The sequence below is a fragment of the Paenibacillus alba genome, assembly GCF_013204855.1.
Classification (GTDB): Bacteria; Bacillota; Bacilli; order Paenibacillales; family NBRC-103111; genus Paenibacillus_E; species Paenibacillus_E alba.
Window position 1 is genome coordinate 57,672 of record NZ_JABMKZ010000005.1, and the last position, 57,671, is coordinate 115,342.

36 protein-coding genes and 4 pseudogenes (2 of these 40 cut by a window edge) are annotated in these 57,671 nt (G+C 46.6%); 30 read left to right on the forward strand and 10 right to left on the reverse strand.

The annotated features are described in order from the left end of the window. From HQN90_RS09200 to HQN90_RS09210, 3 genes are all read right to left on the reverse strand, one after another. Window positions 1–626, reverse strand: partial view of an NAD-dependent epimerase/dehydratase family protein gene (locus tag HQN90_RS09200; protein ID WP_173217500.1) — the 5' portion only. The gene continues 355 nt to the left of window position 1, outside the view; the window shows 626 of its 981 coding nt (coding positions 1–626); its start codon is at window positions 624–626; its stop codon lies off the left edge, out of view. A 14-nt stretch (window positions 627–640) separates the two neighbouring features. Continuing rightward, window positions 641–1,198, reverse strand: coding sequence for a TetR/AcrR family transcriptional regulator (locus HQN90_RS09205; protein WP_173217501.1), 558 nt, complete (start codon window positions 1,196–1,198; stop codon window positions 641–643). Window positions 1,199–1,624: 426 nt separating this feature from the next. Then, window positions 1,625–2,251, reverse strand: a complete 627-nt coding sequence (locus HQN90_RS09210) for a TetR/AcrR family transcriptional regulator (protein ID WP_079412491.1) — start codon at window positions 2,249–2,251, stop codon at window positions 1,625–1,627. Window positions 2,252–2,472: 221 nt separating this feature from the next. Between HQN90_RS09210 and HQN90_RS09215 the strand changes: the two are divergent. The 8 genes and pseudogenes from HQN90_RS09215 to HQN90_RS09250 form a co-directional block, all read left to right on the forward strand. Further along, window positions 2,473–2,715: pseudogene (locus tag HQN90_RS09215) on the forward strand (glyceraldehyde 3-phosphate dehydrogenase NAD-binding domain-containing protein); the annotation flags it as partial. A gap of 161 nt (window positions 2,716–2,876) precedes the next feature. After that, window positions 2,877–4,241, forward strand: coding sequence for a cytochrome ubiquinol oxidase subunit I (locus tag HQN90_RS09220; protein WP_173217502.1), 1,365 nt, complete (start codon window positions 2,877–2,879; stop codon window positions 4,239–4,241). Further along, a complete protein-coding gene (locus HQN90_RS09225) occupies window positions 4,241–5,254 on the forward strand; it encodes a cytochrome d ubiquinol oxidase subunit II (RefSeq protein ID WP_173217503.1) in 1,014 nt (337 codons plus the stop codon). Before HQN90_RS09220 ends, HQN90_RS09225 begins: the two co-directional genes overlap by 1 nt. A 42-nt stretch (window positions 5,255–5,296) precedes the next feature. Next, window positions 5,297–7,063 carry a thiol reductant ABC exporter subunit CydD gene (cydD, locus tag HQN90_RS09230; protein ID WP_173217504.1) on the forward strand — a complete coding sequence of 589 codons (1,767 nt, stop codon included), beginning with the start codon at window positions 5,297–5,299 and terminating at the stop codon, window positions 7,061–7,063. Further along, window positions 7,060–8,787 carry a thiol reductant ABC exporter subunit CydC gene (gene cydC / locus HQN90_RS09235; RefSeq protein ID WP_173217505.1) on the forward strand — a complete coding sequence of 576 codons (1,728 nt, stop codon included), beginning with the start codon at window positions 7,060–7,062 and terminating at the stop codon, window positions 8,785–8,787. The genes cydD and cydC overlap by 4 nt, the downstream gene beginning before the upstream one ends. A gap of 123 nt (window positions 8,788–8,910) precedes the next feature. After that, the gene (locus HQN90_RS09240; protein WP_173217506.1) at window positions 8,911–10,092 is read left to right on the forward strand and encodes an MFS transporter; all 1,182 of its coding nucleotides are present in this window, start codon (window positions 8,911–8,913) and stop codon (window positions 10,090–10,092) included. Between the two features lie 174 nt (window positions 10,093–10,266). Further along, window positions 10,267–10,779, forward strand: a complete 513-nt coding sequence (locus HQN90_RS09245; RefSeq protein WP_173217507.1) for a response regulator — start codon at window positions 10,267–10,269, stop codon at window positions 10,777–10,779. A gap of 53 nt (window positions 10,780–10,832) precedes the next feature. Continuing rightward, on the forward strand, window positions 10,833–11,381 hold the full coding sequence (locus HQN90_RS09250) for a DUF420 domain-containing protein (protein ID WP_173217508.1): 549 nt from the start codon (window positions 10,833–10,835) through the stop codon (window positions 11,379–11,381). Between the two features lie 242 nt (window positions 11,382–11,623). Here the strand turns inward: HQN90_RS09250 and HQN90_RS09255 are convergent, their stop codons facing one another. Next, window positions 11,624–11,782, reverse strand: coding sequence for a hypothetical protein (locus HQN90_RS09255; protein WP_173217509.1), 159 nt, complete (start codon window positions 11,780–11,782; stop codon window positions 11,624–11,626). 41 nt (window positions 11,783–11,823) lie between these two features. Beyond that, window positions 11,824–12,834, reverse strand: a complete 1,011-nt coding sequence (gene gap / locus HQN90_RS09260; RefSeq protein ID WP_173217510.1) for a type I glyceraldehyde-3-phosphate dehydrogenase — start codon at window positions 12,832–12,834, stop codon at window positions 11,824–11,826. A 290-nt stretch (window positions 12,835–13,124) separates the two neighbouring features. Between gap and HQN90_RS39885 the strand changes: the two are divergent. From HQN90_RS39885 to HQN90_RS09315, 12 genes and pseudogenes are all read left to right on the forward strand, one after another. Further along, window positions 13,125–13,493 (forward strand): annotated as a pseudogene (locus tag HQN90_RS39885) (TetR family transcriptional regulator C-terminal domain-containing protein). Between the two features lie 377 nt (window positions 13,494–13,870). Next, entirely contained in the window at window positions 13,871–15,925 is a 2,055-nt protein-coding gene (locus HQN90_RS09265; RefSeq protein ID WP_246362182.1) for a methyl-accepting chemotaxis protein, read from the forward strand. A 440-nt stretch (window positions 15,926–16,365) separates the two neighbouring features. Then, a complete protein-coding gene (locus HQN90_RS09270; protein WP_173217511.1) occupies window positions 16,366–18,987 on the forward strand; it encodes a DUF5054 domain-containing protein in 2,622 nt (873 codons plus the stop codon). Window position 18,988: 1 nt separating this feature from the next. Beyond that, window positions 18,989–22,021: a glycoside hydrolase family 2 TIM barrel-domain containing protein gene (locus HQN90_RS09275; protein WP_338042299.1), complete on the forward strand. Its 3,033-nt coding sequence runs from the start codon at window positions 18,989–18,991 to the stop codon at window positions 22,019–22,021. Between the two features lie 108 nt (window positions 22,022–22,129). Continuing rightward, entirely contained in the window at window positions 22,130–23,917 is a 1,788-nt protein-coding gene (locus HQN90_RS09280) for a sensor histidine kinase (protein WP_173217513.1), read from the forward strand. Continuing rightward, entirely contained in the window at window positions 23,917–24,981 is a 1,065-nt protein-coding gene (locus HQN90_RS09285; RefSeq protein WP_173217514.1) for a helix-turn-helix domain-containing protein, read from the forward strand. Before HQN90_RS09280 ends, HQN90_RS09285 begins: the two co-directional genes overlap by 1 nt. A gap of 149 nt (window positions 24,982–25,130) precedes the next feature. After that, on the forward strand, window positions 25,131–26,423 hold the full coding sequence (locus HQN90_RS09290; RefSeq protein WP_173217853.1) for an ABC transporter substrate-binding protein: 1,293 nt from the start codon (window positions 25,131–25,133) through the stop codon (window positions 26,421–26,423). 81 nt (window positions 26,424–26,504) lie between these two features. Then, the gene (locus HQN90_RS09295) at window positions 26,505–27,389 is read left to right on the forward strand and encodes a carbohydrate ABC transporter permease (RefSeq protein ID WP_420851042.1); all 885 of its coding nucleotides are present in this window, start codon (window positions 26,505–26,507) and stop codon (window positions 27,387–27,389) included. Then, complete coding sequence (locus HQN90_RS09300) at window positions 27,386–28,210, forward strand: carbohydrate ABC transporter permease (protein WP_338042300.1); 825 nt, start codon at window positions 27,386–27,388, stop codon at window positions 28,208–28,210. The genes HQN90_RS09295 and HQN90_RS09300 overlap by 4 nt, the downstream gene beginning before the upstream one ends. A gap of 276 nt (window positions 28,211–28,486) precedes the next feature. Beyond that, window positions 28,487–33,067 carry an S-layer homology domain-containing protein gene (locus HQN90_RS09305; RefSeq protein ID WP_173217515.1) on the forward strand — a complete coding sequence of 1,527 codons (4,581 nt, stop codon included), beginning with the start codon at window positions 28,487–28,489 and terminating at the stop codon, window positions 33,065–33,067. A gap of 133 nt (window positions 33,068–33,200) precedes the next feature. Next, window positions 33,201–33,338 (forward strand): annotated as a pseudogene (locus tag HQN90_RS09310) (hypothetical protein); the annotation flags it as partial. Between the two features lie 368 nt (window positions 33,339–33,706). Further along, entirely contained in the window at window positions 33,707–33,937 is a 231-nt protein-coding gene (locus HQN90_RS09315) for a hypothetical protein (protein ID WP_173217516.1), read from the forward strand. A 342-nt stretch (window positions 33,938–34,279) separates the two neighbouring features. Here HQN90_RS09315 and HQN90_RS39890 read toward each other — a convergent pair whose 3' ends face one another. Then, window positions 34,280–34,390: a stalk domain-containing protein gene (locus tag HQN90_RS39890; RefSeq protein WP_173217518.1), complete on the reverse strand. Its 111-nt coding sequence runs from the start codon at window positions 34,388–34,390 to the stop codon at window positions 34,280–34,282. Between the two features lie 828 nt (window positions 34,391–35,218). Here HQN90_RS39890 and HQN90_RS09325 point away from each other — a divergent pair. After that, a complete protein-coding gene (locus HQN90_RS09325) occupies window positions 35,219–37,564 on the forward strand; it encodes an alpha-L-fucosidase (protein WP_173217520.1) in 2,346 nt (781 codons plus the stop codon). A gap of 65 nt (window positions 37,565–37,629) precedes the next feature. Here the strand turns inward: HQN90_RS09325 and HQN90_RS09330 are convergent, their stop codons facing one another. From HQN90_RS09330 to HQN90_RS09335, 3 genes and pseudogenes are all read right to left on the reverse strand, one after another. Next, a complete protein-coding gene (locus HQN90_RS09330) occupies window positions 37,630–39,183 on the reverse strand; it encodes a response regulator transcription factor (protein ID WP_173217522.1) in 1,554 nt (517 codons plus the stop codon). Next, a pseudogene (locus HQN90_RS39895) lies at window positions 39,176–39,505 on the reverse strand (sensor histidine kinase); the annotation flags it as partial. The gene HQN90_RS09330 and the pseudogene HQN90_RS39895, both read right to left, overlap by 8 nt. A 132-nt stretch (window positions 39,506–39,637) precedes the next feature. Further along, a complete protein-coding gene (locus HQN90_RS09335; protein WP_173217524.1) occupies window positions 39,638–39,886 on the reverse strand; it encodes a sensor histidine kinase in 249 nt (82 codons plus the stop codon). A gap of 848 nt (window positions 39,887–40,734) precedes the next feature. Between HQN90_RS09335 and HQN90_RS09340 the strand changes: the two genes are divergently transcribed. Next, entirely contained in the window at window positions 40,735–40,878 is a 144-nt protein-coding gene (locus HQN90_RS09340) for a hypothetical protein (protein WP_173217526.1), read from the forward strand. 296 nt (window positions 40,879–41,174) lie between these two features. Further along, on the forward strand, window positions 41,175–41,306 hold the full coding sequence (locus tag HQN90_RS39290) for a hypothetical protein (RefSeq protein WP_275942544.1): 132 nt from the start codon (window positions 41,175–41,177) through the stop codon (window positions 41,304–41,306). A gap of 235 nt (window positions 41,307–41,541) precedes the next feature. On the opposite strand, the gene HQN90_RS09350 is transcribed toward HQN90_RS39290, so the two are convergent. Next, complete coding sequence (locus HQN90_RS09350; protein ID WP_173217530.1) at window positions 41,542–45,573, reverse strand: discoidin domain-containing protein; 4,032 nt, start codon at window positions 45,571–45,573, stop codon at window positions 41,542–41,544. Between the two features lie 599 nt (window positions 45,574–46,172). Here HQN90_RS09350 and HQN90_RS09355 point away from each other — a divergent pair. The 7 genes from HQN90_RS09355 to lacZ form a co-directional block, all read left to right on the forward strand. Then, complete coding sequence (locus HQN90_RS09355; RefSeq protein ID WP_216855267.1) at window positions 46,173–48,392, forward strand: alpha-L-fucosidase; 2,220 nt, start codon at window positions 46,173–46,175, stop codon at window positions 48,390–48,392. Window positions 48,393–48,842: 450 nt separating this feature from the next. Continuing rightward, the gene (locus HQN90_RS09360; RefSeq protein ID WP_173217532.1) at window positions 48,843–50,387 is read left to right on the forward strand and encodes a response regulator transcription factor; all 1,545 of its coding nucleotides are present in this window, start codon (window positions 48,843–48,845) and stop codon (window positions 50,385–50,387) included. Between the two features lie 20 nt (window positions 50,388–50,407). Continuing rightward, entirely contained in the window at window positions 50,408–52,186 is a 1,779-nt protein-coding gene (locus HQN90_RS09365; RefSeq protein ID WP_173217534.1) for a sensor histidine kinase, read from the forward strand. A 181-nt stretch (window positions 52,187–52,367) separates the two neighbouring features. Then, window positions 52,368–53,675 carry an ABC transporter substrate-binding protein gene (locus tag HQN90_RS09370; protein WP_173217536.1) on the forward strand — a complete coding sequence of 436 codons (1,308 nt, stop codon included), beginning with the start codon at window positions 52,368–52,370 and terminating at the stop codon, window positions 53,673–53,675. Between the two features lie 111 nt (window positions 53,676–53,786). Further along, a complete protein-coding gene (locus HQN90_RS09375; protein WP_079412535.1) occupies window positions 53,787–54,665 on the forward strand; it encodes a carbohydrate ABC transporter permease in 879 nt (292 codons plus the stop codon). Further along, entirely contained in the window at window positions 54,662–55,486 is an 825-nt protein-coding gene (locus HQN90_RS09380) for a carbohydrate ABC transporter permease (RefSeq protein WP_173217538.1), read from the forward strand. The genes HQN90_RS09375 and HQN90_RS09380 overlap by 4 nt, the downstream gene beginning before the upstream one ends. A gap of 52 nt (window positions 55,487–55,538) precedes the next feature. Continuing rightward, window positions 55,539–57,671: the 5' portion of a beta-galactosidase, LacZ type gene (gene lacZ, locus HQN90_RS09385; RefSeq protein ID WP_173217540.1), read on the forward strand. The gene runs 918 nt beyond the window's last position; only the first 2,133 of its 3,051 coding nucleotides appear in the window; the start codon lies at window positions 55,539–55,541; its stop codon lies beyond the right edge, outside the window.

Below are 57,671 nucleotides of genomic sequence, written 5' to 3' on the forward strand. Positions count from 1 at the left end.
GCTTCGACCACATTGTCCACGTGGCAGGTTGCAAAAGCGTAGTCGCCGCGGTCGATGAAGGCGAACTGTCCAGATCTGACTGCTTCGGGAAGCGCTCGACTAAACGGATCACCAGGCCCCCAGATAGCCGGTGGGCGGAGCGCGATGGTGCGAAAGCCGGGTTTGTTGGCTGCCAGAACCAATGGCTCGGCCCGTGCCTTGCTTGTCAGGTAGGCGGAGAAGTGGTTCGGGAAAGTTGGCGCGCTTTCATCGGCGTCGCGGATGGGCGTACCGCCATTATCCATGAGGATCCCTGCCGCGCTGATGTAGACGAATGTCTTCGCACCGGCGGACTCAGCTGCCTTCAACAAGGCTACGGTGCCATCGACGTTGGTACGGAAGAAGGGTTCGCGAGGCCCTGAGAAGCGGAACAGGGCGGCCGCATGCACAACCGCATCAATCACCGGCAATATGAGTGGCGTGTTGCTTTCGAGATCGGCATCGACTGGCGTCGCACCCATGGACTTGAGTTTGGCGTGAGATGATGTGGAGCGTGTGAGAGCGAAAATCTCGTGACCGTCCTCCACGAGCTTCGGGATCAGGCGGCCGCCGAGCAGACCGGAGCCTCCCGTGACGAGAATTTTCATTGTTTTCGTCCTTTCTATTCGGGATTTAGGATGGACCGTATGGCGCCCTCGCGGATTTGCTCCAGGACCTCAGAAGTGGGTGGCACCACCTTGCGTAGCCGAGCTGTGACGTAAAGTAGGGATGCAGCATTCGCAGACGCCCACATGAGATCGGCAGCCACTTCCACCGTTGGCCTGAGTCGGCCCTCAGCGGCGATGGCCGCGATGCGTTGGATCAGGAGCGCAAAGGCCTGCTCGGCGGCGGGAATATCAGCGTCGTCGAGAACGCGGCTCATCATCACCGCGTAGAGCCGTGGGCGAGCCGCCGCGAAGCGCACGTAATCGTCCCAGCCCTCGCGCAGCGCCATCACCGGATCGGAGGATTGGGTGGCAGTTCTTTTGCTTTCGAGAAACTGTGCAAATGCTTCCGTAATGGCGGCGCTCAGAAGCCCGTCGGCGCTGCCGAAGTGATGGTACAGCGTTGGTGCGGTCACCTTCGCAATTGCGCAGACGGAGCGTGTCGAGAACTGTGCCTCGCCCTCTTCCTCGAGAACTTGTAAAGCCGCATTGAGCAGAGTGTCGTGTGTATTCATGTGACCAATATAGCACAGCTATATTGGTATGTCTATAGCGATGCTATATTGGTGCCGATACCCTCCTGACATACGATAAAACCCCAGTTCCCGACGTGACTGCATCCGTTTCCCGCACGGACGCTGAAAATTCCTCTGGATTCAGATGGTTATGGCAAACATAGAGTGCTCATTTTTGCCGAGAGCTCCCGCCATCAAAGTCTTGCACAGTATGGCATGCCGAAGGTGGTTGGCCCGTAGAAGCGGCGTTCTCTATGCGGCATGCTGGTGGCTGACATCTTCCGGCAGCCGCCTATACCGGGAATGGATTCGATAATCTGATACTCTATTCTTCGTATTCCTTTAAGAAGTTCACTTCGAACCACTGCCTAAATTGATCCGGAACCCTCTTCAATAGATCGATACCATCTTTGTTATCTAAATAATCTAATGCCTTTTGTGTGTTTCCTTGAAGGAAAAGGTCTTTAAGCAGCATTGCTGCAAATAGGACGAGAAGATTGAAATATTCATTAGCATGTGCTTGTTATCCCCATCCAATTTGCTGAGCAAAATGCCTCCTTCCAACAAGGAAAATGCAAATGAAGCAAGCGCATCCGAATCCAGATCTCCCTTAAACTCCCCAGCTTTAATCCCGTCACGAATAATACTTTTCATTATATCCAAGAAGGTATGCAGCCCCTGCCTTGCCCGGTCACGAAGCTCCGAATGAGTATCGTCACTTTCTACAGCTGTATTCTGCATGGGACATCCGCCAATAAATGGTGGATCGTTGACGACATCTTCATAGACACGAAAGAAAGCAATTAGCTTTCCTGACGCAGACTGCTCTTGATCGACCGCCTCAGCAAATTTTCTGCCGACCAAACTGGCAGCATAATTGTAGGCTTCAAGCGCTATCTCGTCTTTACTGGCAAAATGTCGATAGATGCCCCCTTTCTTAATTCCGCTGTCGGCAATAATATCATTTAGCGATGTACCGGCATATCCTCTCTGGTTAAAAATTTCAGCTGATTTCATAATGATATGTTCCCGTGTTCTGTCCCCTTTTTTCATGAGCTCCTCCGTATGAACCTTATTCTAATCATTTATTATAAACAAATTAGACAATTTTCCGACCTTGCCATTCACAAGAATTATGCTAATATAAAAGATACCATTCGGTACCTTTTATTATAAAACAAGACGGTCCAGAATGAAATAGCGCCGAGCTATTTTGATTTCATGAGAGGTATTCGCCTCTTTGGAATAAATAAAACTTATAGGAGGACTTGAGAGTGACTGTAAAAGTACGCATTAACGGCTTTGGACGGATCGGACGACTCGCTTTTTGCCGAATACAAGATGTGGAAGGCGTCGAGGTTGTAGCAATTAACGACCTTACGAACGCTAAAATGTTGGCTCATCTGCTCAAATATGATACAACGCAAGGCACTTTTCACGGTGACATTGAAGTCCATGACGGAACCTTCAAAGTAAACGGGAAAGAGGTTAAGGTTCTGGCTACGCGGAATCCTGAAAGGTATCACATTTGGTTCGCTCTTCGACGCCACGCAGACAGTGCCCAATTGATCCTTTCTTGAACGAATAGTGGAGAAGATGTGACCGCGATTGAACTGCTGAAGGACAGAGATATAATCAACTCAAATTACAAATCGCTTTGGAAGGGAGGCAGTAAGGAATGGGAATTGATACGGTACTATGGAGCAAGCTGGTGACAGGAATGACACTAGGGTTCCATATGATATTCGCGACGATTGGTGTCGGTATCCCTCTCATGATCGCGATTGCTGAGCTCATCGGCATCCGCAAGCAAGATCCTCACTACACACTGATGGCTAAGAGGTGGGCGCGGGGGTTTGTTATATCCGTCGCAGTCGGTGTCGTAACAGGCACGGCAATCTCACTGCAACTGGCTTTGGTGTGGCCGAATTTTATGAAGTTGGCGGGGAACGTTATTGCGCTTCCGTTATTCATGGAGGTATTTGCATTCTTTTTTGAAGCTATCTTTCTAGGCATTTATCTGTATACGTGGGATCGGTTCAAGAACCCATATATTCATTGGCTGCTCACACTCCCCATTGTCGCAGGGGCAGGCATGTCTGCTGTTTTTATCACGACTGTGAATGGTTTTATGAACCAACCTGGGGGATTTACCATGCAAGGCGGACAATTTACAGCCGTTAACCCGGTGCAAGCGATGCTGAATACGGCGACGTTCTCCAAAGTGTTCCATGTATTAAGCTCGGCTTACTTAACAGGAGCGGCTCTGCTAGCAGGAATTGCGGCCTTTACGATGCTTAGAAAAGGGGTCACTGGATACCACAAAAAAGCGTTAAAGCTTATGATGGCCGTTGTCATGTTGTTCGGACTGCTAAACACAGTAGCTGGAGATGCGTCCGCCAAGTTCTTGGCCGAGCATCAACCGGAAAAGCTGGCTGCTGCGGAATGGCATTTTGAGACGGAGAGCGGCGCGGATTTGATTCTATTTGGATGGCTTAATGCCGAGCATAAAATTATAGGCGCACTTCACCTGCCGAAGATTCTCAGCTTCCTAGCTTTTGGAAATTTTAACGCGAAAGTAACAGGTCTGAATGAATTTCCCCCAGATGAACAACCTCCGCTCCTTGTGCACTATTTTTTTGACTTGATGGCTGGCATAGGGTTTGCGTTATTGGGTATGTCCGTTCTGTATTTCCTATTTACATTATGGAAAAAACGCAATGAGCACAACAAATGGCTACTCTGTATTATTGCTTTAGGCGCGCCGCTCGCATTCCTGGGAGTCGAGCTGGGCTGGTTTTACGCCGAGTTGGGGCGGCAGCCGTGGATTTTACGAGGATATATGCGTGTAGAGGAAGCAGCGACGACATCGCCAAGCGTGAGAATTCTTTTTTTCCTCTTCCTTCTTCTCTACATCGTTTTAGGTATGGTTAGCGTTCTTGTACTTCGGCGTTTATTCAACAATAATCCGGCAGAAACTGAGATGGAGAAGTGGGCGCAGCATGCGGACGACAAGAGGACAGGGAAGGGAGCGCATGTCTGATGAGTTACGATTTGATTGGAATTTCGGTACTTTGGCTGTTTTTGTTCGGGTATCTTATTATAGCCTCCATTGACTTTGGAGCCGGTTTCTTTGCCTTTTATGCCCACTTGACCAAGCAGGACCCCCTCATAAATCGTCTGATTTCTCGTTATTTGTCACCCGTATGGGAGATCACAAATGTATTTTTCGTCTTTTTCTACATCGGCATGATCGGATTTTTTCCGGATACAGCCTATTACTATGGCTCGGCGCTGATTGTTCCGGGGAGTGTTGCGATCGTGCTGCTTGCTATTCGCGGTTCGTTCTATGCATTTGAAAACTATGGTTCCAAAAATAATATTGTCTATCTGTTTTTGTACGGCGCATCGGGTTTGCTGATCCCGGCTTCGTTGTCTGTGACGCTGGCCCTGTCTGAAGGCGGCTTTATCTTGAAGCAGGATCAGACGGTTTCTCTGGATTACTGGGCTTTATTTACCAATCCATTATCGTGGAGCATCGTTGGGTTGGCGATTGTGTCTGTCTTGTTTATTAGCGCCTGTTTTCTGGCGTTTTACGCTTCACGGGCAGAAGATCACACTGCGCTAAAGCTAATGCGGACCTATGCGCTTTTCTGGAGCACACCGGCGATTATTATCGCCCTGACAGCCTTTATCTATTTGGGGCAACACAATGAGCGACATTATCAAAATATGATGGATTTATGGTGGATGCTTGCACTTTCTGTTGCCTTTTTCATGATTGCGATGTGGCTGTTATACCGCGGTCGCCGCTATGGGCTAGCATTTGTTTGCATCATGCTGCAATTTTTCTGTGCCTTTTTCGCTTACGGGATTGGGCAGTATCCCTATATTCTTGATCCCTACATTACGATTCAGAGCAGCGTCACCTCATCCTCAATGGGCTTCGCGCTAGTTGTCGTATTTATCGGGGGCATGTGTCTATTGATTCCTTCCCTTATTTTGGTTTTCAAGCTGTTCCTGTTCGATGCGGATTACGTGAAAGGGGAAAAATAGGCCGATTACTCGCAGGTTATTACCATAAAGGAGTTGAGTTGGGTGAAGGGGAAAAGAAGCTTAATCGCTATACAGATGACTGCCCAACGCAAACGTCTCATTTACCTGGCATTCATCTCGCTCGCACTAGGCGCCGCCATTGTAAGTCAGGCTGCATTGCTGGCTGAAGTCGTCCAGCGGATCTTTGTGGAGGGAGTATCTTTTTCATCGGTTGCCCTACTGCTCGGCATCCTACTGGTCGTGATGGCGATACGTACACTGTTGTCATATGGGAACGGGACAGTTGGTTTGCAAATGGCAGCAACCGCCAAAAAAAATATGCGAGCAGCCGTGCTTCAGAATTTTACGCATGCTTCCATGCCTTCCTCTCTTCGAGGGCAAACGGGGGGAAAGGTCAGTATGGCGCTGGATGCTGTGGATGAGGCGGATAGTTATTTCAGTCAATACATGCCGCGTATGGTGGAAACGGTCATTATCCCCATTCTGATTTTAGTCGTTACGTTTACCCAACATGCCAATTCAGGGATCATCATGCTGGTTACGGCCCCGTTTATCCCGATTTTTATGATTTTGGTGGGGCTGAAGACGAAAAATAAATCAGAAGAAAAGTACGCGCAGTTGGCCGAGTTTGCCGGTACATTTCTAGATTCCCTTCAAGGGCTCGTTACGTTAAAAATATTCGGACGGGCCCGCCGTCAGCAGCAAGAAATCGAACGCAGTAGCTTAAGATACCGTGATGCCACAATGGATATTTTGAAAATTGCGTTTACGAATACCCTCATGCTGGAATCGATTGTGATGCTGAGCATCGGGATTGTTGCTCTCGAGCTGGCCATTCAGCTGCTTGTCTTCAAATCGATGTCGTTTCACACGGCCTTTTTTGTTTTGTTGCTCGTGCCCGAGTTTTACAGCTTACTAAAGAGTTCGGGCACAGCTTTTCACAATGGGCGGACCAGTATGGGGGCGATTAGCAAGGTTGAAACCATGCTCGCGGACACGAACGATAGAAACGATCTGAAGGATCAGCCGATAGGGCTCCGGACATTTCCGAAGAAGCTGTTTCCAATGCCGCCCACCATTGAACTGGACAATGTCCGGTTTCAGTATGCACCCGACTCATTTGAGCTGAATACAGGTTCGATCATAATTGGACCAGGAGATCATATTGCCCTTGTTGGTCATAGCGGATCCGGAAAAACAACCTTGCTCCATCTTATAGCGGGATTACTAAAACCGGCGTCGGGGACCATTTTAGTGAATGGAAACCCGCTTACTCAACAGAATGAGACGATATGGCTCGAACATATTAGCTACATTACGCAGCATCCTTACATTTTTGCAGGTACCTTCGCCGATAATATCGCGATCGGTGCCGGGCGGAAAGTCTCTAGGGCTGAAATTGAGGCGGCGGCTGCGGACGCGGGTCTTTCGAAGGTTGTATCCCAACTGGAGCAGGGATTTGATACCCCTGTCGGTGAAGGCGGTAGAGGACTATCCGGTGGGGAAAAGCAACGGCTTGCTGTAGCGCGGGCTTTTTTGAAGCGACCTTCCATTATTATGTTCGATGAGCCGACCGTCGGACTCGATCTTCACACCGAGAGCATCCTGCAACATTCGATTGGAACCTTGGCAAAATCGGCGACGATGATTACGGTGGCTCACCGATTGTATACCATTCGACATGCGGACAACATTTTGTTTATGGACCATGGCGTCCTAATGGGCTCGGGACATCACGACGAGCTTATGAAACGCCTGCCTGCGTATGCAGAGATGGTCGATGTCCAACGCAAAGGGGTGCCGGGATGAACGAGTTGGCTATTTTGTTCCAAGCTATGATTCGGGAGCGCAAAGATATTATTCTTTCGATTTTAGGCGGATTTGTCGCCGGTATTGCCGGTGTGATCCTCTTTTCTGCGAGCGGATATCTGATTTCGCAAACGGTGTTTGCACCTCCGCTTTATACGCTGATCGTACTTACTTCGTTGGTCAAGCTGCTTGGTTTACTTCGAGCGGTGAGTCGTTATGGTGAGCGCTTATATTCACACCGAGCGACATTCTCTATGCTTAGCCGTTTGCGATCATCCTTTTTTGCCAAGCTCATTCCCTTAACGCCAGGCATTTTAAATAAAAACCGAAGCGGGGATCTGCTTGCACGAATCGTTGGGGATGTAGAGAGTTTGCAGCACTATTTTTTACGCGTCGCGTATCCGCCGATCATTGTTGTCATGGTGTTCTTGACGACAATGCTGGCTACCGCCTCCTTTTCTTTCTGGATGGCTTGCTTGATGCTACTCGGTATGCTGGGAACCGTATTGGTCGTGCCGGGAATCGTATTGCTAGGATATCGGAAAATCAATGGGCATGTTCGCAAGCAGCGAGCGCTGTTGTCTACGGAAGTAACAGAGGTGTTGTATGGTTTCCGGGATCTTAAAGTTTATGGGCAGCTTGCGCAGCGGGAACAGCAACTTCGCCAAGCTTCTGCTACATTGGTAGCCGAGCAGCAGCGAGCGGCCGGACAACTGCTGCGTGGACAATCGATGCATGCCTTTGTCACATATCTGATTTCCTGGGGGGTGGTGGTACTTGGTGCTTATCTGATATCGGATGGGACGTTAGCAGGCGTATATCTGGCTATGCTTGTCATGGCCTCATTAACTGTATTTGAAGAAGCAGCGGCTATGGCCACGTTGCCAGCATATAAGCAAGATAGCGAACATGCAGCCAAGTGGCTGACGGAAGCAGTAATAACTCCTGCCATGCAGCCAGTGCAGCCAAGTCGTACGTTGAATACCGACCATGCCGTTTCTATTGAACTATCCGGCGTTTCCTTTCAATATGAAGGGGAGTGGAGGCCAGCGTTAAAGAACTTTTCGCTGCAAATTCCACCAGGATCCAAAACGGCGCTTGTCGGACCTAGCGGTTCGGGAAAGTCCACGCTGATTGAGTTGTTGCTCAAGCTGCGTACGCCGACGGCCGGGGATTTGCGACTGAACGGCATATCGGTACAAGAGCTGGAGGAGTCGAGCATTTGGAAAACGGCTAATGTCGTGCTGCAGCAAAGCCATTTTTTCCGGGGGACGATCCGGGATAACTTGCTCATGGATGGTGAGAATCATTCTGACGGCGACCTATTGGATATTCTCGCTAAAGTGCAATTGCCGACCATTTCGTTAACGGACCCCGTGTACGAAAAGGGAGAAAATTTATCGGATGGCGAAAAACAGCGCTTGGCCCTGGCGCGGGCCATGCTTCGCAAGGGAAAGCTATGGCTGCTGGATGAGCCGACGTCTTCGCTGGACTATGTGACAGAGCAACGTGTTTTGACGCACCTATACGAGCAGGCGTCCGAAGATACGCTTCTACTAATCTGTCACCGGCTTAACGGTTTGGAAGGAATGGACAGAATCGTCGTTATGGAGCAAGGAAGGGTGATCGAAACGGGTTCTTATTCCGAGTTGATGGAGCAAAACGGCTATTTTTATAAGATGAAACAAATTGAGTTACAATTAATCGGCGAAACGGGGGACTAAGCATTCTCTTTTTATGCGACCTTTACGGTACTGTTTTTACCCAGACCATCCATCACGTACGGAAACAGGAGAATAGCATTCCTAAGCAGTATGGTTCTTTATTGTGAAAAGGTGGAAAATCTAATGACAAAGACTAACCCTTTGCTAATTGTAATTTTGACTTTAGGAGTATTCGGAATAATCACAACAGAAATGGGGATTATTGGTGTGCTACCTCAGGTAGCACAAAAATTCCACATAACTACCTCAGCGGCAGGAATACTTGTCAGTATTTTTGCCTTGGTCGTAGCCTTGTCAGGGCCTTTTATAACCTTGCTATCTTCAGGTATAAATCGTAAATTCATTTTGTTAATATCGGTGCTAATGTTTGCGGTCTCCAACGTTGTTTATATTTTTACTATGAGCTTTAACGTAATGGTGGTATTTCGGATTATTCCCGCATTGGCGCATTCTGCTTTCTTTTCTGTAGCTCTTGTGGTGGCAGCATCATTGGTTTCTCCAGAGAAAAGTAGTCAAGCCGTGACCAAGGTGTTTACAGGTATTACAGCAGGATTTGCATTTGGGGTGCCATTGACCTCTTATCTTGCAGAGCGAATTTCAGTTGAGGTAGCATTCATGTTTGGTGCCATAATTAGTATCATAGCCTTTTTCGGCATATTGATCTGGCTTCCTTCGATGCCTGTTAAAGAAAAAATGACTTATGGACAACAACTCAATGTTTTACGTAAACCTACTCTGTGGTTAAACATTGCGTCCGTTATATTTTTATTTGCAGCTATGTTCTCTGTATATAGTTACTTTGCCGAATATCTTAGACAAGTAACACAAGTGAATGGCTCATGGATAAGCATTATGTTATTCGTATTTGGATTGGTCATGATTTTGGGAAATTTCATATTTGGAGCCTTCCTGCAGAAAAACATTGCTCTCACAACAACCTTATTTCCTTTAATCTTACTATGTATTTATATGATGCTTTATTTTTTAGGGATTCATTTTATTCCTATGTTTGTTCTAATCTTTCTATGGGGAATTGTCCATGCCGGCGGACTTATCATTGGACAAAGCTGGCTGATCATCGAATCACAGTCAGCTCCTGAATTTGGGAACAGCTTGTTTATAACCTTTGCGAATTTAGGAATAACGATTGGAACAACTATCGGTGGCTGGTTTCTTTTGCAATGGGATGTACGTCAACTTGTATGGAGTGGAATTGGATTTACTGTACTAGCTTTTCTATTGATTATTATCAGAATAAAAGTTTATGGTAAGCCTGTAGCCCAAAAGTTGAATCTGCATCCCTAATGAGCTTTTACTGCCAATTAAATATGTCTTAAAAAGATCTATAATATGTCATTGACACTGAATGGTCATATTTTTCGAGGAAAATAACTACTTCGGGCCATTCGAATAAACATATAAAACGCGATAATAGCAACAGGCATAGGGTTTAAGGTTCCATAAAGGAGTTGTGGAGGGGTGAGCCAAATCAACAGAGTGTTGCTTGCAGAACCATCGCAAGAGCATAGAGAGCGGATCAAGTACCTGCTGGAGCTGGATCCGCTCTTTGAGGTCGTAGCGGAAACTGACTGTGGAAGGGATGCGATATCACTCGCCGATTCATTAAAGCCGGAGGTTGCGCTTGTTGCGGTTGAATTACACGATATGAAGGGTACACAGACCATTCAAGAAATGAAAAAGATGAATCCCCAAATGTTAGTCGTATTGCAAGCGGAAAGCGCTGACGTTGAGTGTTTTTTTGAAGCTCTGAAAAGCGGTGCGCAAGGTTATTTGCTCAAGTCGCTGCATCCAGCTTCCTTTCACGAGTATCTGAGATCGCTCGTGATCGAGGATGCGACTCTGCCGAGAGAGCTTGGATATCAAATTTTAAAGCAATTTGTTACCGAGAATAGCCCACATGGCGTACAGCCGAAATTAATGAGTCGTACTGAGCTAAGCTCGAAAAAAAGAAATAACTTTCGTCCGTATTGATTGATCGAAAATACTGTATTGGGTACTGTCTGCAGAAGGAGCGTTTGGATCAAATGAACTCAAATGATCAACCAGCCAATAATAAAAATTATACGATTCCTATCATTGTAACGTCCTTGATTGTAAATTTTGTTATACTTCTTTTGTTTTTTTCACCGATAGGATACAAAGGAAGTATCAAATTTGATTTAGTCATCTTCCCGAGAATAAATGGAGTTTTAAATAGCTTTACGTTTATATTTTTGATATCGAGCTTAATTGCAATTTTGAGAAAAAACATTGAGGTGCACAAAGGTTTCATTCTTGCTTCCTTTACCTCGACATTATTATTTCTGGTTTCTTATTTAACATTTCACTACATGTCCTCAGAAACAGCGACATTTGGCGGCCATGGTATTATCAGACCCTTTTATTTTATTATTTTAATTTCGCATAGCATCCTTGCCGCAATAATTGTACCGCTAGCTCTATTCACACTTGTTTGGGGATGGACGAATCAAATTCAAAAGCATCGGCGCATTGCTCGATGGACAATGCCTATTTGGCTATATGTCAGTTTTACTGGAGTAGTAGTGTTTTTAATGATGGAACCATATTACTGAACAAACTCGCTCATTGAGGGGAATACTAATTAGGTATCTTGGCAGTAGGCAAAAAAATGCGACACCCGATCTGGATTTTCCAGAGGGTGTCGCATTTTTCTGCCATTGCCCCTTGTATTTGCATGCCTAACAGACCCGATTCAATGGAACAATATCAGACAACCGGCTGTAGGTGATCGAGGAGATGGCGAACATAATCGAATAACTGGTGACCGTCAATGAAACGATGGATGAGGGCAAGTTTAAATAATGCTTAAATCGTTTAACGCCAAATTAAACATGGCCGTATTCATAGTGACCAATACAATGGTAATGCAAAGCAACGTAATAATGACCCCTTCGAGGGGAAGAAGGAGCGCTTCGTTTTTCTCGACTATCGTATTGTTGAGTGCATCCTTCATCGAAGGTTCCTTCTTTCCATCTTTTGATTTTGGGAAGTTATTTACCTAGCTATTTTAGCGAAGTACTCCAAAGTGCGAACCAATTGGGCTGTATAAGACATTTCGTTATCGTACCAAGCTACGGTTTTCACCAGTTGCTGGTCTCCAACCGTAAGAACTTTTGTTTGGGTGGCATCAAAAAGGGACCCGAATGTCATACCCTTAATATCGGAAGATACGATCTCGTCTTCCGTGTATCCGTAAGTTTCTGGATCAGAGGCTTCTTTCATAGCGGTGTTAATTTCTTCAATCGTTACTTTGGTATTCAATACGGCAACCAGCTCCGTTACGGAACCTGTTGCAACAGGCACACGTTGAGATGCGCCATCCAGCCTGCCCTTCAGTTCGGGAAGAACGAGACCAATGGCTTTTGCAGCACCAGTAGAATAGGGAACAATGTTCTCTGAAGCGGCGCGTGCTGCTCGGAAGTCTCCTTTTGGATCCGGAGCGTCCAGTGTTTTCTGGTTGCCTGTAAAGGCGTGAATGGTCGTCATTAATCCGGATTGAATGCCAAACTTATCGTGCAAAGTTTTAGCCATAGGGGCTAGGCAGTTCGTTGTGCAGGAAGCACCGGAAATAACCGTTTCCGTTCCGTCCAGCGTGTCATGGTTCACGTTGTATACGATCGTTTTCATGTCGCCTGTAGCAGGGGCGGAAATGACGACTTTCTTCGCTCCCCCTTTCAGGTGAAGCTCGGCTTTTTCTTTCGTGGTGAAGAAGCCTGTACATTCGAGAACGATGTCAACCCCAAGCTCCCCCCACGGGATTTCTTCAGGGTTACGGTTAGCCAGCACCTTAACCTCTTTCCCGTTTACTTTGAAGGTTCCGTCAAGAACTTCGATGTCACCACGAAAAGTGCCTTGCGTTGTATCATATTTGAGTAGATGAGCCAACATTTTAGCATTCGTAAGGTCGTTAATTGCCACTACCTCGACGCCTTCCACATCTTGAATTCGGCGAAAAGCGAGTCTCCCGATCCGTCCAAAACCGTTAATGCCTACTTTTACAGTCATTCTCAAGTCCTCCTATAAGTTTATTTATTCCAAACAGGCGAATGCTTGTCATGAAATCAAAAGAAATTAGCTCTTCTATGATTAGCCTGTCCTACGTGCTCAAGTTTAAGCACTGAATGGATGGCTCGGCACTATTTCCTTCTGAACGGGCTTGTTGCACAATATAAGATACCGTTCGGTATCTTTATTATATCATGATTTGAGTGATTGGCAAGGTTTCAGTGTCGTGAAATTTGATATAACATTAGATTAGAATAAAGTTCATTCGGAGGAGCCCATGAAAAAAGGAGATCGGACACGAGAACACATCATTATGTGTCGTCAACAATCCACCATATATTGGCGGATGTCCCATGCAGAATACGGCTGTAGAAAGTGACGATACTCATTCTGAGCTTCGTGACCGGGCAAGGTAAGGGCTGCATAACGTCTTGGATATGATGAAAATAATTACTCGTGAGGGGATTAAATCTGGGGAGTTTAGGGGAGATCTGGATTCGGATGCGCTTGCTTCATTTGCATTTTCCTTGTTTGAAGGAGGCATTTTGCTCAGCAAGTTGGATAGAGATAACAAGCACATGCAAAAGAATACATTATCATTAATATCTCTTTTCGAGAAACAGGTACTGAGCAATTTACTCGTCCGTTGGGGGAGGTGACTTTGCTAAATAAATTTTATGGATTCTGCAACAAACCATCCTTTTCACCTCGGAGTTCTTAAAATTCTAACGAATTCTGAAACAATAAAAACGGAGCGCCGCGGTTTGCGGGCTCCGTTTTCTAATTAATTAAGGAATATCACACTTTTTTTATTATTAAGGTCATGTGAAGGATTGTACCTTTGCTCAGAATTAGTTAGTGCCACTCAATTATTCGAAATAAAATTTCACCATGAAATATTGATTTAAAATAAAATATCAAAATTTGAAGGAATCTGTCGAATCGCGGCGAATCATTAAACCAACTAATTACGTATGTCTTTTTTTTCCACAGAGTTGGGAGGCATGCCAATAGAAACTAATGGTGGGTGAGCGACTTGAAAGATGTCCTAAAGAAGTCTATTTCTTCATTCAAACAGCTTGAAAATCCGACGAAATCGGTAGGGATGAAGCTGTTCCTGATGTTTTTCGCCAGCATCTTGTTTTTCGTCATGGTTGTTGGTGCCATTTCTTACTTCGTTTCGAAAGACGTGATTAAGAACAATATGGCTGATTCCAGTCTCCAGACGGTAACGCAAGCGGGGCAAAAGCTTGATTTCCTCTATCAAAATTTTGAAGATTTGACCCTGCAAGTGATGTACAATGATGATTTGCAGAAGCTATTGGAAAAAATGGCAAAACTCGACCCCCTATCGTACAACGCTGCGGATACCAGTCGTCAACTGACGGAAAAATTGAATTTTGTCGCATTTTCCAACAAAGTCATCAAAACACTTCGCATTTACAGTTCGGATGGCAAACTCCTTGTCGGGACAGGTGGTGGAGGCTATGAATCCGATGCGAGTGTTAGTGATACCGCTTGGTTCAAGCAGATTAACGAAGCAGGCGGTAAAGCGGCTTGGCTCGATAGTAAATCAAAAGGATATTCGAGTGATTCCACCAGCACATTCGGGATTGGACGCATCATTAGTAACGCAACATCCGCCGTACTGGTCGTAGAGTTTAGCACGGATATTTTGAAAACCGAATTAGGTGGAATGACGCTGGGTGAGAACAGTTCCATTGTCATTACGAACAGCAGCAACACAAACATCGCGACACCTGATATGACTGAAATAGAAAAAACAGCTGACATCCAGCTGACGAAAGAGCAGCTTGAAGAGGAGCGAAATTCGTTTACGACGAAAGATGATCATCTAGTTACTTATTATAGGTCGCAGGTTTCCGGCTGGAATCTGATCGGAGACGTTCCGGTAAGCTCTATGGTCAAAAAGGCTAAAAAGATTTTCAACTATACGCTGATCGTTGCGTTTTTTGCAGCTATTGCAGCTCTTATGATTGGTCTGTTCGTTGTGCGCATGATCGGAAAACCACTGATTAATTTGCGTAACCTCATGCACCAAGGGGCTATGGGTAAGCTAACCGTACGCTCGAATTACACAATGAAGGATGAAATCGGTCAATTAGGCACTAGCTTCGATATCATGATGGAGAAAATCACGTTATTAGTTCAACAAACGAGCACTTCTGCCCAGCAAGTACTCGAAACGGCGGCCGAACTGACGAATTCCTCCAAAACAACAGCAAATGCTGCCCGAGAAATTGCACTCGCTACCGAAGAAATATCAGGTGGCGCCGCCGGTTTGGCCACAGAGTCAGAGCGCGGTAATGAGCTGACGCATCATATTAGCCTGCAAATGAAAAACGTGTTTGAGGCGAACTTTGAAATGGGCACAGCGGCAACGGATGTTCAAAGTTCTAGTGAACTAGGCACGAAGTACATGGCTGAACTTATTGATAAAACGAGTCTGACAGAAGAAATGATCCACTCCATGGTGAATAAAGTCGATAACTTAAAAGACAGCACAAGATCGATCCGCCAAATTCTTGATGTACTGAGCAATATGACGAAGCAGACGAATATCTTATCACTAAATGCTACAATTGAAGCCGCACGTGCGGGTACAGCCGGTAAAGGATTCATGGTTGTTGCTGATGAAATTCGTAAACTTGCGGATCAATCGAAACAGTCTATCTCTGTCGTTGGCCAAATTACAGAAAAAATTCAAGATGAAATCAACGAGACGGTGAAAGTGCTGTCCACAGCAACACCGATCTTCAAACAACAAATTCAAGCGGTGAAAGAAGCGGATACCATTTTCAAACAAGTTACGGCACACATGGGTGGCTTTATCGTACAACTCAGCACGGTCAGCGATTCCATTAGTACGCTGGAGCAGTCGCAAGAAGTATTATCCGATGCGATGATGAACGTCAGCGCAGTTGCCGAGGAGTCACTTGCTACCTCCCAAGAGGTAGCTTCCTTAAGCGTAGAACAGCTTAGCATTAGCAATGGCTTGGTGAAGCTGTCGGAACAGCTGGACCAACTATCCAATTCGCTTAACGAGACGTTATCTAAATTCGAAGTTTAAGTCATTATTGGGAGCGGATTTATCGCGGATACCACTTCCCTTCCTTTTGTCATCTGCAACAAAAACGGAGCGCCGCGGTTGCGGACTCCGTTTTCTAATTAATTGTGGATTATCACATTTTGACCTGAAAATGGAGAGCCAAATTCATTCCTTATATTTTTTTGCGGGCATATTGAACCGAGTCAGGTTATGTTGTAAGATTGGGTTAAGCGCTTAACTTGATCGTGATCGATAGGATCAATATCATCCAATCAGGGACAACAATATCATCCAAAAACATGGTAAATGAATTTTACTATGAAAGGTAAAGCGCTTAACTTCTTTTGGATGTCTACTTTGTCTATTCATGTGCAGGAGGATTCGGCTTTTTTTTATTTTCTGCAACAGCAGCATCATCACAAAACTATTAGATGAGATAAGCATCATTGGAGGAGTAGTTTATGAAGCCTTTAGATACGATATATGTAGTCTTTAAAACGCACGTTGACCTCGGTTTTACGGACTTGCCGAGCAACATTGTCAAGCAGTACACGCAGGATATGGCAAAGGACGTTTTGACCATCTGTGAAGGAACGAAGCATTTTGAACCCGGACACCGCTTTGTATGGACGGTTCCTTCATGGGTACTGGACGAGACCCTGATCCATGCCGAGGGTGGCATTCGGGAGCGGATTGAGCAATTGGTCGTGGACGGGCAGCTAAGCTGGCACGGTCTTCCTTTCACGACGCATACGGAGTTTTGCGGACTGGAAGAATGGATTCGTGGTCTCTACATGTCGGCGCGCCTAGGCAAGAAGTTCGGCAAGAAGGTTATTTCCGCCAAAATGACGGACGTGCCCGGCCACACCTGGATGCTGCCGTCACTGCTCAAAGGCGCGGGCATCGAGTTCCTGCACATCGGAGTCAACGCTTGCTCGCAGCCTGTCGAGGTGCCGCGGCTGTTCAATTGGGAAGGACCGGACGGCAAACAGGTGCTGACGTTCTACTCCAAAGGCGAGTACGGCACAAGTCTGCTGCCGCCGGACGACTGGGAGTATCCGGTCTGGATGGCGCTGCTGCAGACGCATGACAACATCGGGCCGCAGGACAGCAAGGTCGTGACCGAACTGCTTGAAACCGTGAAGGCGTCGTATCCAAATACGCGGGTAGTCATCGGCACGATGGACGACTTTGCCGCGGATTTCCTGAGCAGAGGCTACACGGATATCCCGGTCCTGCGCAAGGATTTAGCGGACACGTGGATTCACGGGATCGGCTCGTATCCGCAGGAAGTGTCCGAGGTTCGAAGCTTGCGCAGCGAGACGACGACGCTGGAGGCCATGGCTGCGCTGCAACAGTGGGAGCAGGGCGAAGCGACAGGCGCATTCGGCGCGGATATCGACAAGGCGTATCGCGAATCGCTGCTGTTCGGCGAGCATACGTGGGGCCATGACGTGAAGCTGCTGCTGATTCCGGGACGGAACAGCATGCGGGCGTTTACGAAGGAAGATATGGCACGGGACCGGGAAGCGTTCCCCGAAACCTATGACAAGATAGAGCTTTCTTGGGATGAGAAGCGCGCTTACGTAAAAATGGCTCGGGCGGCTGCCGAGCGGATTACACCGTTCCAAAGTGGCGCCCAGCAGGGTGAATCCCCGGTGATCGGGATTTTCAACCCGTCGTCTTGGGCAAGAACGAACGAGCTCGTTCGCCTCGACAATGTGTCCGGTGGTTGGCTGGTCGATCTGAACACCGGCGACAGCTTGCCGGTGCAAGCGTCCGGCGAAGTGCAAATTCCGCTGCTGGAGCCTTGCGGCTACCGCACGTATACCTATGAACCGCAGGCCGTGTCTGGCGCAGGCGAAGCCGCAGTGGCAATCGCCCGTACCGAGGACGGCAAGGCGGTGCTGGAAAATGCGCATTTGCGGATCGAAGTCGATGCTGCGACGGGCGAGATTCGCCGCCTGTTCGACAAGACTCGCGGCAAGGAATGGGCAGCCCCCGGCGTGCCTTTTGGCGCCTATGAATACGATGTTTACGGCAAAGATGAGATTCTTCAATTTGTGAAGGATTACGCTTATGATTTGATGGACTGGTATGTAAACGATTTTGGCAAGCCGGGCTATCCGCGCATCGGGCACCAGCAATTCGGACTGAAGCTGGACAGTCTGGAAACGGCCAATGACGCTGCAGCCGGCACGATCCGCTTGACATTCAGCACGCCTGCGGCAAGCCGCACCGAGTTCGGCAATGCGCAAAGCGTCGCGATCTTGCTCAAGCTGGAGCCGGATCAGGCGTTCTTCGACTACACGCTGGAGCTGAACGACAAAGCGGCCACGGCTTTCGCCGAAGCAGGCTTCGTCGGCTTCCATCTGCAAGCCGGGGAGCCGGGCTACCGATTCCAGAAGCTGGGTGCTGTCGTAGACCCGACACAGGATATCGTTCGGGGCGCCAACCATCGCCTGCATTGCGGGGACGGCTGGGTTGATGTGACGGATGGCGGGGCAGGTCTAGCCGTCCTGGCGAAAGATACGCCGCTATTCTCCATCGGGGAGAAAGGTGTGTTCACCTACAGCAAGTCGTATCAGCCGGAGCGACCTTCTCTGTATTTCAACCTGTTCAACAACCAATGGGGCACGAACTTCCCGCAGTGGATGGCAGGCAGCTATACTTATAACTTCCGGATTGTCTTGCACCAGGGCGACTGGCAGCAAGGCGAAATCTGGAAGCAGCTCGAGCAGTGGAGCCACCCTGTGAAAACGGTACGCGGCTTCCAAGGAAGCGCTGCGCGCTCCTCGCTGCTGACAGAGGGCACCGAAGGCATCGTGCTGCTGGCCTTCAAAGTGGCAGAAGACGGCAACGGCTATGTGCTGCGCCTGCAAAACGCCTGGAACGAGCCACATCACGCCGAACTGGCGTTCGCCAGCGAATTGGCTTCGGCGCATGCCAGCAATTTGCTGGAAGAGCCGGAGGTGCAGCTGGACGTCCGCGCCGAGGCGGCAAGCCGTCTTGCGGTGAAATTCGCACCGAAGGAAATCGTAACGATCAAGCTGCAATTTATTGAACATATTAATAGAGGCTAGGGTGATTGACTTGAAGCAGATCGAGAAGTATTGGGAAGATTTAAATGTGCTGGAAGTGAACAGGCTGGCGCCTAGGGCTTACTATATCCCTTACCGCCATGCCGAAGCCGCTCTGGCGAAAACGAGAGGGAAATCGCCTTTCTACCAGACGCTGAACGGAAACTGGAAATTCCGATACCATTCGAGTGTTAGAGAGGTAGAGGAAGGTTTTTATCTGGAGGGTGTGGATGTCAGCGCATGGGATGACTTGCTCGTCCCTTCCTGCTGGCAAGTCAGCGGCTACGACCAACCTCAGTATACGAATATCAATTATCCGTTTCCATGCGATCCGCCATTTGTGCCAAATGCCAATCCGGCTGGAGCTTATGTCCGAGAATTCAACTTGGCGCCGCAATGGCACGGCAAAGCGAATCGGGTCGTGTTCGAAGGCGTGAACTCCTGCTTCTACGTCTGGGTGAACGGCCAATTTGTCGGCTACAGCCAAGGCAGCCGGATGTCTGCCGAGTTCGATATTACATCGTTTGTCCAGCCTGGAAAAAACCGCATGGCTGTGCTGGTGCTCAAATGGTGCGACGGCAGCTACATCGAGGATCAGGACGCCTGGAGATACTCGGGCATATTCCGCGACGTGTACCTGCTGGCGCGGGATGAAGCGCATATCCGGGACGTATTCAACAAGCAGGAGCTGTCCGCCGATTTCAGCCGCGCTGTGCTGCGCAGCGAAATGGAGACGGTGGGCGCATGCCAGGTGCAGGCTGAGCTTCGGGATGCGGCCGGCAACCCGGTGGCGAGCGGAACCGCGACGGTAGACGGCCAAGGCTCGATCGAGCTGGCAGTCAACGATCCGGTGTTGTGGAACGCGGAAGCTCCGTACTTGTACCGATTGTACTTGACGAGTGGCGAAGAAGTGATTCACTTCTCCGTCGGCTTCCGCCAAATCGACATCACGGACGGCGTATTCCGCATGAACGGCAAGGCGATTAAACTCAAGGGCGTCAACCGCCACGATTCGCATCCGGAGCTGGGGCAGACGATTCCGTACGCCCATATGATTCAGGATTTGATGCTGATGAAAAAGCATAACATTAACACGATTCGTGAGGCGCACTATCCGAACGATCCGCGCTTCCTGGACTTGTGTGATACTTTCGGATTTTATGTGGTGGACGAAGCCGATCTGGAGTGCCACGGGCTCAGCACGGGCGGGGACGGCGGCAACGGAGCGGACATTCATCAGCTCACCCGGAACCCGGCGTGGGAGCGGGCTTTTGTAGACCGTGCGCAGCGGCTCGTCGAACGGGATAAAAACCATCCGTCCGTCGTGATCTGGTCCATGGGTAACGAAGCCGGATACGATGTGAACCATATCGCGATGGCCCGGTGGACGAAAGGCCGGGACGCTTCCCGCCCCGTTCATTACGAAAGCGCAGCGCCTGTGTACAAAGGCCATCCGGACACTTCCTGTCTGGATATGGAAAGCCGCATGTACGCGTCGCCGCAGGAGATCGAAGCTTATGCTAGCGACGAAAACGCTGCGAAGCCGATGTTCCTATGCGAATATAGCCATGCGATGGGCAACAGCCCCGGCGATTTGCAGGAATACTGGGATGTCATTTACAAATATCCGAAGCTCATGGGCGGCTGTGTATGGGAATGGTGCGATCATTCCGTGAAAACGCAAACGCCGAACGGCGTGCCGTTCTACGCGTACGGCGGAGACTTCGGAGACAAGCCGAACGACGGCAACTTCTGTATGGATGGCCTGGTCTATCCGGACCGCACGCCGCACACGGGCTTGCTCGAATTGAAGAAGGTGATTGCGCCGGTGCGGATCGAAGCCGACGATTTGAAGCAGGGCCGTATTCGTTTGACTAACCTGTACGATTTTATCGGCCTCTCGCATCTTTCCCTGTTCTGGAAAGTTGAGAAGGACGGCGAGACGGTACAGCAGGGCGAAGTCACCGAACTTGCGGCAGGTCCTCATCAGACGCAGACGCTTACGCTGGGCTGCAGCTTCCCGGAAGCGGCGTGCGAACGCTACTTCTTGACGCTGGTGCTGGAGCAGAAGCAAGAAACGTTCTGGTCGGCCAAAGGGCATGAGGTGACGTTCGAGCAGTTCGAACTGCCGGTTGCGAGGCTGGAAGCGGAGAAGCTGTTCCCCATCTATCCGATCCGCGTTGTTCAGGAAGATGACCGCGTGACGTTGGAAGGTTTCGACTTCGAGTATGTGTTCGATCTCATTGGCGGCGCGTTCGTCCGCATCTCCAAGCACGGCGTGCAGATGATCAGCGAGCCGACCAAGTTCGCGATCTGGCGAGCGCCGATGGACAACGACCGCAACGTGAAATCCCAGTGGCGGGAATATGGGTACGAACGCGCTCAAATCCACGTCTACGAAGCAAAGGTTGTGGAGACGGCCGACACATTTGTGAAAATTGAAGTTCGTTATTCGTTGGGCGGCTACCACAAGTACCCGATTTTGCACGGAACGGCGGTTTGGACCGTCGACGGCACTGGGGAAATTGCTCTGCATAACCAAGTGAAGGTGCGGGAGGATTATCCGTTCCTGCCGCGCTACGGCTTACAGCTTACGATGCCGCAAGGCTACGAAGCGGTCGAGTATTTCGGCAACGGCCCGCACGAATCGTATATCGACAAACGCCGAAGCGTCCGCAAGGGCAAGTATGCGGCGTCGGTCGATCAATTGTTTGAAAATTATTTGATGCCGCAAGAGAACGGCTCCCGCTACGGTACCGAGTGGCTGTTGGTCACGAATGCGCTCGGCATGGGTCTGCAAATCGACTGTGATCACGAATTTTCCTTTAATGCGGCGCACTATACGCCGGAGCAACTGGAAGAAGCCGGCCACCCCCACGAATTGACGAAGCGCCAAGAGACGATCCTCCATTTGGATTACAAAATGAGCGGTTCCGGCTCCAATTCCTGCGGCCCGGATCTGCTGCCGGCTTATCGTTTGGAAGACAAAGAATTTGCCTTTGCCATCCGGCTGTGGCCCGTTTTGACGGACAAGTAGCTTTTAGAACAGAGCGTTTCCCTGAACAAGTGATCTGACCGGGATTTTCTAGCCCGGGCAGGCGCTGTCGCCGGGGCGCTCTCTTTTTTGTAGAAGGGGGACCTGCCTATGACGATGAACACAATGAAGCGGTGGTTTATGGTTCCGTTTCAGATGAGCATGCGGTACAAACTGATGATATTAATGGTGATTGTCGCTATTTTACCTTTGACGACCGTGACTTTTTTTGCGGCGCAGACGACCAAGCAGTCTTTAAGCTCGGAAATTATCCGTTCCAACGAATCGAGAATGAACTGGGCCGCCCAGTATTTTGACGAGAAGTTCAGCCAACTTCATTCGGTTGCCTATTCGCTCCTGCTGGACAACAATATTTTTCCAACATCCGGCCGCGAAAACGAAGGCGACATAAAGGGTCCTAATAGGGGGAATTTTGATATTGAGGAGAAATTAAGGTCGCTGTATGTGGCTAACAATAACAACATCGTGCGGATTTCTTTGTATTTGAATGAAAAACAGCGCCTGTATGTGGTAGACAAAGACGCGGTACGCTTCACGGACAATCTGGACACGTCCATCGGCAACTGGGGGGAGATCGCCAAAACCAATCAGAGCGTCAATAAGGTTGTGAATGTGCCGCCGAACACGTTTATTTTAGCCCGCAGCATGAACCGTTTTGAGAATTTGCAAGTGTTGGGCGGTGTTTTGCTGGAAGTCCGATGGAAAATGATGAACAACGTCATGGATATGATTCACTCGGAAGCAAACAGTGAGGTGCTGATCGTAGATGTCCAGGGCAACACGATGTACAATCCGTATGGCGCCAAAGTCTCGATGGACCCGGAGACGTTGAAAAAGGCGATAGGGGGCTCTGAGGAACCCGGGCACGTTCAGCTCAAGCAAGGCATTTTATTTTTCCAGCCTGCCGTCTCGGGTCAGATCTGGATCGTCAAGTTCGTCCCGATGAGCTACGTGACCGAGAGCGCCACGACTACACTGAGCTTCAGTTTTTACACGGCGGTTGCTTCGATCCTGACGGCCATACTGCTCTCTGTGCTGATCGCTTACTTCACGACGAAGCCTATTATCCGGTTGACCAAGTCGATGAAAGCGGTCGAGCATCAAAATTTCAACGTCGGGCTCGATAGTATTCGAAGCGATGAGATCGGGACGTTGGAGCGGCGGTTCAACTCGATGCTGCAGCGGATCAAGGAACTGATCCAGATCGAGTACAAAAGCAAAATCGAGATGCGCACGGCGCAAATCAAGGCGATGCAAGCACAAATCAATCCGCATTTTCTGTACAATTCGCTGCAAGCGATCGGCGGCGTAGCCATTGACCGGAAAGTGCCGGAGATTTACGATTACCTTCGAGCGATCAGCGACTTGTTCCGGTATACGATCAAAATGCAGTCCGACCTGGTGACAATATTCGATGAAATGGAGCATGTCAGCAACTATCTGCACATCCAGAAGCTCCGTTTTCAGGACATGCTCGAATTTGAGCTCGATGTGGAAGAGGGCTGCGAAGACTATTGTATGACCAAATTCACGCTCCAGCCGATTGTGGAGAATTGCTTCGTTCATGGGCTGGAAGGGATGATGAAGAGAGGTCGTGTCCTGATCAAAATCGAGCGCGTGGTGGATGAAATTGAGATCAGCATCGAGGACAACGGTGTTGGGATCGAACCCGAGCGTCTCGAAGATATTCAGCGGCAGCTTGAACAAACGAATGATGAGCAGCTGCTGGGCGAAAGCATGGGGATTAACAACGTGAATTCGCGAATCCGGCTTATTTTTGGGGAAGAGTTCGGATTGTTTGTCACAAGCGTCAAAGGGGACGGGACGACGGTCAAAGTGATTATCCCGGCAATACTCAGGGGAGAGGAGCTACTGTAATGAAGGTTATCATTATCGACGACGAGTTCTGGATTCGGAACAGTATCCGGCATTTGGCGGATTGGGAGCGGTTTGGCATTGATCAGGTGATGGAAGCCGAGGACGGGCAGAGCGGGCTGGAGATGGTGGAGCGAATGCACCCGGAAATCGTCATCACGGATATGAAAATGAGAGGCATGGACGGAACGCGTCTGCTGCAAAAATTGACCGAGGAGTACCCGTATATCCGCAAAATCGTGATCAGCGGGTTCGATGAATTCTCCTATATGAAGCAAGCGATTTTGTCCAAGGTCGATGAATACTTGCTCAAGCCGATCAAGCCGGAAGAGCTGAATCGCGCTTTGGAGAAGGCAGTCCGCGAGCTGCGGGCTTCACAGGGCATCCACGCGGCCCAACCGCTGGACAAGCAACTGCTCAAGGTCGTTACGGAGACGAGAAGTGTGATCGTCAGGTACATTCATGAAATGAACCCGGAGGCGATCAAAAGCAGCTTCAAGCACCTGGAGGCGGCGCTGAAGGAGTACGAGCCCTTGAAACCGGGTGTCAGCAACTCGCTGTACAAGCAATTCATGCAATTACTGGAGGAACAAGCGGACCTGCTTGGCAGCGAGTTGACGCCGAACGCCCAGTCGTGGGCTGCAACCTTTTTCGTATCGGACAATACGCCGCTCTCCGCCTGGATTACCGTCTTGTCCGATGCGTTCTCCGACAGACTGGAGGCGCTAATCTATCAGCGGAAAAATAAAGTCGGAGTCAAAATTGACGAAATCCGGCAGTTTATCGATCATTCCTACGCGGAGCCTATCGGTCTTGGCACGATCGCCAGCCAGTTCTTCATAAGCAGGGAGCATCTGTCCCGTACGTTCAAGCAGGAAGTGGGCCAGACGGTGATGGATTACCTCGTCACCAAACGGATCGAGAAAGCGTGCGAGCTGCTGCAGGACTCGTCGGTCTCAATCAAGAACGCTGCGAAAGCTGTCGGTTATTCGGATATTACGTATTTTTATCGGATTTTCAAAAAAATAACAGGTGTGACGCCCATCCAGTTTCGACAAGGCAGCTAATTATCACAATAGTGAAAGCGATATCACAAAAGTCCAATTCAAAACGCTACTTCTGTTGAATGAATGGGACCGCTTTCTTCTATATAATCAAGGATAGTAAGCGCTATCAAAAAAAGGGGAGGCTAAACACATTGAAGAAAACACTTACCATGATTTTGGCCATGTTAATGGTGGGATCTACCGTCGCTTGCTCTTCCGGCGGAGGCACAAAAGACAATAACTCTGGCAGCACTTCGAATCAAAACGGTTCGAACGCGCCTGCGAAAAAAGTCGAATTGAAAGTATTCCTGGGTGGTCTAGACCGTTTCCGCGACCAGTTTGACAAATACTTCGCGCAGTTCGCCGAAAAGGAAAAGAAAGAGAAGAACATCGTAGTTACGATCAATACCGAGTATCCGGGTTCTGAAAATGCAACACAAATCTTGAAAACGCGCTTGGCTACAGGCGACGTGCCGGACATATTCGCGCTTCACGCGGTGAACGACGTGCCGGATTACTACAAAGCCGGCTTCTTGGAAGATATGACGAACCAGCCGTTCTCCGGCAAGCTGATTGACGGCATCCGGAAGCTCGTGACGATCGACAACAAAGTCGTTGCGGTTCCGCTGGAAAGCTTGGCGTGGGGCTACCTCTACAACAAAAAAATATTTAATGATCTGGGCCTGAAACCGCCTACGACCTTAACGGAAATGAAAGCTGTCGTGCAGAAGCTGAACGACAACAAAATTACGCCATTCATGCTGGGCTACAAAGAAAGCTGGATTCCGCAATTGTTCCTGCCTTTGGCTGTTGGCGGTCTAGGCAACTCCACTCAAAAAGGGTTTGTTGACCGCATGAACAAAGATCAAGGCAGCTTCGCCGAGCTGAAAGATATGTTCGGCATCATCGACCTCGTGAACAGCAACGGAACCGGCCGCGTATTCGAGGTTGGCAACGACGACGGCGCCGCGGATTTCGCCGCCGGCAAAGCGGCCATGTGGGTACAAGGTCCTTGGGATGCTGACAGCTTGCTGAAAGCGAACAGCAGTTTCGATTTCGGGGTTGCTCCGCTTCCGCTGAGCGACAGTCCGGCTTCCACGCTGATCAACGTGTCCGTATCGACTTCCCTGGCGATGGCTTCGAGCGGTAAAAACAAAGAAGTTTCCGCCGACCTTCTGAACTTCATCCTGGACGACCAAGCTTCCAATGCGCTGTACCAAGGCTTGAAATTCAATCCGGTGTCCAAAGCGCACACGTTCAAACCGTATCCTTGGGTTGAAGATGCGTCCGCTTATGTCAATAAAGGACAATCCTATCAAGATCCGCAAATCCCAGCTGCTGTTAAAGATGAGTCGGGCAAAGCGCTTCAAGCCTACTTTAGCAAAAAAATGACGGCTGACGATGTGATTAAGGATCTGGATAAAACGTGGAAAAATGCTAACGCTGTAGCTAACAAAAAATAAAGAATGGATAACAGCTGCCGTGCCTTGCTAGGAATGTACAAGATCAGGGCACGGCACGGATTTTCCTAAGGAGTGAGCCCCGTGCTAAGACGCCTTGTTAAGACTCATAGATCTTTGATCCTGTTCGTGCTTCCCGCTTTTGTCCTGTACGTCACGTTTCTCGTCATTCCTATGCTGCAGGGCTCGTACTACAGCTTCACAAATTGGGACGGACTGAATAAACACTACAGCTTTGTCGGCCTGCAGAACTTTATCGAAGCGATCCGCGACGATAAAAACTTCCAGACTTCAATTCTGTTTACAGCGAAGTACGTGGTCTTTGCCGTTATTTTCCAAAATGCCGTCGCGCTCTTGCTGGCGCTTATGATTGAATCGCGCAGCCGTGGCAAAGGTTTGCTCCGGACGATCTTTTTCATGCCTAGCATGCTCAGTATCATTATCAGTACTTTTATGTGGGCTTTTGTCTTTACTAAAGTCATGCCGGCGTTGTCCCGGTTTGCTGCTCTGAAGTTTCTGGATATTTCCTGGCTTGGCGATCCGAACATTTCCTTCTGGACGATCCTTATGGTTTCCGTCTGGGGTGGGATCGGAACGCTGATGATTATTTATATGTCCGCGATTCAAGGCATTCCGCAGCATTTGAAAGAAGCCGCCATCATCGACGGCGCCACACCTTTTCATATGCTTCGCTACATTACACTGCCGCTGATCGCGCACGCACTGACAATCTGTATTTTCCTTACCCTGAACAACTCGTTTAAAGTGTACGACTTGATCTACGCTTTGACCGGAGGCGGTCCTGCACGGGCCACACAGGTGATTTCTATGAACATTTTGGAAGAGGCTTATCAGCAAAACTTCCGCTACGGCTATGCCAGCGCGAAAGCCATTATCCTGTTCCTCATCATACTTGCCATTACATTGATTCAAGTTACCGTCATGAAGAAAAGGGAGGTGGAAGCGTGAACAGACGGCTGTATTCCGTTTCGACCCTTGTGGTGCTGATCGTTGTGGCCTGCTTCTTCCTATTCCCGATTTATATGGCGATCTTGAACTCCTTCAAGACGCAGGGAGAAATGTACGCTTCCGTACTCGGCCTGCCGACGAAATTCCATTTTGAGAACTACGTGCAAGCGTTCCAGAAAGCGAACATGCTGGAGAGCGGCTGGAACACGGTTGTTGTAACCGTGACCGGGATTTGCGGCATCGTGCTGTGCAGCTCGCTGGCCGGTTACAAGCTTTCGCGTACGCGGGGCGCATTAAGCAACGCCATCTTCATGCTGTTCGTTTCGTCGATGCTCATTCCGTTCCAAACGATTATGGTGACTTTAACGAAAATGGCTAAAAACCTCGGCTTGCAGGGTACGCCGTTCGGGCTTGGCATCGTGTGCGCCGGTCTTGGCGTCAGCATGGCGGTATTCCTGTATCACGGCTTCGTAAAGGGGATTCCGCGCGAGCTCGACGAGTCCGCAAAAATAGATGGCTGCGGTGAAGTCAAAACGTTTTTCAGCATCATATTGCCGCTGCTGCTGCCGATTACCTTTACTATCGTCATCTTGAACCTGTTGTGGCTGTGGAACGACTTCCTGCTGCCTGTCCTGATGCTGACGGATTTCCACAAATATACACTGGTGCTGACAATCAACATGTTCTTCGGCAAATATAGCCGCGAATGGTCGCTCATTCTCGCATCGCTGATCTTGTCTTCTATTCCGATCGTGATTATTTTCGCGATCTTCCAGCGCTGGATCATCCAAGGAATTACGGAAGGCGCGGTGAAGGGCTAAGCGTTCATATGTCGATAATTCACTTATACGATTCATTGGTGAGAAGGTTCGCCGACAGAAAATAAATAAGTCAGTTAAGAAAACCGCGAAGGCTTGATGCTACGCGGTTTTTTTAAAGTTCTGGCCATTTCTTTCATTATTCTTTTATTTGGCTTTAGTAAACTTTTAAAAGTGATGATTTGAAATTTATTAAAGTTAAGAGGAGTAAAACAACGATAACGTTGAATCCAAAAACGTATACAGTACCATATCGTTATTGATGGGAGCGAGTTGTAAATGAATCGAAAAGCAAAGCAGACTTATCGTAAATTAGTAAGTATAATACTGGGAATGCTGATTTTTTTGTCGGGCCTACCCAATATGGGCGCGCCAATGGTTGCCCAAGCTGCGTCTGAACAATGGGTCAAAGTAGGCTCCGCCGGTTTTTCGGCAGGTGCTGCAACTAATACAAGGATAGCCATCGACAGCAGTGGCACGCCCTATGTTGTTTATAGGGATGGGGGTAGAGGCGGTAATGCAACGGTCATGAAATATAACGGAAGCGCGTGGGTGAATGTTGGCTCCGCCGGTTTTGCTGCTGCAACTAATGTAAATATAGCCATCGACAGCAGCGGCACGCCCTTTGTTTTCTTTCAGGATGCGGGTAACAGCTTTAAAGCAACCGTCATGAAATATAACGGAAGCTCGTGGGTAAATGTAGGTACCGCAGGTTTTTCGGCAGGTGGAGCAGAGTTTATAAGTATAGCCATCGACAGCAGCGGCACGCCCTTTGTTGTGTATAAGGATGGGGGGAACAGCAATAAAGCAACCGTTATGAAATATAACGGAAGCGCATGGGTGAATGTAGGTTCCGCCGGTTTTTCGGCAGGAAGTGCAAGTTATACAAATATAGCCATCGACAGCAGCGGCACGCCCTTTGTTGTGTATAAGGATGGGGGTAACAATAAAGCAACCGTCATGAAATATAACGGAAGCTCGTGGGAGAATGTAGGTTCCGCGACAGGTGGAGCAAATTTTACAAGTATAGCCATCGACAGCAGCGGCACACCCTATATTGTGTATAAGGATTTGTTGAACAGCGATGAAGCAACCGTCATGAAATATAACGGAAGCGCGTGGGAGAATGTAGGATCCACCGGTTTTTCAGCGGGTGTTGTAGATTATACAAGTATAGCCATAAACAGCAGCGGCACGCCCTATGTTATGTATAAGGACTATGGTAACGGTGGTAAGGCAACCGTCATGAAATATAACGGAAGCTTGTGGGAGAATGCGGGATCTGCCGGTTTTTCGGCGGGTGTTGCAGATTATACAAGTATAGCCATTGACAGCAGCGGCACGCCATATGTTGTGTATTTGGATGATGAGAAGAGTAGTAAAGCAACCGTCAAGAAGCTTGCAATGACATACACGGTGACGTATGACGGCGACGGCGCTGCGTCCGGAAGTGCGCCGACGGACAGCGCCACCTATCAATCGGGAGATACGGCCACGGTTCTTGGCAACACGGGAAGTCTAGTGAAGACGGGTTACACGTTCGCGGGTTGGAACACTAAGGCGGATGGAACTGGAACGGATTACGTGGCAGGTGCCCCGATCAGCATAAGCTCAATCGACGTCACACTGTACGTGAAGTGGACAATGACGAACGCGGAAACGCCGAGCATCGGCACGCAGCCAACGGGAGCAACGGTGAACGAAGGCGCGAGCAGCCCGAGCTTGAGTGTAGCGGCGACGGTGAGTGACAGCGGAACGCTGAGCTATCAGTGGTACAGCAACACGACCAGCAGCAATAGCGGCGGCGCAGCGATCAGCGGGGCAACAAGCGCATCGTATGCAGCGCCGACGTTAGTGGCGGGAACGACATACTACTATGTCGTAGTGACGAACACGAACAGCAGCGCGACGGGCAGCCAAACGGCGTCGACGACGAGCAGTGCAGTGTCGGTAACAGTGAACGCGCTGACCAACGCGGCCACTCCGATCATCGGCACGCAGCCGACGGGCGCAACGGTGAACGAAGGCGCGAGCAGCCCAAGCTTGAGTGTAGCAGCGGCGGTGAGCGACAGTGGAACGCTGAGCTATCAGTGGTACAGCAACACGATCAGCAGCAATAGCGGCGGCGCAGCGATCAGTGGTGCAACAAGCGCATTCTACGCAGCGCCGACGTTAGCGGCGGGAACGACATACTACTATGTCGTAGTGACGAACACGAACAGCAGCGCGACGGGCAGCCAAACGGCGTCGACGACAAGCAGTGCGGTGTCGGTAACGGTGAACGCGCTGACCAATGCGGCAACGCCGAGCATCGGCACGCAGCCGACAGGAGCAACGGTGAACGAAGGCGCGAGCAGCCCGAGCTTGAGTGTAGCAGCGACGGTGAGCGACAATGGAACGCTAAGCTACCAGTGGTACAGCAACACAACCAGCAGCAATAGCGGCGGCGCAGCGATCAGTGGTGCAACAAGCGCATTCTACGCAGCGCCGACGTTAGCTGTAGGAACGACATACTACTATGTCGTAGTGACGAATACGAACAGCAGCGCGACGGGCAGCCAAACGGCCACGGAGACGAGCAGTGCAGTGTCGGTAACAGTGAACGCGCTGACCAATGCGGCAACGCCGAGCATCGGCACGCAGCCGACAGGAGCAACGGTGAACGAAGGCGCGAGCAGCCCAAGCTTGAGTGTAGCAGCGGCGGTGAGCGACAGTGGAACGCTGAGCTATCAATGGTACAGCAGCACGACCAGCAGCAATAGCGGCGGCGCAGCGATCAGTGGTGCAACGAGTGCATCGTATGCAGCGCCGACGTTATCGGCGGGAACAACATACTACTATGTCGTAGTGACGAACATCAACAGCAGCGCAACGGGCAGCCAAACGGCGTCGACGACAAGCAGTGCGGTGTCGGTAACGGTGAACGCGCTGACCAATGCGGCAACGCCGAGCATCGGCACGCAGCCGACGGATCAGACGGTTAACGAAGGTGCGAGCAGCCTGAGCTTGAGCGTAGCAGCGACGGTGAGCGACAGCGGAACGCTAAGCTATCAGTGGTACAGCAACACGACCAGCAGCAATAGCGGCGGCGCAGCGATCAGTGGTGCAACAAGCGCATCCTACGCAGTACCGACGTTATCGGCGGGAACGACATACTACTATGTCGTAGTGACGAACATCAACAGCAGCGCAACGGGCAGCCAAACGGCGTCGACGACAAGCAGTGCGGTGTCGGTAACGGTGAACGCGCTGACCAATGCGGCAACGCCGAGCATCGGCACGCAGCCGACGGATCAGACGGTTAACGAAGGTGCGAGCAGCCTGAGCTTGAGCGTAGCAGCGACGGTGAGCGACAGCGGAACGCTAAGCTATCAGTGGTACAGCAACACGACCAGCAGCAATAGCGGCGGCGCAGCGATCAGTGGTGCAACAAGCGCATCCTACGCAGTACCAACAGCAACTGCGGGAACGACATACTACTATGTCGTAGTGACGAATACGAACAGCAGCGCGACGGGCAGCCAAACAGCAACAGCTACAAGCAACGCAGCCAAGTTGACCGTCAATGCGGCAGTGTCTTCGGCACCTACGGGGCTTACAGCAATAGCTGGGAATGGGCAAGTTGCGTTAACTTGGAACGGTATATCTGAGACAGTCACCTACAGTGTCTATAAGGGAACGGCTTCCGGCTTCTATGGCTTAACCCCCATAGCGACAGTGAGCGGCACGACTTATAGCTACACAGTAACGGGTCTGACGAACGGCGCTACCTATTATTTCGCAGTAACAACGAGCAACGCGGGAGGAAGCAGCAACTACTCCAACGAAGTGAGTGCAACACCGAAAGCCCCTACACCTGGCGGATCCAGTACTACGAGCGAAACCGGATTCAGCGGCGGTGCGACCAACACCGCAACGATTGCGGCTGCCAGCGGGGGGACAACAAGGCTGAACGGAGCGACAATCGAAGTTCCGGCCGGAGCGATGGCTAGCAACATTCAAGTTACGGTTGATAAAGTGAGCGACGCCTCGATTCTGCCGCTGGACAGCGCCTTGCAATTGGTCAGCGAGGTTTACGAGATCAAGAAAGACAAGGATGGCGAATTTAGGAAGCCGATCGTTATTACGCTGCCTTTCGATAAGACGAAGGTGGACTTTGGGAAGTCGACGATAGGCATATATTGGCTGAACGAGCAAACACATAAATGGGTGTCATTGGACAGCCTGAAGGTCGACGAAGAGAACGGGACGGTATCCGGAACGGTTAGCCATTTTACGAAATTTGCCGTTCTGGCATCCGATAAAGCGAAGCCCGTACAGCCGCAAACGAACGAAGCGGACTTTTCAGATATCAAAGGACATTGGTCCGAAGAGAATGTGAGGGAACTGGTGAAGCTTGGCGCGATTAAAGGCTATCCGGACAACACGTTTAAGCCGAATGCGAACATCACAAGAGCGGAATTTGTGACCGTCATCGTCAATGCGTTCCATCTTGGGGAGCAAGATGGCAAAATCTTTGCCGATACGGAGACTCACTGGGCAAAGAGCGCTATTACGACTGCCGCAGCGAAAGGCATTATTGCCGGGTATAGCGACAACAGTTTCGGGCCGGACGAACTCATAAACCGTGAGCAAATGGCGGCGATCATCGTTCGCGCCGCCAAACTGGCTGCGACGGACTTGAGTGTCAACTCCCCGGACAGCGTCGATATATCCGACTGGGCGCGTAAGGCACTTGCAACGGCGACAGCCAAAGGCTTGATCAACGGTTATGAAGACGGCACAGTGAAACCGAAAGTAAACACTACCCGCGCCGAAGCGGTCACGGTCATTCTCAGAGCTTTACATGCGCAACCGTAATGGTTCTGATGTGTGGGTCTTCTTCTTCTTTTGGAGTGGTAGTATAGTGGAAAAAGATAGTAATAGAAAACTTTCATAAGCAAACAAAAGAAGCTCCAGTCGAACACACTTGTTATGAGTGTCTTGACTGGGGCTTTTTTATATCGATGAGTTCTGGGCTGACCATCTTGCATACGTTTCTTACATTCGCGAAGGCATCCACTTGGAGAGCCTTGTCAGCGGCAATCCGATCGACGAATTTCATGCACAAATCACCCAAGCCTACGAGCAAACGCTCGATTCATCATGCGCTGAAAATGTTGAAGCGAAGCGTTGACTCCGTGTTGACTTCAGACAATAAAAACATTCACGACCCTGCGGGCTTTCTCACCAATACACGATAATGATTAATGAACCGACCAAGCACGTGGTTTTTTGCGGGAGAATTCTGAAAACAAATTAAATTGCTACCCCGCGGATGAAGGCTGGAAATTTAATGGGCGATTAGATTATTTTATGTTGTAGATGAGTACTTCGTGTATAATTATATCGTAAAGATTGGTGAGAGTTCTGTTTGAAGGTTTTCAAGGATGGTAGAGCTGAAACGCAAGAAATCAAATGTCTATCAATATATATTTTGTACAAATAAAGGGGATATAAATGAACAAAGAGGATGTTAAGCAACGTATTAAAGATTACCAGCAGGCAGAAGGAGTGCATCCTCTAACTTGCGGAAACAACAGTAAACACGAGAAATTATACCCAAAGGTGCTTGAACAAGGGTTGGTACTTCTTTGCCCTAATTGCAACTACACTCAGACATACATCCCTGATCTCTTTTTCGATGATGGTTACTATGAGTGGCTGCGGGGCATGAAAAGCTTAATTTAATTCGAAAGCGGTAAATAATTTATTTTCGGTAATTCCTCAGTAATACCCCTGTCGATCCCATAAATGATCAAGGTATCATTCGAAGGGATTTTTCTGAATTCAAAAAGAATCCAAAGTTACTAGATAAACGTGAATATCTAAGGAAGGATGAGATAGAAACTAGAACGGAACGAGCTATGAGAAAATGACCCAGTTGAATAAACGAAATGAAATTACTAAAAAAGCAGATGAGATAATTCCTCATCTGCTTTTTTTATAATATTCTTTTTGGAATTGTTTTCGCCTTTCTAAGTTCATTTAATATCCCATATTTACTCTCAAATATTAGAGCAAAATTACTACTTATTCTCGATCAATGTTGATCGATGAGCCGGCACCGTCCCAAGTTACTTTCCTCCCCAACGTTTCGCCTACGAAACGAAGTGGCACGAATGTACTATTGTTTTCAATCAATCGGGCTCCGTTTTCTAATTAATTCTGGAATATCACACTCCTTTTTTTATGCGGTATCACAATGACTGATAAAGTTTTTAAATTTTGTGAGAAAAAAACTTCGAAATTTATGATAAATGAATCATTAATGCATTGTATGCATAGATTTGTTTGTGCCCTAGACTGTCTGCCTTCCATACTTGAATCGTATCTTGACTCTGTTAAGCGAGGGATGGCATCATCGACGATATTTTATTCTAGATGGAAAGTGGAATAACGATTGTGATGAATGCATGGACGTTTCTAGGTGAAGAGATATTTAGACAGATGATCCATATTGATCAAAAAGAAAATGCAAAGACGCATTCTCTTCTAATTCGGGCTAGCTTCCACATAGCTTCATGATGCACATCGTGACTAAATAGAAAAAGTGACGCAGGCATGGACGGCCTCGTTTACTGAGCTTTAGTTGTCCCTTCCTTAGTTAGATCTTAAAGACTTGTCTGAGTTCAATTTATGTGAATAGAGAAAGAAATTACCATAAGCGGGCAAGTTAAATGAATAATGACATAAGTACAGGCTGTACTCGGTTCAACTTCATTGTTGAACCGAGTATTTTATATAGCGGTGTCTGCTTGACTTGAGTGAAAAAATATCCAAAGGTAAATGCGATTTTGTGCAAATACAAAGAAATTGATAACGCATAGAATGGGGTATATACAATTTATGAAAAGTGTTGGAGGGGAGGAACGATTGAATTTGATTCATCAGTAAACCGATTGTGAAATGGAACTATCTTAATAGGCACTTCTAATTTGAACGAATTTGATGATTCGAAGGGAGGAAGGAATGATGGTATCAAGGAATAGGCTAACTGTGATGTTTGTTTGTCTACTTATTCTCGCTATGTTTGCATCTTTTTTGGTGGCAAGGGAAGCCAACGCCCAAACCCCGGAGCAGCGTGTCGAGCAATGGTACACTTCGGCAAAAGTAGGACTTATGATTCATTGGGGCATGACCACAGGCCAAACGAACGATGAGATTGCCGCGTATTACAATATTGCGGATTTTGAAGCGGCAGTGAGTGCAGGTGGATGGAGTGCTGACAAATGGGTGGATGAGGCGGTCAGGATACATGCGAAATACATAACGCTATGCTCTTTTCATAGTGTTATGGGATATATCAAGCCTTGGAAATCTTCCATACCGGGAACGATGGGGACACAACGAGACTACCTGGGAGAGTTAATTCCTGCAGCAAGAGCAAAGGGAATTAAAGTTGTGGTGTACATCACTCCTGACCCGAAATGGCATGATAGATTCGGACATGAATGGATGGATAATACAAGTTATCGCAACTACAAAAATGACCAGTCGATTGATCTGACAACAAAACAGGGATGGGCACAATATTCGTATGACATTGTAGATGAACTTCTTACCAACTACCCCGATATTGATGGCCTCTGGTTTGATGGCTGGAACCAGTACTGGGATGGCCTTGGGCTATTGAACCATATCAGGGCCAAGAACGATAACGTTGTCACGATCGGGAATGGCAGAGCGCGTTCGTTACAAATATTCGATGCAGACTCTTTAGAGAACAGGGCCGTGACTTACAACCCCAGTTACAATATTCCGAGTGGCTTTCAGCAAGAGCCATATAGAGCGACTGCAGCTAATTTCAAAATTGGTGGCGGCTGGTGGTTCCATGGCGATGAGAATGTTTTGGTAGATATCCCTCAAACGATTAAATATATGGCAGTAGCGGCAGGCGCAAACTTCAATGTAGATGTGGGCGAAGGTCCCAAAATCGGGGGTGACATGCCAGCATCCTTGATAAAGGTCAATAACCAGATCAATGCGTTCCTTAACTGGGCGGGAGAATCCATATTCGGCACAGTAGGCGGAGGGTATCATAAAGGAGGCTTTCAGCCGGGGAATTGGAATCTTGGATCGTTTGGTGCAACGACACTCGTGCCGGGAAGCAATACGCATTATATTCATGTGCTTACGCCTCCAACAAGTGGTAATCAGCTCGTCTTGCCGGATGGCGGCTACACCGTTTCCCAGGCGGTTTTTCTGCAAACAGGTCAGCCGCTCACATTCTCACAAAGCGGAGGATATGTGACGATCACGGTGCCGTCATGGGCAAGCCCTGATACGATTATCAAACTGACCGCAAGCGATCCAGTGAATATTATACCGAAAACGAACTTTACGGCGACTGCTACCTCTGAGGATCCAAGTCATCCGATATCCAATGCTGTGGATAACGATTACAAGACTTATTATGCAGCGGCATCGGGTGCAGCGCTGCCACAGAGCATCACGTTGAACCTAAATCAGAATGCAGATATTAGTGGATTAAGAATCCAGCAAACGGAGGATCGTCCTGTCACTGTCGGGCAAGAGGGAGCACCTCCGCCGACAAGGTTAAAGGAGTATGAAATTTATGTAAGCAATGACGGCGTTAACTGGGGAAGCCCTGTAAAAACGGGAACGTTAATGAACCAGCGAGGCGTTCAGCAAATCTTGTTGAACACGGCTCAAACTCAAAAACGGTATGTGAAATTGAAAGTACTAAACAATTACAACAACGACGGCGTATTAAAAATTGCCCAGATGGATGTATTCGGTTCGGTTGGTTGGAATCAAGCGGATATAGGTACAGTAGCCGTACCAGGAAGCTATACGATGAATGCCTCCTCGAGTACTGTATATGGATCTGGAGCAGATGTTTATGAAACTTCTGACAATGCCCACCTTGTATACAAACAGCTAACCGGGGACTTTAGCATACAGACTAAAATAAGTAATCCAACCTTCAGCAATAAATCTGCCCAGTTCGGGTTAATGGCCAGAGCAAGTCTGAACAGCAATTCGCCAATGATAAGCGCATTCTGGTCCCCCACCAACTATTTCAAATCTTTGGCAAGATTGACTATAGGCGCAAGTACGGGGCATGCAGTGGAATCCGCCAATAATTTGCTGGACATCTTCGCGAAAATTACAAGGTCTGGCAATACCTTCAGAACGTATAAGTCGAGCGATGGCGTCAATTTTACACTGGTGAGGCAGGAGACAATCGCTATGGGCCAAACGGTATACGTAGGCATGTATGTTTGCTCTCACAGGACAACGGCGCCTCTTGCCAGTGCTGTATTTGATAACTTGACCATTACCCAGCATTGATCTCGTATGAAATAATAAAACACTCCACACATATATTCAAACTGTGGAGTGTTTTATTATTGAATTTACGAGTGACGAAGTATGGTTTCTTTAAATTCAGAGGGACTCAATCCGGTCGTATGTTTGAAAATTCGGCTAAAGTAATGTTGATCTGGATAACCGACAATCTCGGCAATCTTCCAAACTTCTTGTTGGGGGTTTTCGCAGATTAATCTTTTGGCCTCTGCGATGCGCAATTTAATAATATATTTCAATGGCGTTTCTCCATAATATTTTTTGACCAATTTAGAAAAAGTAGAAGATGTGAGATGAAATTTCAGCGCTAAATGTTCAAGATTTATATCTTTAGCATAATTGAGTTGGAGATATGTCATGATTTGTTCGATTACCTTAACCATATCTTCTTCACTAGTAGGTACGGTAACCAAGTTCTCGATCACGCCCCATATGTCATGAAAGAGCCGATGAGGATCAGGATTTGTCGCAATTTGCGCATAGATGTCATATTCCAATCTATACAAGTCGGATTCAGGTTTCTTTCCTGTCTGCAAATTAATCAATTGGAGAAGATGACTTATTGTCTTTTCCAATAGTCGCTGAGGATACCGGGCTTGTATCCAATTGTCGAAAAAAGGAAACAAGGCTTGTTTCAGACTATTCGGTTCTCCTGATTGGATGCATGTACTAATTCGATTTCGAAAAGCTTGATCCATAAGAACTGGCGTTGTTTTACCGGCATTCTTTACACAATGAAGAATTAATGATTGACCTATAACGAGCTCACGATCCAGTAAGATTCGAAGTTGTTGCGCTTTTTCCAAAATGTCTGAGTGTTTCATGATGGTGTTCGAATATGCGATCGTGACAGGAAGTTGCTTCACGTGGGTTGATAGTGAGGCACTTATTTCTTGCACAAAAAGCTTCACTTCTTCTGAACGTCTATTATCCGCAGAAATGAGTAGAAATTTCTGATTGCAAGCTTTCTCATCAATGACAAACCAAGTCTCTTCTCCCTTGAGCGTACGACTTAGCATCGTATCGAAGCATATATTGCTCCATAATTCTTGAAAAAAAGAAATATGATGTGGCGGAGTGATCGGAGCAGCTAAATTCCCTAAACAAATTAACAACACAATGAATTCATTGTGAGTATGAATCGAAGCCTGTACGTTATGCGATAACCCATTAATCTTGGAACTCAGCAGTTCTCTATTCATCTTATTGGTTTTCATCTGAAGGCTCCTTCTTAATTTTTGCAAGATCTCATCTAAGGCATCGACAGTTAAAGGTTTCAGAAGGTAATCGTAAACGCCTATTTGCATTGCAAGTTTTGCATATTCAAAATCATTATATCCGCTCAAAATGACAAAAAGGATTTCCGGGAATTCTTTTTTTATACTTCGGATTAATTGGATCCCATCCATTTTAGGCATTTTAATATCAGTAAAAACGACATCGGGCAGCAGTTCATGAATCATGGAGACACCTTCCTCTCCGTTGGAGGCGTATCCGACGACCTGATAGGAATCATCCAGCTTTTCAATTTTCTGCGCAATATTTCTGCGTATTTTTGGTTCGTCTTCTACAATCAGGACGCGATATTTAGTTTGATTAGGCATTGTCTGTACTTACCTCCTTATTTACGATAATAGTGATCACGGCACCGCCAGCGGGGTGGTTGTCAATATCCAACGTACAATGATTGTTATATAGTAATTTCAGACGTGCATAAACATTGATGAGTCCCATGCCATTTATTTTGAGATTCGGGATTCTATGATACGGGTCTGTAGTTGCGATGAGGTGTTTCAATTGTTGGAGATGATTCTTCTGAAAACCTTGACCATTATCTCGAATTATTAATTTCCATCGGTGGTTGTCAACTTGACCTGTTATTGAAATGATCCAAGGAGGATTGACATGAATACCGTATTTAAATGCGTTTTCTACAAAAGGTTAAATAATTAATTTGGGAACATAGATGATTTGTAGTTGCTTTGGAATATCAACATGAAACTTAATGTTGTCCTCATAACGAAGCTTCATTAAATTAATATAATTTGTTGTATGCTCCTATTCCTCGGCCAGACGCACGGGAGATGTATCATGGGAGGAAATGTAACGCAGCATGCTGGACAGATCTTGACAGAATGCGACAATCGTCATCTGATCTGCTTCTTCAGCCAGAATGCTTATATTGGTAATTGTATTGTAAAGGAAATGCGGGTTCATTTGGGTCTGAAGGGCAAAATTTTGAGATTCCAGTTCATGGGCTCTCGATGCGACTGTTTGTTCAAGTGACTCTTGAAGTCTTAAGCGCATGTTATGGAAAGCCAAATTCAACAGTTCCAACTCATTCAGTTTGTTAGGATGATCGAAATTCGCATTGGGTATCGGAGTCGTTAGAGATCGAGAGAAAAAATAGGAGATGACTGAAGTAACAATCAGCGTAAGCAGGCCAAGCAGCAAAATGGCATTTTGAAATGTTCTGACGGGTTTCCAATCGTTAGTATGCGAGAGGTAGATGTGTCCTTAACCCAATCTACATTCATAATGAAATCTTGCGGGATCTTGGTGTAAATAGAATCATTTCCAAAACTTGAAAACTCTCCGCTTGTTTGAAACATATTAATCCGCTTAAATGGTTCATCATACCCCAAGAGTGTGAAAATGATGTCATTTAATTCTAATTCACGCTGATGGTCGATGGTAGATTTATTCACCTCAAAGATGTCAGAGAAAAACAAATCATGGACCTGTTGTGAAAATAAAAAATCTTTTTGGACGCTGCGTTCATGTTGTTTATCTGTGAATTAAAGTCGGCTGATATATAACTTGTCAACTGAAAGAGGGACTCCGAGGATTTTTTTTCCAAAATATTTGATATGTAGACATAGAATGAAACAACACTTATCAGAATAATGCCAATGATGAGAAGAGAAAAAGTTGTTGTTATTTTCGATAACCTCTCGAATTCTTCCTTCTTTTTACAATCAAAACAAAAATGGGATATTGTCAAAATGATGCAATCAGGTTTGGTCCGAACAAAATATCCTCATGGATGAACTGAAATCCCTATGTAAAACTCTTGTAAATGAAAATATAATAGATATAGGGTAGGCAACCTCATATAAATAAGCCAAAAAAGGGAGGCATGGGAGGCATAATATATGAAAAGTAGTGTAACATTTAAAACAGTTTCCAGTGTTTTGAGTAGTGTGGTATTAGTCAGCTTGTTAGCGGCTTGCGGTTCAAATTCAACTTCTGAGCCGTCCGGTTCCAGCCAACTATCAGGATTTCCTGAAAGTGTGTGAAGCGCTCAAGGCCAAAGGGATTACGCCGATTTACGAACCAGGTAAGGCGGAATGGCATCAGGAGATATGGTTAAATACAATGGCATACTCGACATTCTCGAACGAGGTTCTGGCCAAGTTCCCGAATAGTAAAGCAGACACGTGGAAAATGTTCCCTGTACCACTTGCGGATAATAAAACGTGGTCAATTTCCTCCGGCGGTATTGTCCGCTCGATCAATAAGAACTCCAAGGTAATTGATGCGGCAAAGGCATATTTTAACTTCCTGGCGAAACCGGAATGGAACAGGTTTGGATATGGAAAGCGGGGTACTGTACTACAATTCCGCAGTTGTTGGCCAATCTATTCAAGATTTATATCTGGGCGGAAAAACGCTGAAACAAGTACTTCAAACGATCAACGCGGATCGCAACAAGATGTTTAAATAAGTCGGTGTTAAAATTTGGGAGTCCAGTGGTTCTAATAAGGGCTCTTTTTTTCCAATTGGATAAATTCGAACAATAACATTAAACGATGTAACAATGATAAAAGGCCGTTTTTCTTTATTACGGCTTTATCGATTCCGTGCCTGTTCGTTAAAGGAGTAAGACAAGATCCCGCCACTCTAGTGAACAATGTTTCACTGGAGGGGCGGGATTTTTAGAATTTATATGCGGTGTACGGTCAAGGCGTTGCTTTTGTGATTGTGTACACGCCGTTTATAACGGTGTTGAAGGTGTAGGTAACCTCATTCGTATGCCGCGTCTTACCTTGTGTAGAAGGAACCTTATTTCCGTTTTTGTCTTTGACCACAATGCCGGTCGTCCACGGGGATACTAAGGTAACAGGTCTGCCCGCGTCGCTGATGATTTCAGCCCATTGTACTTGTCCGTTTTTCAGTTCGCTGGAAACTCGGAACGCGTTTTTTGCACGCAAGGTTACGAATTTGGCGTTGTAGTTTTTGCTCCATGCAGGGAATAAACGCATCTCGTACGTTCCGCCCGATATGGCGTTTAGCTCATTTTGCAGCAACATGCTATTAACGCTTTCAAGCGCACCCGTATTTTCATAGGAGGCTCCATTATCATAGAACTGTTTCGTATTGTGGTACGTTTTTAACGTTGTACGGAAGCGTTCCATAAGTTTATCAGGATCAATGCCCAATCTCGCGGCAATCGTAAATGATTTGGGGAATCCATTGGTTGACCCGCCATCGGAATGCGGATTCATAAAATTCCCGTACTCGAAGGTGTTCCTGGCAATTTGGAGGAGTGCAGGGTCTGAACCCAGGTTCAATAATTCACTCGGATGAACAGATCCTTCCATCATCGTCGGCTGGTTGGCATTGGAGATGTACGATGCCCAAGGTAAATCGAATGCATTGATTTGAACTTTATTGTAGCTCTTCTGTGCTCCTACAAAAATCTCCTTGTCATACTTAAAGCCAAGATTGGCCAACTCTTTTATGGTCGTTGGATGGTTCTTGCTCGTTGGAATAGGCATCAGATTGTCAAGAATTTCCTGGCATTTTGCAACCCAATCCGCGTCCACGTTTAAAAATTGCGCCATTTCAATATAATCTCTAAACGTCGATCGGATATATCCCATATCAATCGACGGATTGATGTCATTTCCTGCTTCGTGTTCACTGCTAAAGTGTACCCAATACTTGCCATCGCTTTCTTTCACCACGAAATCACAATAGAATTTGACCACCTCTTTGATCGAGGGATAAACAAACCTCCTTAAATTTTCGACATTTCTTGTGTACTTCCAGTCCCATATGAAAGGCATGGTAAATAATGCAACATTTGTCTTTTGGTCGCTGGACAATCTCGGATTTCTTTCTTTGCTAATCTCATGAGGAGCCATAACTCCGAAGAAAGACCTTACTTGGATATGATGCCTGCCGATTTGTACGCCCTCATACCCTCTGTCCGCTGTTTCATGCTGCCAGAAGCTTAAGCCATTCACTGCATCTGAGTAATAAGGCTGGAGCATGTCCGTCCTGTTGCTTGAAAACAGGCCATAGAATGGAGCTTCATAGTTATAATTCGTAACGGCTCTGCCCAAGGCTGCCGAATCATCGTTCGTATGGAACAAGCCGTTCAAACCGCCGACAACATTAGGCTGCTCTGCCCATTCGGGCGTTTGGCGAATAGCGCAGCCAAGGATGTAAAGCGTCGTGTAATAGAAGTCTTGTACGCTCGGGTCGCTTACATTCACATAAGATTTCAGCCAATAATTTTTCCACCAGTTCAGGTGATAGGTACGAGCTGTATTGATGGACGCCTCGGTAATCGCGTTTAATTTCTGAACGGCAATATTTTTCACTGTCGTTAAATCTTTCGTGATCATGATGGACCCTTCGCCCTCTTTTGCTTTCAATCCGCTGTGCGTATACAGCACGGTAGCGACTTTAGCCGTTTCTCCGGGATTTAGCGTCAAAATAATCGTGTTGTTGCCCATAACAAAGTTGCCCTTGATGACTTTGGTTGCCGTGGCTCCACGGAATACAAAATCGATTTCGGCATTTCGGGTCAACCAAATCGCATTCCCGTCGATTCCTGTCGTATTGACGACGATTCCTTCTTTTACTTCAGGAGCAGCCAATTGTATATTGATTTTCTGGGGTCCGGGAGCGCTGCTATCCAATGTAACATTCGTAAACATGGCATTCTGATCGTCAGCCGTCCATGTCTGATAGCTGACCAAATTACTGTTATACTCCATTTTACTGCGGATTTCCGCATTCAAAATATCGCGTTCGTGTAGAAAACGCCCGTCGTACAGTTTAGGAGGATTGATCACGTTCACGCCGTTGCGATACATATTAATATCCGTAATGCGCGCCGAGGTCATATCCTTTGGAAAATACAGCGTTGCATATTGAGGCGCTACCGGTGTGGTCGAGGTTACTCTTAAGAATGAAGTCGTGATCGGAGCCGCAAACTCGAAATTGCTGACAGCATGCACATTACCCTTAACACTTTTAATTGTTGACCAGCTATTTCCATCATTTGAAGTCTGGATATCGAAATCATAGAGGTTATACTTCGCTTCGTCTGGAAAACGTACACTATGATGCTTGATTTCGATCTTGTCGAAGGTAAAAGGCTGTTTTCCTTGAATGCTGACAAACTTTTCCTGACTGCGCGGCAATGTGTCTGTTGGCTCCACAATTTGATTCTCATGTTGCTCCACATCTTGCGCTACTTTTTGCGATCTGGATATCCACTCCGTATTTTCATCCGAATCAAATGCATTGGGGCTGTTGGCATAATAAATCGGTTCCCACCTATCATCTTTAATATGCCCCTCCAACTTATCATCATCCGTGGAAGAGTTGAAGATAAACGGCGGCTTTGTAACGGGTTCTGGATTGATCGGGTCTCCGTTTGTAAGCTTCAACTGGGCATTGAGAAGTTTCTGATCGCCATTATTTTTGAAAGCATCGCCGCTGGCGAGATAATAGCTTTGCTCGTTTTTTCTGGCATCGGAAACAACGCCGAACGTTCCATTACCCATCAGCATGCCTGAAACCATATACTTGCCCTTCAGGTAGAAGGTATCCACCGGAGCCAATTGTTTGGCTGTAAGTCCTGATAACACGCCGCTTATTTCCGCCCAATTGGTTTGCTGGGAAGCCGGAACAATACTCATCGTCGTTTCGTTGCTTTCCGCTTGCAGCGCCACGTCATCTCCGGCAAATACGGCTTTAACCAAATAAGTACCTACTTCAATCGGAGCAGCATTTTTCCATGCAGCACCCGGCGTAAGCGCTTTATATTTATATACAAAAGGAACTTTAATTGGGTACGATACGGCCCCCGTCATCGCGATACTTTGACCCGTGTATTCGAAAGATCTGCTCTCAAGAGTGAGGGCAATGTTTGCTTTGGCAATGGTGAGAACGACCACATTACTCTCAGTTCTGCGGTAGGTATCATTCCCTTCAAACACGGCCTTTACATCATACATACCTAATGCGGTTGGAGCCGTTTCCGTATAATTTTCATTTACTCCATGCCCTTTAAAAAAGTACTTAAAGGGGATTTGCGTTAAGCCACCCGTGTAAGCTATCGTAGCTGTCGCGCGATTTACAGTATCCATGATGACCGGATATCCTGTATAACCGACGGTTTTATCGCTCAATGCAATAGTCGGAACCTGTTGGTACAGTGTGCTTACGGCATCGCTGCTGCTAAACAGCTCAATTTCGGCCAGACGAGCCATCATTGAGTTTGTAACTTGGCCGTAGGCTTGCTCCGGCGTATCATACTCTACTTTAACGTAACGTGCCGTAACAGGTTGTGCCAGCGTACGCTGCGTGACATTATAGATGTTTCCATCCACCTGATCCACTTGTGTATAGTTGACATCATCCGTGCTTACGCTTACTTTGAAGCTCCAGGGGTTATACTTCCTATCTCCGAATACCCCATAGTGGTGAAGAACGAATTTGGATATCTTTTTTTCCGCAGGAAGTTGAATCTTCAACCAATGCGGTTTTACCTTGTCGTTGGTAAACCAGGTGTTGTTGTCTCCAGACACGTTTCCGTCTATCGTTCTGTTGACATACATTTTATTCCAATCACTGCTGGACGTTGCAACCACACCCGGCAATTTTGTTAATGATTGCTCATTCGGCGCGGCAAATACAAGATGAGTTTGAAAAGATCCGAACATGGTTGCTGCCAGTAAACCGGCAATCATTTTTCGAAAGGCTTGCTTTACAGCTTTTTTTTTAACATTATACTAGCCTCCTATGTTTTGTATAACCTGTCGGCATTCGCCGAGGCAGATGGGACAAGGTTTTGCCTTACCCATCAAACGTGCTTTCCTCCTCCTTTCGTTGTTAGCGAACAACTTGCGAGAATACCATCATCGCACAGTTGAGACCCACGTATGTTGCCTTTTCTCACATACGATAAGGCCTTCCTTATATTCTTCTATAATGAAAGCATTCACCTTAAAGATATTGTAGAATATTCAGCAAAAAATGACATGGATGTTTTAGTTTTTTTATGTGGATATTTTTTCTCGCAAAATGGTTTGGGAATTAGTTCTTAATCCCAGCTTCCGATATATTCGGGCGAAAATATCCACATGGATGAGCAGAAATCTCCATGTAAAACACGTATAGATGGAAATATAATAGTCATTGTGTGGGAGTCTGGTGGTTCTAATACAGGCTCTTGTATTGCCTATGCATACTGTAGATGAAAGGGGGTGAACTTCCTCGTATCGCAGGTTCCCAGGATGATGAGATCCATTAATACTTGAATCTTAGTGGAATAAAAGGAGGATAACATTTGAAAATCGCGAGAAACCTTGTTTATGGAACATTGATGTTAAGCTTAACTTTCCCGATCGCAATCCCTTCTGTCAGTGCAACCACAAGCACAACTTATCAGCCAACTTGGACCTCGGTTGATCAGCACACACCGGCACCGGAATGGTTCAAAGACGCTAAATTCGGTATTTACTATCACTGGGGTGTCTTTAGTGTACCTGCCTATAGCACCGAATGGTATCCGAGAAACATGTACAGAACAGAAAGGTCTGAAAACGATCATCATATAAGCGTTTTTGGTGATCCATCCGTTTGGCCTTATCATAATTTCATTAGAGGTGCCAATGATAAAAACGGGAATTTCACCCAATTCGCGCCGAAGTTGAAATCACAAGGAGGCAATTTTGATCCAAACGAATGGGCACAGCTCTTCGTCGATGCAGGTGCCAAATTCGCCGGACCTGTTGCAGAGCATCACGACGGATATTCGATGTGGAACAGCAGTGTAAATGAGTGGAATTCCGTTGGCACCGGTCCCCACCTCGATCTACTTGGACTATTTGCAAGCGCAATCCGCAGTAAAAATTTAAAATTACTAACCTCTTTGCACCACGCTTACAACTTCAACGGCTTTTATCGATATGCCCCTGCACAAAGCGATCCAAGCTTGCAAAAGCTATATGGCCAATTATCACGACCGGCCGAGAATCAGCTATGGTTCGACAAATTGAAGGAGGTTATCGACGGTTATCAGCCTGACATTATTTGGCAGGATTTCATGTTGGATGGCGTGGATGAGGCGCAGCGTCTAAACTTCCTTTCTTACTATTACAATAAAGCGATTGATTGGAATAAGGAAGTCGTTGCCACCTATAAAGATGGGTTTAACACCAAAGGAGAAATACTCGACTACGAAAGAGGGGGGCCCGGTGAGCTGCAGCCTAATTATTGGCTTACCGATGACAGTGTCTCGAGCTCAAGCTGGAGCTATACGCAAGGCATGGGTTACTATTCCACGAAGCAAATGATTCATTCGCTCATTGATCGTGTAAGCAAGAATGGCAATTTGCTTCTAAACATTGCCCCAATGGCCGACGGCACCATCCCTCAAGGGCAGAAGGATATCTTGCTTGGTATGGGCAGCTGGCTCAAAAATTATGGGGAAGCCATATACGCGACACGAGCTTGGGCCAGTTATGGAGAGGGCCCAACCAAGATGGGCGGAGGGCAATTCGTAGCCCCACTTGTAGGTGCGGCTCAAGACATTCGTTTCACCCGGAATAAAAGCAATAATACCCTTTATGCCATTGTAATGGGATGGCCCGGTAATGGCGCGGATTTGAATATATCTACACTCAACTCCGCTCGATTCAATACAAGCACCTTAACCAACGTCCAGCTCCTAGGATCAACACCAGGAAGCTATATAAATCTGAATAAAACGCAGGATGCGAATGGACTCAAGGTAACTATGCCTGCTTCGCAGCCTTCTGCAGATGCTTATGTCATCAAGCTCAGCTTCTCGGGACAGATTCCAACACTTGGTCCTGAAGAGGCAGTCGGTGTTTTTGAAGCTATTAACTATAGCGGCAATTCGACGAATCTGGCACTTGGCACGTATACAACGGCTCAATTGCAAGCTGTCGGAATCGGGAACAATAAAATCTCTTCGGTGAAAGTACCGTCTGGATTTAAAGCAGTTGGCTATGAGAAAGATAATTTCACCGGAATCGCATGGCCGTTCACGGCAAGCAATGCAGATCTGCGGAATACTGGCAATAATGATAACATTTCATCCATCAAGATTACATTAGATGAAAACGTTTACCTCAAGATTGTTAGCCTTTCAAACGGAATGGCGCTGGATAGTGGGGGCAGCGTTGCTGTAGGCTCGCCTATCAAACTCCATAACATGAGTCCAAGTGCGAATCTTCAGTGGCATATCATCGATAACGGAAATGGTTACTACAGGATAGTTAATAGAGCAAATGGTCTGGTTATGGATAGTGGGGGAACGGTTGCGCCGGGTTCAACCATTAAACAATCGAATTGGAACAGCAGCAACACAAATTTAGAATGGCAGATTGCTCCAACAACTGGAAAGAATTATAAAATCGTCAATCGCGGCAACGGATTAGTGATAGACAGCGGAGGTAAGGTAAGGCAAGGGGCCGATGTCAAAGAATACGCGTGGAATGGAGATTCTAATATGGAATGGCAAATTGTTAAGGTAAACTAGGAGGAAGTCCGCGTTTCAGTGGCACGGTGCAACTTCATTGTTGAACCGTGGCATTCTTTGTTTGTTGGAAGTAAGTGGAATTATTGTCGAAGAATTAAATTAGTTGGTAAAGCTACATCAGGAACAGACGGGATGTAAATTAATAGAAGAAGCATTCATTATAGTTGATTGCTTAATTAAATGTAGATTCTAAAAAAGGAACACGAACCCAATTCGGGCTATCGTGTTCCTTTTGTTTTTAGGAAAAGAATGCACACGGAGTATCCTAATCCAAAATAGGATATTCGCGGATAGTCTCACCAATTATGAAAATGACCAAATCTTTATTTTCGGGAAGGAAGTTGATTTATTCTTGTTAAAGTGAACAAATAAATTTACAATGTGACAGAGATTGATACATCATTCAAACTAAAAGTGGGAACCTATGTATGATCCGTAAAGGAGTTAGTCATGGAGACGTATTGCAAGGTATTAATTGTTGATGATGAGATGCTGGTGCGTCAAGGAATCAGACATCTTCTCGATTGGGAAAGCGAAGGCTTCCACATTGTTGGCGAGGCTTCTAACGGTAAGGATGCGCTTGAGATGGTTAAATCATTCCAACCTAACTTGATTCTGACGGATATTGTTATGCCGGTTATGAGTGGGGAGGAATTGGTAAGAGTTGTGAAGGGACTATATCCGGAAATTGAAATTGTGGTTCTCAGCAGCTACGGTGAATTTGAGTATGTGCGCTCTACGTTTCAGCACGGTGTAGCCGATTATTTATTAAAGCCTAAATTAGATGCGAATTCGCTGCTAGCCGTTTTAAAAAAGACCGTACAGGGAATGCCAGCCTTCCGACATATGGACTTTACGAATGAAAAAGGACAGTCCGTCGACTATGTGTTGGACAGGCTGATTTCGGGTTATGCCATGGAGCTTGAGGGTGCGGAGATCAACACGCATTTGCCATATCCTTATTTCGTTTTATTAGTTGTAGATCTGCAAGATAGCACATCCTCGATGAAAAGAAATGAGGAATGGATCGAGGCATTCCTAAAAGGTATGGTTCAGGATGTTAAGCAGCCTGTTGTCGTTCACCGTCTATCACATCAAGATAGCCACATCCGTTTTTTGCTGAATACAGCGGATGCTGGCAGAATGGATGCCATCCATTTGGCTGAGCAATTGGTGGAATCTGGTGTGAGAGCGGGCTTATCCTTCTATGCAGCACTTAGCAAAAATTTCACGCAAATCGAAGAGCTTCATGACGTTTATACGCATGATATTCTCAAAGTGTTGGATCACCGGTTCTTTTTATCGGATCAACAACTGTTCTTTGCTGATGAATTGGTGGAAGTGGTAGGGAGTGGTGATTCGTTTGATTCGGAGGCGTTTACCGCGGAGCTGAATCATCAAGAATTTCATTTAGCTTTTCAACGGCTCAGCCGATATGTCGACTCCATGCCTGATAGGCTTGATACGGATATGTTTGAGTTTAAATCTTTTTTAGGACACAGCCTATTCAATATTATTGTCACGCTGCTGCATTTTCACTTTGAGGCTCGCACGCTGGATGAAGCGAAGTATGAGTATTTTCGTGCCATTCATGAGGCCAAACATATTGGGGAAGTGCGCTCTCTTTTAGCCAAGTTTCTGAATGAGGCAACTGACTGTGTAACAGGAAACAAAACAAATTCTCCGGGCATACAAAAGATTTTGACGTATTTGGATGAGCATTTTGCTGAACCGCTTACGCTGACTGAAGTAGCCAGACAGTTTCATTTCAACCCTTCGTATCTGTCCAATTATTTTACCATTCATAATAAGGAAGGTTTTAATGAGTATTTGAATCGTATTCGGATTGAACATGCTTGTGAATTATTAAGGGATAGCGCGCAATTTACGATTTCAGAAATTAGCTCTCTTGTTGGATATTCCGATCATAGTTACTTCACGAAAGTGTTTCGTAAACTGATGGGGACTTCACCTAGCCATTATCGAAAAAAATAAAGATGAAAGGAATCAAGCATATGAGGGTATGGCTAAGAAGGATCTCTGATCAAAGTTTGTTTAGTAAATTGTTTCTAGTTATGGTTCTTAGCATAATTACGGTTACGGTGGCCACTTCCTGGGTTACTGTGCAAATGTCGGAGGAGCTTTTTGTTAAGACATTCAGTATCACGAATTCCAAAATCATTGAGCAAATTAAAAGCGGTCTTGAATCCATTCATTATTCTAATGTAAATATTATCATTAACACCTCGCAAAGTGGGGCGATTAAGCGTTTTTTGACCGAAGGAGATGTCGATTCGGAAACCAACTCCGTAGTGACATTTGACATGAGCGAGCAGATGAAGCGAATCCAGGCGGGTATTGGAGCTAAGAGCATTGGGATGATCATTTCGGGTATAAATGGAAATAATTACACGAGATACAATACCTACTGGTCTGGTACTTCGGCGGATTTACAACGCAATTCGATTACACAGGAATCGCGGAACCAGCCGGGACGCTTGTTGTATAGCTATTTGGGCGAAGGAAAGCCAGGTTCTGGAGATCAAGGACTAGTTGCCGCCAAAACTCTGACTGATCCTGTTAGTAAAGAGTGGTATGGGACGCTTTATATCATCATGAAAGAAAGCGTTTTAAGATCGATTTACGCAAGTTTTACAAGTGATGGGAATGACGTGATGATCTTGGATCGTCAGGGTCTAATCGTTTCCAGCAATCGAGCCGAGTTGATCGGGACAACATCGAAAGAGCTTTTAGATAGTGCTCAGAAGATTCGGCAGCATGCTCTGGTAAAGGATGAAATGAAGATGTCCGATAAGGATGTCATTGTATTGGCTGATGATTTGGCTTTGTACGATTTTTACATTATGAATGTCATTGATAAGAAGGTGACACTCGGTCAAATGCTCAACAGGAAATCGATTTTCTTCCTTGTTGCGGGAATCGTGGCTATTGCTGTGCTCGTTGTGTATGTGATCACGCGGAGATTGATGCTCTCGTTAAGAAGGCTTGTTAAGCAAATGTCTACGGTAACGAAAACGAATTTTAACAATTATATGGCGGTTACAGGCACCTATGAGACTAGAGAGCTTAGTCGCTCCTTCAATTTTATGCTCGACGAGTTGAACGACTATATCTCCCAGCTTGTTGATACTCAGAAGGAGCAGCGCAAGGCAGAATTAGCCGCGCTGCAGCAGCAGATTAACCCGCATTTTCTATATAATACGCTGGCTTCCGTTAACATTCTCGTTCAGCGAGGGAGCCAAGAGACCGCCACGCAAACGATTCATGCACTCATTTCTCTCCTGCAGAATACCATCAGCAATGTCAAAGAAACGATTCCCGTTGTGCAAGAGATGGTGAATTTAAAGCATTATGTGTTCATTAATCAGATTCGTTATGGTCAAGGGATTAAAGTCGATTACTTTGTTTCACCGGACTGCATGGCTGCGCAAGTACCTAAGTTGATGCTGCAACCTTTCATCGAGAATGCTTTTTTTCATGCTTTTAATAAGAAAGGCACTGGATATATTTACGTTATCATCACAAAAGAAAAAGATACGCTGCTTTGTGAAGTGGTTGACAATGGGGATGGCATGGAACTTACGAACGAAGCGGATGAGATACCGAATCCCACAAGTGCGAGGCAATTGTTCACAGGGATTGGTATTCGCAATGTGAATGATCGTCTGGTTCTTTTGTACGGAGAACAGTATGGGGTAACCATAACTAGCACCTTAGGGCAAGGGACGAAAATATCGATATGCCTTCCATGGCGCACAGAACAGTACACGTAGGAGAATAAAAATCTAAAAATAATGCAAAATATAAAAATATTACAAGTGGCAGGTGGAGGAGGGAATATCAGATACAATAAAAACGCTAATTTCAGTAAATTTCGTTCTAACAAGACGATTTGCCCAAATGATATTATCTATAAGTAAGCACTTACAAATACAAATCATCAAGGGGGACCACATGAAGAAGACAATTTCAACGGTTTTACTTGCAAGTTTTTTGCTTTTGACGGCATGTTCAAGTAATTCGTCTGACACATCATCAACGACCACTCCTAGCGGCGGTGCGAAGAGCACGAGTAAGGAAATTACAGTTTGGGCATGGGATAAGAACTTTAATATTGCAGCAATGAACCTAGCCAAAGATGCCTATGCCAAGGATCATCCTGATGTGAAAATCAATGTTGTTGAATATGCGCAAGATGACATTATTCAAAAGATGAATACGGGTTTGAACTCCGGTTCAAAGTCAGGTCTGCCGAATGTGGTATTGATTGAAGATTACCGTGCACAAGGCTTTTTGAAAACATATCCAGATGCATTTGCAGATATGTCCGCATCCATTAAGGCTTCGGATTTCGCTGAATACAAGTTGGGTCCAACAAGTTTGAACGGCAAACAATACGGTGTACCATTTGATTCCGGCGTAACAGGACTATATGTGCGCAGAGATTATTTGGAACAAGCAGGATATAAGGTCGATGATCTGAAAAATATAGACTGGCAGAAATTCATTGAAGTCGGTAAAGCTGTTAAAGCAAAAACAGGTAAAGATTTGCTGACGCAGGATCCCAATGATCTTGGTTTAATTCGTATGATGATTCAATCCGCTGGCGCTTGGTATCTGAAAAGTGATGGCACCACGCCGGACCTCAAAGACAACCCAGTATTGAAAGAAGCTTTCGAGACATACAAAGAAATCATGAACGCGAATATTGTGAAAATTAACTCGGATTGGAACTCCTTCCTTGCTGGTTTCAACAGCGGTGCTGTCGCTTCAGTTCCAACAGGTAACTGGATTACGCCTTCCATTAAATCACAAGCGGATCAATCCGGTAAATGGGCAGTTGTTCCTTTTCCTAAGTTGAAAAATACAGCTAGTTCTGTGAACGCGTCAAACCTTGGGGGAAGCTCCTGGTATGTATTGAACAGTGATGGTAAAGATACGGCTGCTGATTTCCTTGCAAAAACGCTTGGTTCTGATGTGAATTTGTATCAAAAATTAGTTACAGACGTAGGGGTTGTTGGTACTTATAAACCTGCTGCGCAAGGTGAAGCCTATACGAAAGCCGACGATTTCTTCGGAGGTCAAAAGGTGATTTCTGATTTCGCAACATGGACGGCTCAAATTCCAAAAGTCAACTATGGTCTGCATACGTATGCGATTGAAGATATTCTCAAAGTTGAGATGCAAAACTACCTGAAGGGCAAAGACATCGCCAAAGTATTCAGTGATGCCCAATCCCAAGCAGAATCCCAACTTAAATAAGTTTCTCTTCCCATTAACTTTATGAACGCTGACCTCTGAATTGCGAAATATGCAAAGAAGGGGACAGCGTTTCAATTTTTAATCGCGATGAATAGGAAGGATTTGGATCTAATGAACTACTCGATACGTAGCCGTGCAAAGCTTACGGGATGGCTGTTTATCGCTATTGCCGTATTAATGATATGTTTGTTTTACTTTTATCCTATGATTCAGGCATTGCTGCTTTCCTTTAAAACAGGTGCGGGTGCTAATCTACATTTCAACGGGATCAGCAACTATAAGCGGCTCTTTAGCGATAAGACATTCATCACTGCTGTTAAGAATACGTTTATCTATTTGATTATCCAGGTGCCGGTCATGATCATTCTGTCCATGATGATTTCCGTCTTGTTGAATGACAGCAAGCTTCGTTTCAAAGGTTTTTTCCGTACAGCTATTTTCTTGCCTTGTGTGACTTCACTTGTTGCCTACTCCGTTGTTTTCAAATACTTGTTTGGCAACGATGGTTTGATTAATATGGCTTTAATTAAGATTCACTTGATTGGACAGCCCATTGCATGGATTTCCGATCCTTTCTGGGCGAAAATTACGATTATCCTTGCCATTACATGGCGCTGGACAGGATATAATATGATTTTTTTCCTTTCCGCATTGCAAAACATTGATAGCTCTATTTATGAAGCAGCACGTATTGATGGGGCCTCTCCGATTAAACAGTTTTTCTTTATTACGTTTCCAATGCTTAAGCCAATTGTTCTCTTCACGTCCATTACCTCGACGATTGGTACGTTGCAATTGTTCGATGAGATTATGAATATTACGAAGGGTGGCCCAGGTAATGCTACCCTCTCCATATCGCAGTACATCTACAATCTTTCCTTTAAATACACACCTGATTTTGGCTATGCGGCAACTGTTTCCTATTCGGTTGTAGTCATGATTATTGTGTTATCTGTCCTTCAAATCAAATTGGCAGGTGATAAAAAATGATAGCTTTAAGACGTACAATCATCTATCTCTTCCTTGCTGCAGTGGCGGTAATATCCATTTTTCCATTTCTGTGGATGGTCATTAGTTCCACGAATCTGTCTGTGGACGTTACGCAGGGCCGAATGTTGCCAGGATCGCATTTCATGGACAACTTTCATAAATTAACAGACTCCATTAATCTCGTTCCCGCACTTTGGAATTCATTGAGGATCTCGTTAGCTACAACCATTTTGGCTTTATTGGTTGCTTCGCTGGCTGGCTATGCTTTTGAAATCTATCAGAGCAAAGCCAAAGATATCGTGTTTAATTTACTGCTTGTCTCCATGATGATTCCGTTCGCGGCGTTGATGGTTCCGCTTTACCAGATGTTTTCCAGCATATCGCGTACGGTTCCATTTATCGGGATCAACACGATGAACGCGGTCGTCCTTCCGACATTTACGACAGCGTTTCTCATTTTCTTCTTCCGTCAAAGCACGAAAATGTTTGCGAAGGAGCTTCTGGAAGCTGGGCGAATTGATGGACTGACGGAATTAGGATTGTTTTTCCGTATATATATGCCGACTATGAAAACAACGTATTCAGCTGCCGCTATCATTACTTTTATGTCTAGCTGGAACAATTACTTGTGGCCGCTTATTGTCTTGCAAACACCGGAGAAACGAACAATTCCTTTGTTGATTTCCAATTTGGGTTCGAGTTATTCCCCGGATTTTGGGGTGATCATGACGGCGATTGTCATCTCAACACTGCCGACAGCACTCGTATTTTTCTTGATGCAAAAACAATTCGTTGCGGGTATGGTAGGATCTGTAAAATAGTGTATCATTCGAAGGCCCTTTTTGGGTCTTATTTTTCGGGAGGCATAGATCAATGAAACATTCGGTACCAAGCCTAGATTGGCTTCAAGATGTAAATGTATTCAAAGTGAACCGGCTGGAAGCCCATTCTGATCATCGTTATTATCATTCGATGGCGTCCGCGGAGGCGAGTGCACCGATGGACATGCGGCATAGCTTGAACGGACGCTGGCAGTTCAGTTATGCGGTTAATCCCGCAAGTCGTGTGCAGTCTTTTTATCAGATGGATTATAACTGCAGCGCTTGGGAGCATATCCAGGTGCCTGGTCATATCCAGCTTCAAGGCTGGGGAAACCCGCAATATGTCAACACGATGTACCCGTGGGATGGTGTAGAGGCGCTTCGTCCTCCGCACATTTCGCAAGAGTATAATCCAGTTGGCAGCTATGTGAAAAACTTTGAATTACCAGATACGATGATTGGTAAGCCCGTCTACATATCGTTTCAAGGTGTGGAATCGGCCTTCTTCGTATGGCTTAACGGCGAATTTATCGGTTACAGTGAAGATAGCTTTACGCCTGCCGAGTTTGACTTAACGCCCCATATTCGAGAAGGAGAGAATAAGCTGGCTGTTGAGGTTTATCAGCGCAGCACAGGAAGCTGGCTGGAAGATCAGGATTTCTGGCGGATGTCGGGGATTTTCCGCGATGTGTATTTGTACACGGTACCTAAGGTGCATGTATGGGATATGCGCGTGCAGGCAGATTTGGATGATGCCTATGAGCAAGGGCTTCTGGAGATTGAGCTCAAGCTTCGCAATGAGCATACGCAATCCGTTTGCGCTAAGCTTGAATTAAAGGATGCTGAAGGGCGGATTTGTCTCTCCGAAGAAGGTCAATTCCGCGAGGGCAACCTGATCTTCAACCTTTCAGCAGGTCCTGTTCAACCGTGGAGTGCAGAAAGCCCCTATTTATATGCCGCGTGTATCTCAATTTACGATGAGAGTGGAAATTTAATTGAAGCCATCGTTCAGAAGACCGGATTCCGACGTTTTGAGATGAAAGACAAGCTGATGTGCATCAATGGCAAACGCATTGTGTTCAAAGGGGTGAATCGACATGAATTTAACAGCCGCAGTGGACGAGCGATCACGAAGCAGGATATGCTGTGGGATATTCAAACGCTTAAGCGCAGCAACATTAATGCGGTGCGCACGTCACACTATCCCAATCAGACACTCTGGTACGAGCTTTGTGACGAGTACGGGGTCTATGTCATTGATGAAATGAATTTAGAGACGCACGGCTCATGGCAAAAGATGGGCGCTGTTGAACCTTCTTGGAATATTCCAGGTAACGATATGGGGTGGCAAGATATTGTCATGGATCGTGCGATTTCGATGGTGGAGCGGGATAAGAATCATCCTTCGATTCTCATTTGGTCTTGCGGCAATGAATCGTATGCCGGCCAAGTTATTCTCAATGTGTCCAACTATTTCCGCGAAACGGATCCTACGAGACTAGTTCATTACGAAGGTGTTTTCTACGATCGCAATTATGGAGCGACCAGCGACATGGAAAGCCGCATGTATGCGAAGCCAGCGGATATTGAGGCATATCTCAATAGTCAGCCGGATAAACCGTACATTAGCTGTGAATATATGCACGCTATGGGGAATTCCGTGGGAGGCCTTCATAAATATACAGAGCTTGAGAACAAATATCCCATGTATCAAGGCGGCTTTATTTGGGATTATATCGATCAGGCGATTGTGAAAAAAGACCGAAATGGCCGCGAGTTTTTGGCATACGGCGGGGATTTCAAAGATCGTCCAACCGATTACAGCTTCTGCGGCAATGGTCTCGTCTTTGCAGATCGTCAAATCACGCCTAAAATGCAGGAAGTAAAATTCCTTTATCAAAATATTAAGCTGGAACCAACTCGAACTCATATTAACATCGTGAATGAGAATTTATTTGCGAATACAGATGATTTGGTGCTTGTGTACCGTCTGTTCCATGAGGGAAAAGAAATTACCACGGGGCAAGCCAATATTGAGGTCGAAGCTCAGAGTGAATTCAGTCTGCCAATTGAGCTGCCGAATGTAGAAGGAACGCCAGGTGAGTACTGCATTCAAGCTTCTTTAGTTCTAAGAGAAGCTGCTTTATGGGCTGATGCTGGATTTGAGACTACGTTTGGTGAAACA

What these genes read in the sequence shown, in the direction of transcription:
- HQN90_RS09205 (WP_173217501.1), bottom strand. Translation starts at nt 1,198, where the DNA reads ATGAATACACACGACACTCTGCTCAATGCGGCTTTACAAGTTCTCGAG.
- HQN90_RS09210 (WP_079412491.1), bottom strand. Translation starts at nt 2,251, where the DNA reads ATGAAAAAAGGGGACAGAACACGGGAACATATCATTATGAAATCAGCT.
- HQN90_RS09220 (WP_173217502.1), top strand. Translation starts at nt 2,877, where the DNA reads ATGGGAATTGATACGGTACTATGGAGCAAGCTGGTGACAGGAATGACA.
- HQN90_RS09225 (WP_173217503.1), top strand. Translation starts at nt 4,241, where the DNA reads ATGAGTTACGATTTGATTGGAATTTCGGTACTTTGGCTGTTTTTGTTC.
- cydC (WP_173217505.1), top strand. Translation starts at nt 7,060, where the DNA reads ATGAACGAGTTGGCTATTTTGTTCCAAGCTATGATTCGGGAGCGCAAA.
- HQN90_RS09240 (WP_173217506.1), top strand. Translation starts at nt 8,911, where the DNA reads ATGACAAAGACTAACCCTTTGCTAATTGTAATTTTGACTTTAGGAGTA.
- HQN90_RS09250 (WP_173217508.1), top strand. Translation starts at nt 10,833, where the DNA reads ATGAACTCAAATGATCAACCAGCCAATAATAAAAATTATACGATTCCT.
- HQN90_RS09255 (WP_173217509.1), bottom strand. Translation starts at nt 11,782, where the DNA reads ATGAAGGATGCACTCAACAATACGATAGTCGAGAAAAACGAAGCGCTC.
- gap (WP_173217510.1), bottom strand. Translation starts at nt 12,834, where the DNA reads ATGACTGTAAAAGTAGGCATTAACGGTTTTGGACGGATCGGGAGACTC.
- HQN90_RS09270 (WP_173217511.1), top strand. Translation starts at nt 16,366, where the DNA reads ATGAAGCCTTTAGATACGATATATGTAGTCTTTAAAACGCACGTTGAC.
- HQN90_RS09280 (WP_173217513.1), top strand. Translation starts at nt 22,130, where the DNA reads ATGACGATGAACACAATGAAGCGGTGGTTTATGGTTCCGTTTCAGATG.
- HQN90_RS09285 (WP_173217514.1), top strand. Translation starts at nt 23,917, where the DNA reads ATGAAGGTTATCATTATCGACGACGAGTTCTGGATTCGGAACAGTATC.
- HQN90_RS09290 (WP_173217853.1), top strand. Translation starts at nt 25,131, where the DNA reads ATGATTTTGGCCATGTTAATGGTGGGATCTACCGTCGCTTGCTCTTCC.
- HQN90_RS09305 (WP_173217515.1), top strand. Translation starts at nt 28,487, where the DNA reads ATGAATCGAAAAGCAAAGCAGACTTATCGTAAATTAGTAAGTATAATA.
- HQN90_RS09315 (WP_173217516.1), top strand. Translation starts at nt 33,707, where the DNA reads ATGAACAAAGAGGATGTTAAGCAACGTATTAAAGATTACCAGCAGGCA.
- HQN90_RS09325 (WP_173217520.1), top strand. Translation starts at nt 35,219, where the DNA reads ATGATGGTATCAAGGAATAGGCTAACTGTGATGTTTGTTTGTCTACTT.
- HQN90_RS09330 (WP_173217522.1), bottom strand. Translation starts at nt 39,183, where the DNA reads ATGCCTAATCAAACTAAATATCGCGTCCTGATTGTAGAAGACGAACCA.
- HQN90_RS09335 (WP_173217524.1), bottom strand. Translation starts at nt 39,886, where the DNA reads ATGCGCTTAAGACTTCAAGAGTCACTTGAACAAACAGTCGCATCGAGA.
- HQN90_RS09340 (WP_173217526.1), top strand. Translation starts at nt 40,735, where the DNA reads ATGAAAAGTAGTGTAACATTTAAAACAGTTTCCAGTGTTTTGAGTAGT.
- HQN90_RS39290 (WP_275942544.1), top strand. Translation starts at nt 41,175, where the DNA reads ATGGAAAGCGGGGTACTGTACTACAATTCCGCAGTTGTTGGCCAATCT.
- HQN90_RS09350 (WP_173217530.1), bottom strand. Translation starts at nt 45,573, where the DNA reads ATGATTGCCGGTTTACTGGCAGCAACCATGTTCGGATCTTTTCAAACT.
- HQN90_RS09360 (WP_173217532.1), top strand. Translation starts at nt 48,843, where the DNA reads ATGGAGACGTATTGCAAGGTATTAATTGTTGATGATGAGATGCTGGTG.
- HQN90_RS09365 (WP_173217534.1), top strand. Translation starts at nt 50,408, where the DNA reads ATGAGGGTATGGCTAAGAAGGATCTCTGATCAAAGTTTGTTTAGTAAA.
- HQN90_RS09370 (WP_173217536.1), top strand. Translation starts at nt 52,368, where the DNA reads ATGAAGAAGACAATTTCAACGGTTTTACTTGCAAGTTTTTTGCTTTTG.
- HQN90_RS09375 (WP_079412535.1), top strand. Translation starts at nt 53,787, where the DNA reads ATGAACTACTCGATACGTAGCCGTGCAAAGCTTACGGGATGGCTGTTT.
- HQN90_RS09380 (WP_173217538.1), top strand. Translation starts at nt 54,662, where the DNA reads ATGATAGCTTTAAGACGTACAATCATCTATCTCTTCCTTGCTGCAGTG.